Source organism: Rhodococcus ruber NBRC 15591, from assembly GCF_001894945.1.
Classification (GTDB): Bacteria; Actinomycetota; Actinomycetes; order Mycobacteriales; family Mycobacteriaceae; genus Rhodococcus; species Rhodococcus ruber.
Genome location: NZ_BCXE01000012.1, coordinates 1 through 57671 on the forward strand (window position 1 = coordinate 1; position 57671 = coordinate 57671).

Annotated in this window: 57 protein-coding genes (1 of these 57 running past the window's edge); 38 read left to right on the forward strand and 19 right to left on the reverse strand. The window is 71.2% G+C overall.

Features of this window, described 5'->3' with window-relative positions:
* Positions 1 to 189 precede the first annotated feature (189 nt).
* The 3 genes from RR3_RS07815 to cofC are packed head-to-tail and all read right to left on the reverse strand — an operon-like array spanning position 190 to position 4129.
* Positions 190 to 1128, reverse strand: coding sequence for an NUDIX hydrolase (locus RR3_RS07815; protein ID WP_010594219.1), 939 nt, complete (start codon positions 1126 to 1128; stop codon positions 190 to 192).
* An 8-nt stretch (positions 1129 to 1136) separates the two neighbouring features.
* Entirely contained in the window at positions 1137 to 3353 is a 2217-nt protein-coding gene (locus RR3_RS07820; protein ID WP_017680309.1) for an RNA degradosome polyphosphate kinase, read from the reverse strand.
* A 50-nt stretch (positions 3354 to 3403) separates the two neighbouring features.
* Positions 3404 to 4129, reverse strand: coding sequence for a 2-phospho-L-lactate guanylyltransferase (cofC, locus tag RR3_RS07825; RefSeq protein ID WP_017680310.1), 726 nt, complete (start codon positions 4127 to 4129; stop codon positions 3404 to 3406).
* A gap of 116 nt (positions 4130 to 4245) precedes the next feature.
* On the opposite strand from cofC, the gene RR3_RS07830 reads away from it, so the two are divergent.
* The 14 genes from RR3_RS07830 to holA all read left to right on the forward strand — a co-directional run bounded on the left by RR3_RS07830 (position 4246) and on the right by holA (position 18104).
* Positions 4246 to 5244: an NAD(P)H-dependent glycerol-3-phosphate dehydrogenase gene (locus tag RR3_RS07830; protein WP_010594222.1), complete on the forward strand. Its 999-nt coding sequence runs from the start codon at positions 4246 to 4248 to the stop codon at positions 5242 to 5244.
* 4 nt (positions 5245 to 5248) lie between these two features.
* Positions 5249 to 6370 carry a cystathionine gamma-lyase gene (locus RR3_RS07835; RefSeq protein WP_026137647.1) on the forward strand — a complete coding sequence of 374 codons (1122 nt, stop codon included), beginning with the start codon at positions 5249 to 5251 and terminating at the stop codon, positions 6368 to 6370.
* 49 nt (positions 6371 to 6419) lie between these two features.
* Entirely contained in the window at positions 6420 to 7526 is a 1107-nt protein-coding gene (locus RR3_RS07840; protein ID WP_026137648.1) for a D-alanine--D-alanine ligase family protein, read from the forward strand.
* 30 nt (positions 7527 to 7556) lie between these two features.
* Positions 7557 to 8861, forward strand: coding sequence for a glutamate-5-semialdehyde dehydrogenase (locus tag RR3_RS07845; RefSeq protein WP_010594225.1), 1305 nt, complete (start codon positions 7557 to 7559; stop codon positions 8859 to 8861).
* 66 nt (positions 8862 to 8927) lie between these two features.
* The gene (locus tag RR3_RS07850; RefSeq protein ID WP_003937011.1) at positions 8928 to 9809 is read left to right on the forward strand and encodes an AAA family ATPase; all 882 of its coding nucleotides are present in this window, start codon (positions 8928 to 8930) and stop codon (positions 9807 to 9809) included.
* Between the two features lies 1 nt (position 9810).
* Positions 9811 to 11262 carry a vWA domain-containing protein gene (locus RR3_RS07855; RefSeq protein WP_017680311.1) on the forward strand — a complete coding sequence of 484 codons (1452 nt, stop codon included), beginning with the start codon at positions 9811 to 9813 and terminating at the stop codon, positions 11260 to 11262.
* Positions 11263 to 11281: 19 nt separating this feature from the next.
* Positions 11282 to 12004, forward strand: coding sequence for a nicotinate-nucleotide adenylyltransferase (gene nadD / locus RR3_RS07860; protein ID WP_228287198.1), 723 nt, complete (start codon positions 11282 to 11284; stop codon positions 12002 to 12004).
* On the forward strand, positions 12001 to 12474 hold the full coding sequence (rsfS, locus tag RR3_RS07865; protein ID WP_040275153.1) for a ribosome silencing factor: 474 nt from the start codon (positions 12001 to 12003) through the stop codon (positions 12472 to 12474). Before nadD ends, rsfS begins: the two co-directional genes overlap by 4 nt.
* A complete protein-coding gene (locus tag RR3_RS07870; RefSeq protein WP_010594229.1) occupies positions 12471 to 13124 on the forward strand; it encodes a histidine phosphatase family protein in 654 nt (217 codons plus the stop codon). The genes rsfS and RR3_RS07870 overlap by 4 nt, the downstream gene beginning before the upstream one ends.
* Positions 13111 to 13884: a diglucosylglycerate octanoyltransferase gene (octT, locus tag RR3_RS07875; RefSeq protein WP_026137649.1), complete on the forward strand. Its 774-nt coding sequence runs from the start codon at positions 13111 to 13113 to the stop codon at positions 13882 to 13884. The genes RR3_RS07870 and octT overlap by 14 nt, the downstream gene beginning before the upstream one ends.
* A 5-nt stretch (positions 13885 to 13889) precedes the next feature.
* Positions 13890 to 14708 (forward strand): DegV family protein, encoded by an 819-nt coding sequence (locus RR3_RS07880; RefSeq protein ID WP_026137650.1) that lies wholly within the window; start codon positions 13890 to 13892, stop codon positions 14706 to 14708.
* Positions 14709 to 14800: 92 nt separating this feature from the next.
* Positions 14801 to 15604, forward strand: coding sequence for a ComEA family DNA-binding protein (locus RR3_RS07885; protein ID WP_010594233.1), 804 nt, complete (start codon positions 14801 to 14803; stop codon positions 15602 to 15604).
* A complete protein-coding gene (locus RR3_RS07890) occupies positions 15601 to 17139 on the forward strand; it encodes a ComEC/Rec2 family competence protein (RefSeq protein ID WP_064066333.1) in 1539 nt (512 codons plus the stop codon). Before RR3_RS07885 ends, RR3_RS07890 begins: the two co-directional genes overlap by 4 nt.
* Positions 17136 to 18104, forward strand: coding sequence for a DNA polymerase III subunit delta (gene holA / locus RR3_RS07895; protein ID WP_059174583.1), 969 nt, complete (start codon positions 17136 to 17138; stop codon positions 18102 to 18104). Before RR3_RS07890 ends, holA begins: the two co-directional genes overlap by 4 nt.
* 61 nt (positions 18105 to 18165) lie before the next feature.
* Here the strand turns inward: holA and rpsT are convergent, their stop codons facing one another.
* Positions 18166 to 18426, reverse strand: a complete 261-nt coding sequence (gene rpsT, locus RR3_RS07900) for a 30S ribosomal protein S20 (RefSeq protein ID WP_003937021.1) — start codon at positions 18424 to 18426, stop codon at positions 18166 to 18168.
* Between the two features lie 342 nt (positions 18427 to 18768).
* Between rpsT and RR3_RS07905 the strand changes: the two genes are divergently transcribed.
* Positions 18769 to 19650: an aquaporin gene (locus RR3_RS07905; protein WP_010594236.1), complete on the forward strand. Its 882-nt coding sequence runs from the start codon at positions 18769 to 18771 to the stop codon at positions 19648 to 19650.
* A 38-nt stretch (positions 19651 to 19688) separates the two neighbouring features.
* Here RR3_RS07905 and RR3_RS07910 read toward each other — a convergent pair whose 3' ends face one another.
* The gene (locus tag RR3_RS07910; RefSeq protein ID WP_026137651.1) at positions 19689 to 20258 is read right to left on the reverse strand and encodes a type II toxin-antitoxin system PemK/MazF family toxin; all 570 of its coding nucleotides are present in this window, start codon (positions 20256 to 20258) and stop codon (positions 19689 to 19691) included.
* A 187-nt stretch (positions 20259 to 20445) separates the two neighbouring features.
* Here RR3_RS07910 and lepA point away from each other — a divergent pair, with 187 nt between their 5' ends.
* Both lepA and RR3_RS07920 read left to right on the forward strand, forming a co-directional pair.
* Entirely contained in the window at positions 20446 to 22233 is a 1788-nt protein-coding gene (lepA, locus tag RR3_RS07915; protein WP_230831611.1) for a translation elongation factor 4, read from the forward strand.
* A gap of 6 nt (positions 22234 to 22239) precedes the next feature.
* A complete protein-coding gene (locus tag RR3_RS07920; protein ID WP_010594239.1) occupies positions 22240 to 23172 on the forward strand; it encodes an NAD(P)H-dependent flavin oxidoreductase in 933 nt (310 codons plus the stop codon).
* A gap of 4 nt (positions 23173 to 23176) precedes the next feature.
* Here RR3_RS07920 and RR3_RS07925 read toward each other — a convergent pair whose 3' ends face one another.
* The gene (locus RR3_RS07925) at positions 23177 to 25135 is read right to left on the reverse strand and encodes a glycoside hydrolase family 15 protein (RefSeq protein WP_064066334.1); all 1959 of its coding nucleotides are present in this window, start codon (positions 25133 to 25135) and stop codon (positions 23177 to 23179) included.
* Between the two features lie 64 nt (positions 25136 to 25199).
* Between RR3_RS07925 and RR3_RS07930 the strand changes: the two genes are divergently transcribed.
* Both RR3_RS07930 and RR3_RS07935 read left to right on the forward strand, forming a co-directional pair.
* A complete protein-coding gene (locus tag RR3_RS07930) occupies positions 25200 to 25406 on the forward strand; it encodes a hypothetical protein (protein WP_010594241.1) in 207 nt (68 codons plus the stop codon).
* A gap of 98 nt (positions 25407 to 25504) precedes the next feature.
* A complete protein-coding gene (locus RR3_RS07935) occupies positions 25505 to 26521 on the forward strand; it encodes an extracellular solute-binding protein (protein WP_010594242.1) in 1017 nt (338 codons plus the stop codon).
* Between the two features lie 68 nt (positions 26522 to 26589).
* On the opposite strand, the gene RR3_RS07940 is transcribed toward RR3_RS07935, so the two are convergent.
* The 6 genes from RR3_RS07940 to RR3_RS07965 form a co-directional block, all read right to left on the reverse strand.
* Positions 26590 to 27471 carry a universal stress protein gene (locus RR3_RS07940; RefSeq protein WP_010594243.1) on the reverse strand — a complete coding sequence of 294 codons (882 nt, stop codon included), beginning with the start codon at positions 27469 to 27471 and terminating at the stop codon, positions 26590 to 26592.
* A gap of 72 nt (positions 27472 to 27543) precedes the next feature.
* Entirely contained in the window at positions 27544 to 28299 is a 756-nt protein-coding gene (locus RR3_RS07945; protein WP_064066554.1) for a sirohydrochlorin chelatase, read from the reverse strand.
* Complete coding sequence (locus RR3_RS07950; protein ID WP_010594245.1) at positions 28296 to 29618, reverse strand: sulfate adenylyltransferase subunit 1; 1323 nt, start codon at positions 29616 to 29618, stop codon at positions 28296 to 28298. The genes RR3_RS07945 and RR3_RS07950 overlap by 4 nt, the downstream gene beginning before the upstream one ends.
* Before the next feature lie 2 nt (positions 29619 to 29620).
* Entirely contained in the window at positions 29621 to 30565 is a 945-nt protein-coding gene (gene cysD, locus RR3_RS07955) for a sulfate adenylyltransferase subunit CysD (protein WP_010594246.1), read from the reverse strand.
* The gene (locus RR3_RS07960; RefSeq protein WP_064066555.1) at positions 30562 to 31299 is read right to left on the reverse strand and encodes a phosphoadenylyl-sulfate reductase; all 738 of its coding nucleotides are present in this window, start codon (positions 31297 to 31299) and stop codon (positions 30562 to 30564) included. The genes cysD and RR3_RS07960 overlap by 4 nt, the downstream gene beginning before the upstream one ends.
* Entirely contained in the window at positions 31296 to 33023 is a 1728-nt protein-coding gene (locus RR3_RS07965) for a nitrite/sulfite reductase (protein WP_010594248.1), read from the reverse strand. Before RR3_RS07965 ends, RR3_RS07960 begins: the two co-directional genes overlap by 4 nt.
* A 496-nt stretch (positions 33024 to 33519) precedes the next feature.
* Here RR3_RS07965 and hemW point away from each other — a divergent pair, with 496 nt between their 5' ends.
* Complete coding sequence (hemW, locus tag RR3_RS07970) at positions 33520 to 34722, forward strand: radical SAM family heme chaperone HemW (RefSeq protein ID WP_064066556.1); 1203 nt, start codon at positions 33520 to 33522, stop codon at positions 34720 to 34722.
* Between the two features lie 189 nt (positions 34723 to 34911).
* Here the strand turns inward: hemW and RR3_RS07975 are convergent, their stop codons facing one another.
* Complete coding sequence (locus RR3_RS07975) at positions 34912 to 35247, reverse strand: type II toxin-antitoxin system VapB family antitoxin (protein ID WP_040275169.1); 336 nt, start codon at positions 35245 to 35247, stop codon at positions 34912 to 34914.
* 149 nt (positions 35248 to 35396) lie between these two features.
* Here RR3_RS07975 and hrcA point away from each other — a divergent pair, with 149 nt between their 5' ends.
* From hrcA to RR3_RS07995, 4 genes are all read left to right on the forward strand, one after another.
* Entirely contained in the window at positions 35397 to 36440 is a 1044-nt protein-coding gene (gene hrcA / locus RR3_RS07980) for a heat-inducible transcriptional repressor HrcA (protein ID WP_017680320.1), read from the forward strand.
* Positions 36441 to 36512: 72 nt separating this feature from the next.
* On the forward strand, positions 36513 to 37664 hold the full coding sequence (gene dnaJ / locus RR3_RS07985) for a molecular chaperone DnaJ (RefSeq protein WP_059174581.1): 1152 nt from the start codon (positions 36513 to 36515) through the stop codon (positions 37662 to 37664).
* Between the two features lie 9 nt (positions 37665 to 37673).
* Positions 37674 to 38435: a 16S rRNA (uracil(1498)-N(3))-methyltransferase gene (locus RR3_RS07990; RefSeq protein WP_017680321.1), complete on the forward strand. Its 762-nt coding sequence runs from the start codon at positions 37674 to 37676 to the stop codon at positions 38433 to 38435.
* A 13-nt stretch (positions 38436 to 38448) separates the two neighbouring features.
* Entirely contained in the window at positions 38449 to 39240 is a 792-nt protein-coding gene (locus RR3_RS07995) for an alpha/beta hydrolase family protein (protein ID WP_026137654.1), read from the forward strand.
* A 4-nt stretch (positions 39241 to 39244) separates the two neighbouring features.
* On the opposite strand, the gene RR3_RS08000 is transcribed toward RR3_RS07995, so the two are convergent.
* The gene (locus tag RR3_RS08000; RefSeq protein WP_040275171.1) at positions 39245 to 40819 is read right to left on the reverse strand and encodes an MFS transporter; all 1575 of its coding nucleotides are present in this window, start codon (positions 40817 to 40819) and stop codon (positions 39245 to 39247) included.
* Positions 40820 to 40946: 127 nt separating this feature from the next.
* On the opposite strand from RR3_RS08000, the gene RR3_RS08005 reads away from it, so the two are divergent.
* The 6 genes from RR3_RS08005 (at position 40947) to RR3_RS08030 (ending at position 46049) form a co-directional block, all read left to right on the forward strand.
* On the forward strand, positions 40947 to 41621 hold the full coding sequence (locus RR3_RS08005) for a TetR/AcrR family transcriptional regulator (protein WP_048771123.1): 675 nt from the start codon (positions 40947 to 40949) through the stop codon (positions 41619 to 41621).
* Between the two features lie 62 nt (positions 41622 to 41683).
* The gene (locus tag RR3_RS08010; protein WP_010594259.1) at positions 41684 to 42751 is read left to right on the forward strand and encodes a PhoH family protein; all 1068 of its coding nucleotides are present in this window, start codon (positions 41684 to 41686) and stop codon (positions 42749 to 42751) included.
* 67 nt (positions 42752 to 42818) lie between these two features.
* Positions 42819 to 43361 (forward strand): rRNA maturation RNase YbeY, encoded by a 543-nt coding sequence (gene ybeY, locus RR3_RS08015; protein WP_003937044.1) that lies wholly within the window; start codon positions 42819 to 42821, stop codon positions 43359 to 43361.
* Between the two features lie 24 nt (positions 43362 to 43385).
* Positions 43386 to 44696: a hemolysin family protein gene (locus tag RR3_RS08020; RefSeq protein WP_010594260.1), complete on the forward strand. Its 1311-nt coding sequence runs from the start codon at positions 43386 to 43388 to the stop codon at positions 44694 to 44696.
* Between the two features lie 67 nt (positions 44697 to 44763).
* A complete protein-coding gene (gene era / locus RR3_RS08025) occupies positions 44764 to 45681 on the forward strand; it encodes a GTPase Era (RefSeq protein WP_010594261.1) in 918 nt (305 codons plus the stop codon).
* Between the two features lie 62 nt (positions 45682 to 45743).
* Positions 45744 to 46049, forward strand: coding sequence for a hypothetical protein (locus tag RR3_RS08030; protein WP_010594262.1), 306 nt, complete (start codon positions 45744 to 45746; stop codon positions 46047 to 46049).
* Here the strand turns inward: RR3_RS08030 and RR3_RS08035 are convergent.
* Positions 46016 to 46648 carry a TetR/AcrR family transcriptional regulator gene (locus RR3_RS08035; RefSeq protein ID WP_029540023.1) on the reverse strand — a complete coding sequence of 211 codons (633 nt, stop codon included), beginning with the start codon at positions 46646 to 46648 and terminating at the stop codon, positions 46016 to 46018. The genes RR3_RS08030 and RR3_RS08035 overlap by 34 nt on opposite strands.
* Positions 46639 to 48057 (reverse strand): amidase, encoded by a 1419-nt coding sequence (locus tag RR3_RS08040; RefSeq protein WP_017680327.1) that lies wholly within the window; start codon positions 48055 to 48057, stop codon positions 46639 to 46641. Before RR3_RS08040 ends, RR3_RS08035 begins: the two co-directional genes overlap by 10 nt.
* Before the next feature lie 192 nt (positions 48058 to 48249).
* On the opposite strand from RR3_RS08040, the gene RR3_RS08045 reads away from it, so the two are divergent.
* The 5 genes from RR3_RS08045 to RR3_RS08065 all read left to right on the forward strand — a co-directional run bounded on the left by RR3_RS08045 (position 48250) and on the right by RR3_RS08065 (position 51900).
* Entirely contained in the window at positions 48250 to 49287 is a 1038-nt protein-coding gene (locus tag RR3_RS08045; protein WP_064066557.1) for an alpha/beta fold hydrolase, read from the forward strand.
* A 64-nt stretch (positions 49288 to 49351) separates the two neighbouring features.
* The gene (gene recO, locus RR3_RS08050) at positions 49352 to 50167 is read left to right on the forward strand and encodes a DNA repair protein RecO (RefSeq protein WP_072786381.1); all 816 of its coding nucleotides are present in this window, start codon (positions 49352 to 49354) and stop codon (positions 50165 to 50167) included.
* A complete protein-coding gene (locus tag RR3_RS08055) occupies positions 50124 to 50930 on the forward strand; it encodes an isoprenyl transferase (protein ID WP_043805362.1) in 807 nt (268 codons plus the stop codon). Before recO ends, RR3_RS08055 begins: the two co-directional genes overlap by 44 nt.
* Positions 50927 to 51400, forward strand: coding sequence for a hypothetical protein (locus RR3_RS08060; RefSeq protein ID WP_010594268.1), 474 nt, complete (start codon positions 50927 to 50929; stop codon positions 51398 to 51400). The genes RR3_RS08055 and RR3_RS08060 overlap by 4 nt, the downstream gene beginning before the upstream one ends.
* Positions 51397 to 51900, forward strand: coding sequence for a T3SS (YopN, CesT) and YbjN peptide-binding chaperone 1 (locus tag RR3_RS08065; protein ID WP_059174735.1), 504 nt, complete (start codon positions 51397 to 51399; stop codon positions 51898 to 51900). Before RR3_RS08060 ends, RR3_RS08065 begins: the two co-directional genes overlap by 4 nt.
* A gap of 44 nt (positions 51901 to 51944) precedes the next feature.
* Here the strand turns inward: RR3_RS08065 and RR3_RS08070 are convergent, their stop codons facing one another.
* On the reverse strand, positions 51945 to 52373 hold the full coding sequence (locus tag RR3_RS08070; RefSeq protein WP_010594270.1) for a Fur family transcriptional regulator: 429 nt from the start codon (positions 52371 to 52373) through the stop codon (positions 51945 to 51947).
* An 8-nt stretch (positions 52374 to 52381) separates the two neighbouring features.
* Positions 52382 to 52768 carry an ArsR/SmtB family transcription factor gene (locus RR3_RS08075; RefSeq protein ID WP_010594271.1) on the reverse strand — a complete coding sequence of 129 codons (387 nt, stop codon included), beginning with the start codon at positions 52766 to 52768 and terminating at the stop codon, positions 52382 to 52384.
* A 166-nt stretch (positions 52769 to 52934) separates the two neighbouring features.
* Between RR3_RS08075 and RR3_RS08080 the strand changes: the two genes are divergently transcribed.
* Positions 52935 to 54326 carry a glycine--tRNA ligase gene (locus RR3_RS08080; RefSeq protein WP_017680332.1) on the forward strand — a complete coding sequence of 464 codons (1392 nt, stop codon included), beginning with the start codon at positions 52935 to 52937 and terminating at the stop codon, positions 54324 to 54326.
* 62 nt (positions 54327 to 54388) lie between these two features.
* On the opposite strand, the gene RR3_RS08085 is transcribed toward RR3_RS08080, so the two are convergent.
* Positions 54389 to 56413 carry a TPM domain-containing protein gene (locus RR3_RS08085; RefSeq protein WP_072786376.1) on the reverse strand — a complete coding sequence of 675 codons (2025 nt, stop codon included), beginning with the start codon at positions 56411 to 56413 and terminating at the stop codon, positions 54389 to 54391.
* Positions 56414 to 56498: 85 nt separating this feature from the next.
* On the opposite strand from RR3_RS08085, the gene RR3_RS08090 reads away from it, so the two are divergent.
* Both RR3_RS08090 and RR3_RS08095 read left to right on the forward strand, forming a co-directional pair.
* Positions 56499 to 57188: a YdcF family protein gene (locus RR3_RS08090; RefSeq protein WP_026137657.1), complete on the forward strand. Its 690-nt coding sequence runs from the start codon at positions 56499 to 56501 to the stop codon at positions 57186 to 57188.
* Positions 57189 to 57199: 11 nt separating this feature from the next.
* Positions 57200 to 57671, forward strand: partial view of a deoxyguanosinetriphosphate triphosphohydrolase gene (locus RR3_RS08095; RefSeq protein ID WP_064066137.1) — the beginning only. 800 nt of this gene lie beyond the right edge of the window; only the first 472 of its 1272 coding nucleotides appear in the window; it begins with the start codon at positions 57200 to 57202; the stop codon falls past the right edge of the window.

Sequence of the window (57671 nt, forward strand, 5' to 3'; positions counted from 1 at the left end):
AAGAAGACCACGGCGGCCAAGAAGGCACCGGCCCGCAAGGCCGCCGCCAAGAAGTAGCAGTTCCGGCACGGCGCGGGTCCGGAAGACCGTCGCCGAGAAGGGGCGCCGCCGAGAGCGGCGCTACCGCCCGGGTCCCGTCCGTTCGGCGGCCATCGGGGGAGATCTCCCCCGATGGCCGCCGACGTGCGTTCAGGCGGCGCCGGGGGGCAGTGGGCTGTCGATGTGGTCCACTGCGACGAGCCGGTCGCCGGCCAGCGACAGGACCCAGGTGCTGCCCTTCCGGTTACGCGTGTTCGGCGCGACCACCCCGTCGTGCTCGGCCCACCATCGCACGAGGTCCGGAATCACCTTGCCCTGGCTGCAGATCACCGGCACGCCACCGCGCTGGGCGAGCTCGAGTGCCCGCTTGCGTCCGAGTTGCGGATCGGCGCCGTATTCCTCCTCCGTCAGGGAGGGCTCGACGGCGACCTCGACCCCGAGCCGGTCCGCGAGCGGTTGCACCGTCTGCACACAGCGCGCCCGGTCCGCGGCGACCACGCTGTCGGCGCCGAACGCGAGCAGTTGAGGCACGAGGGCCTGGGCCTGGGCGCGGCCCGCCGCGTCGAGGGGCCGGTCCCGATCGTCGCCGCGGTGGTTCTTGCGGCTGCCGGCCTTCGCGTGCCGCACGATCAGCACCGTCGCCGTGTCCGGCGGCAGGGCCTGGAAGCGCCGCAGCACCGTATGGTCCATCGGGTACGACAGGGCCGCGTAGGCGTCGTCGGGTGCGAGCCAGCGCAGTTCGTCGACCTCGTCGTTCGGGACGAACCGGCCGCTGCATGCCGCGGCGGCCCAGTAGTCCACTCGCTTGAGCTTCCGGTGACCCGGAACCGGGTAGGTGACCTTGCCGAGAGACCGGCCGAGGCGCGCGGAAATCCCGGTCTCCTCCTCGATCTCGCGTACGGCGGCGACGACGGGAGTCTCGCCGGGATCGAGCTTGCCCTTGGGGAAGGACCAGTCGTCGTAGCGCGGCCGGTGCACGACGGCGATCTCGATACGGTTCCGGGCGGTCGGGTTCCTTCGCCACAGGACGGCCCCGGCGGCGAAGATGTTGGCTCGCATTGCGTTGTCGGAAACGGGGGACACCGACATCCTTCCGATCAGGAGCTGCGGCTGCGCATGAGCTCTTCTTGGTGGTCGCGGGCGGCGGTTCCCGGTGCCGGCGACGCGAGCCAGGTGCCGTCGGCCCGCAACGTCCAGCACCGGGTCGCCGGATCGAGCGCCGACTCGAAGATCGAGTCGAGTTGCGCAGCCAGCCGGGGATCCTTCACCTGGGCCATCACCTCCACCCGGCGGTCGAGGTTGCGATGCATCATGTCTGCGCTGCCGATCCAGATCTCGTCGGCCGCCCGGAAATGCAGGACGCGCGAATGCTCCAGGAATCTTCCGAGAATGGATCGCACCGTGATGTTCTCACTGAGCCCCGGCACTCCGGGCTTGAGCGCGCAGATGCCGCGCACGACGATCTCGACCGGTACCCCGGCGCGGGAGGCACGGTACAGCGCGTCGATGACCTGTTCGTCGACGAGCGCATTGGCCTTCAGGCGGATCCCGGCGTCGCGTCCGGCCTGGTGGTGCTCGATCTCGGTGTCGATCCGTTCGATGATGCCCGACCGCACGCCGTGCGGGGCGACGAGCAGGTTGCGGTACTTCGCCTTCCGCGAGTACCCGGTGAGAGTGTTGAACAGGTCGGTCAGGTCCGCGCCGATCTCCGGTGCCGCGGTGAGCAGACCGACATCCTCGTACAGACGCGCAGTCTTCGGGTTGTAGTTGCCGGTGCCGATGTGGCAGTAGCGGCGGATGAGCGAGCCCTCGCGGCGGACCACGAGGCACGTCTTGCAGTGGGTCTTGAGACCCACCAGGCCGTACACCACGTGCACGCCGGCCTGCTCCAGCTTGCGGGCCCACTTGATGTTCGCCTGTTCGTCGAAGCGTGCCTTGATCTCCACCAGCGCCACCACCTGCTTGCCGGCCTCCGCCGCGGCGATCAACGCGTTGACGATGGGGGAGTCGCCCGAGGTGCGGTAGAGGGTCTGCTTGATGGCGAGCACCTGGCTGTCGGCTGCGGCCTGCTCGATGAACCGCTGCACGCTGGTGGAGAAGGAATCGTAGGGGTGGTGCACCAGCACGTCGCCCTCGCGCAGCGTCGAGAACACGCTCTTGGGGGTCTCGCGCTCGCCGAAAGCGGGGTGGGTGGCCGGCACGAACGGCCGGTCCTTCAGATCGGGCCGGTCGACGTCGTGCACCTGCCACAGACTCGACAGGTCCAGCAGTCCCGGCAGCTGCACCACGTCGGCGGGATCGACGTCCAACTCGCGCAGCAACAGTTCGAGCATGTGCTCGGTCATGTCGTCGGCGACCTCGAGGCGCACCGGGGAACCGAAACGGCGACGGGCGAGTTCCCGCTCGAGTGCCTGCAGGAGGTCCTCGTCGCGGTCCTCCTCGACCTCGAAGTCGGCGTTGCGGGTGACCCGGAAGGCGTGGTGCTCGACGATCTCCATCCCCGGGAACAGCACGTCGAGGTGTGCCGCGATGAGTTCTTCGAGCGGAAGGAATGCGTCGATCTCGTCCGGTGAGCCGTCCCGCCGGACCCGCACGAAGCGATCGACGTTGTCGGGCACCTTGACCCGAGCGAAGTGCTCGCCGGCGGACTGGCGATCCTTCACGGTGACAGCGAGGTTGAGGCTCAGCCCGCTGATGTACGGGAACGGGTGCGCCGGATCGACCGCGAGCGGGGTCAGAACCGGGAACACCTGCTCGGCGAAGTGAGCGGTCAGGCGCTGCTTCTCGTCGTCCGCCAGATCGTCCCACCGGATGATCGAAATGCCTTCGGCAGTCAGAGCGGGCAGGACCGAGTCGAGGAAGACGAGGGCGTGGCGGCGCGCGATCTCCTGGGTGCTGCGCGCGATGAGCGCGAGTTGCGCTCGTGGCGACAGCCCGTCGGCGGAGCGGACCGACAAGCCGGTCTCGGCGCGACGCTTGAGGCCGGCGACGCGCACCATGTAGAACTCGTCGAGATTCGAAGCGAAGATGGCGAGGAACTTGGCGCGTTCGAGCAGCGGCAGCGACGTGTCCTCGGCCAGCGCGAGCACCCGCGCGTTGAAGTCGAGCCAGCTCAGTTCGCGGTTGAGGTAGCGGTCCGGGGGCAGACCGTCGGCGACGGCCTGCAGCGTCGTGGCGGCGGGCGGGGCGCTCGGCGCCGAGGCCGAACGGGTAGCGGTCGCACCGTCGAGGCCGCCTCCTCCGTCGCCGGATGCCCCGGCGAACCCGGGAGGGTCGGTGTCGATGCGCTGGTCCGTGGAATCGCCGTGTTTCACACGTCGATCATCCCTCAGTTTCGGAACGGCGGACAATCCGTCGGCGTCCGTCACCCGAAGTCGGGATGACGAACAGGCATCGGCCATCCGATCCGTCCGAGCGCCGACGCCGTCGCGGGCCCGACGCCCTGCACCGTCGCGGCCTCGAGGTCGGCGACGGTGTCGACGTCGAGCCGCAGCCCGGGCCAGTCCCCGGGTAGGGGGCGGGCGCCCGCCCGCACGTGACGGTGCGCCGAATCGGGACCGAACAGCGGGACGAGGGGTCCGGGCGTGCAGTGCAGCAGCGCCGAGGTGCCGGTGCCGGTGTGGTCCACGACGACCGCCCGGCCGGCCTCGCGTGCCGCGGACAGCGCCGCGGACAACTCGGCGGGCCGCAGCGCCGGCAGGTCCGCGTGCAGCGCGATCAGATCCACGCCCGGCTCGCGGCAGCGCACCCGGTGGGCGGCGGCGGCGAGCGCTGCGTTCAGTGGATCGACGGAGGCGGGATCGACGGAGGCGGGATCGACGGGGGCGGGATCGACGGATGCGCCGGCCGTGCAAGCCGCCGGGGGATCGGCGAGTGTGTGCGCGCCCGCGCCGAGGGCGAGCGCGGCGACGTCGGCGTCGGTGGTGATGACGGTGACGGCGAGCCCCTCGACCGCCAGCGCCGCGTGCAGGGTGTCGGCGAGCATCGCGAGCACCAGGGCGGCTCGGTCGCCGGGGTCGAGGACGTGCGCGAGCCGCGACTTCGCCAGGCCGAGGGCCTTGACGGGAATCAGCGCGTGCGCGGTGGTCATGGTCGTCGATTCTGCCAGTCGGCGGCGACGGCGGTCGCGGGCGCGGGCGGTGGGCGATACTGGAGCAGCCGCGGCGCTGGTCTGCGGACGGGATCGGACACGAGTAAGGGGACTGCGTGAGCAAGGCTGCGGTGTTGGGAGCGGGGTCGTGGGGGACGGCCTTCGCCAAGGTGCTGGCGGAGGCCGGAACGGACGTGACGATCTGGGCGCGGCGTGCGGAGGTGGCCGAGGCCATCGCCACCCGGCACGAGAACCCGGACTACCTGCCCGGCGTCGAACTGCCCGCCACGGTGCGCGCCACCGCGGATCATCGCGTCGCTCTCGACGGAGTGGACTTCCTCGTCCTCGCGGTGCCGTCGCAGACGTTGCGCGCGAATCTCGGGGCGTGGCGCGACGACATCGGTCCCGACGCGACCCTGTTGAGCCTGGCGAAGGGTATCGAGAGCGGCACCCTCATGCGGATGAGCCAGGTGATCGCTCAGGTGACCGGCGCCGAGCACGACCGCATCGCGGTGCTGTCCGGACCGAATCTCGCCCGTGAGATCGCCGATCGGCAGCCCGCCGCCACGGTGATCGCATGCTCCGACTCCACTCGCGCTCTCGAGATTCAAAGAGCATGTGCCACTGGTTATTTCAGGCCGTATACGAATACGGACGTGATCGGCTGCGAGATCGGTGGCGCGTGCAAGAACGTCATCGCCCTCGCGTGCGGCATGGCGGCCGGGGTCGGACTCGGTGACAACACCGTCGCCTCCATCATCACTCGCGGCCTGGCCGAGATCACGCGGCTGGGAACTGCCCTCGGCGCCAAGCCGGCCACGCTGGCCGGACTCGCCGGCGTGGGCGACCTCGTGGCCACGTGCACCTCGCCCCTGTCGCGCAACCGGTCGTTCGGCGAGCGGCTGGGACGGGGAGGGACACTCGAGAGTGCGCAGGAGGCCACCCACGGCCAGGTGGCCGAGGGGGTCAAGTCGTGCACCTCCGTCCGGGCGCTGGCGGCCAGTTACGACGTGGAGATGCCGCTCACCGACGCCGTGCACCGCGTCTGCTACGAGGGCATGTCGGTGCCCGAGGCGATCGGACTGCTCCTCGGCCGTCGAGTCAAGCCGGAGTGAGGGCGTGCCGGGGGACTCGACGCGTTGCGTGAAAGCTGTTGCCGCCGAACATGTGCCGGGGGAGCCGCTGCAACCCGGCCCGGTTCTCGCGGCCCCCTACCAGCTCGGGGCGGAGGGCACCGAAACCGACACCTACGCCCGCGCCTCCCATCCGGGCTGGCGGGCCCTCGAATCCGCGCTGGCCGCGCTCGAGGGCGCGGCGGCAGCCCGGGTCGTCGGATCCGGAATGTCGGCGGTCACCGTCGCGCTGCGGTCGCTGAGCCGGGGCGGCGGCACCGTCGTCGTCCCCGCCGACGGGTACTACCAGGTGCGGGCCTACGCGCGCGAATGCCTCGAACCCCTCGGCATCACGGTTCACGAACTCACCTGCGCCCAGTTCGGCGACGGAGGTCTACGCGCGGTCCTCGCCGGTGCCGGTGCGGGCGCGCTCGTGCTCGCCGAGACCCCGTCCAACCCGGGACTGGACGTCGTCGACCTGCGCGCCACCGCGGCACTGTGCCGGACCGCAGGCGCCCTGCTCGTGGTGGACAACACCACCGCCACCCCGCTGGGGCAGCAGCCACTCGCGCTGGGCGCGGACGTCGTCGTCGCCAGCGGCACGAAATCGCTCAGCGGGCACAGCGATCTGCTGATGGGGTACCTCGCCGTGGCCGACGGCGCACTCGTGCCACCCCTCGACCGCGAGCGCCTGCTCTCCGGCACCGTCCTCGGTCCGTTCGAGACGTGGCTGGCACACCGCAGCCTGGGCACCGCCGGGTTGCGCTTCGACCGGCAGTGCGCCAACGCGCTCGCCGTGGCCACGATGCTGCGTGAGCATCCCGCGGTCGGTGGCGTCCGATACCCCGGTCTGGACGACGATCCCGCGCACCCCGTCGCCGCGGCGCAGATGCGCCGGTTCGGGCCGCTGGTGACGTTCCGGCTCGACGACGAGCAGCAGTTCCACCGGTTCGTCGCGGTGAGCGAGCTCGTCACCGCCGCGACCAGTTTCGGGGGCATCCACACCACCGCGGACCGGCGTGCCCGCTGGGGTGATCCCGTACCGCCCGGCTTCGTGCGGTTGTCCTGCGGGATCGAGGACACCGCCGACCTGCTCGACGATCTCGACCGTGCGCTCGCCCGGCGCTGAGCAGGACTCGGATACCGGCCGGGCGGGCGGCACCGGTACGGTTTGTGCCGTGAGCACACCCCGAATCCGGGTGGCCGTCGTCTTCGGTGGCCGCAGCAACGAGCACTCCGTCTCCTGCGTTTCGGCAGGCAGCATCCTGCGCCACCTCGACCCGCAACGCTACGAGGCCGTCCCGATCGGTATCACCACCGACGGCGCCTGGGTGCTCGCCGACTCGGACCCGGAACGGCTCGCCAAGGCGGGCCGCGAACTGCCGACCGTCGACGCGGACGGTTCGGCGCTGGTGCTCACCGCCGATCCCACCCGGGCCGGTGACATCGTCGCCCTCGCCGAGGGCGAGTTCGGCAAGGTCCTCGCCTCCGTCGACGTCGTGTTCCCCGTGCTGCACGGCGCCTATGGCGAGGACGGCACCATCCAGGGGCTGCTCGAACTCGCCGGCGTCCCGTACGTGGGACCGGGCGTCCTCGCCAGCGCCGCCGGGATGGACAAGGAGTTCACCAAGAAGTTGCTGGCCGCGGAGGGTCTGCCCGTCGGATTCCAGGTCGTGCTGCGGCCCGGCACCGCGACCGTCACCGAGCAGCAGAAGCAGCGTCTCGGCCTCCCCGTGTTCGTCAAGCCCGCCCGCGGCGGATCCTCCATCGGGATCAGCCGTGTCGCCGACTGGGCGGCGCTCGATGCGGCGATCGACAAGGCTCGCCGGCACGACCCGAAGGTGATCGTCGAATCCGCGATCGTCGGCCGCGAGGTCGAATGCGGTGTACTGGAGTTCCCCGACGGCGACGTGCGCGCCAGCGTCGTCGCCGAGATCCGGATGCCCGACCCGTCCGGCGATCACGAGGCGTTCTACGACTTCGACACCAAGTACCTCGACGACGTGTGCGAGTTCGACGTGCCCGCCAAGCTCGACGACGACGTCTCCGACCGGATCCGGGACCTCGCGGTCCGCGCCTTCCGCGCCCTCGACTGCCAGGGCCTGTCCCGGGTCGACTTCTTCGTCACGGAGGACGGGCCGGTGATCAACGAGATCAACACCATGCCCGGGTTCACGTCGATCTCGATGTACCCGCGCATGTGGGAGGCCAGCGGCCTCGAGTACCGCACGTTGCTCTCCACCCTGGTCGACACCGCCCTGGCCCGGGGGACCGGGCTGCGCTGAGCCGTCCGGACGCGGACTAGTCTGGAGGCCATGACTGCCGTGACCCCTGACTCATCTGCGACCGTTTCCGGGGACGTCCGGGCGACCGGCGCCGGGGACACCCGCGAGGCCGTGCACGCCGCGGCCCGTCGCGCCCGCGTCGCCTCCCGCCGGCTCGCCCTGCTCACCACCGCGCAGAAGGACGCCGCCCTGCACGCCGCGGCGGACGCCGTGCTCGCCGCGTCCGACGCGGTGCTCGCTGCCAACGCCGAGGACATCGAGACCGCCCGCGCGGCAGGCACCGAGGAATCCCTCCTCGACCGGCTCCGTCTCACCCAGGCCCGGGTCGAGGGCATTGCGGCGGGGTTGCGCCAGGTCGCGGGGCTGCCCGACCCGATCGGCGAGGTCGTCCGCGGCTCGACCCTGCCCAACGGCCTCGAGATCCGGCAGATGCGGGTGCCGCTCGGCGTCGTCGGGATGGTGTACGAGGCCCGGCCGAACGTGACCGTCGACGCCTTCGGGCTGGCCCTCAAGTCCGGCAACGCGGCCCTGCTGCGCGGGTCGTCGTCCGCCGCCCGTTCCAACGCGGCGCTCGTCGAGGCCCTGCGCGGCGCCCTCGCCACGCAGGAACTGCCGGAGGACGCCGTGCAACTGCTGCCGAGCGCGGACCGATCCTCGGTCACGCACCTCATCCAGGCCCGCGGACTCGTCGACGTCGTCATCCCTCGTGGCGGCGCCGGCCTGATCTCCGCCGTCGTCCGCGACGCCACCGTGCCCACCATCGAGACGGGCGTGGGCAACTGCCACGTGTACGTGCATGCGTCGGCCGATCCGGAGATGGCCGAGAAGATCGTGGTCAACGCCAAGACCCGCCGGCCCAGCGTGTGCAACACCGCCGAGACGATCCTGGTGGACAAGGCCGTCGCCGACGACGTCGTGCCCCGGCTGCTGCAGGTACTGCGCAGCCACGGCGTCACCGTGCACGGCGACCTGCCCGGCCTCGAACCGGCCACCGAATCGGACTGGGCCGACGAGTACCTGAGCCTCGACGTCGCGCTCGCCGTCGTCGACGACCTGGACGCGGCCGTCGCGCACATCGACCGGTACGGCACCGGGCACACCGAGGCCATCGTCACCTCCGACCTCGCCGCGGCCCGTGAGTTCTCCGCGCGGGTCGATGCCGCAGCCGTCATGGTCAACGCTTCGACGGCGTTCACCGACGGCGAGCAGTTCGGGTTCGGCGCCGAGATCGGCATCTCCACCCAGAAGCTGCACGCCCGCGGCCCGATGGGACTGCCGGAACTCACCTCCACCAAGTGGGTGGTCTGGGGCGACGGCCACACCCGGCCGGCCTGAGGTCGGCCCGACGGCGTCGACGAGACCCCGCACCCCGACCGGCCTGCCCCGACGAAAGGACACAGCGTGGACCGTGCGCTGCCGACCACCCCGCCGATCTTCGCCGACGTCGACGAGGTGATCGACCGCCTCGCCGAGACGGGATACCTCGCCGACAAGGCCACCGCCACCGCGGTGTTCCTCGCCGATCGCCTCGGCAAGCCGCTGCTCATCGAAGGCCCCGCCGGGGTGGGCAAGACCGAGCTGGCCCGGGCGGTGGCGCAGACCTCCGGCGCCGAGCTGGTGCGGCTGCAGTGCTACGAGGGGGTCGACGAGTCGCGGGCGCTCTACGAGTGGAACCACGCCAAGCAGATCCTGCGGATCCAGGCCGGTACCGACCACTCCTGGGACGCGACCAAGCAGGATGTGTTCTCCGAGGAATTCCTTCTGCCGCGCCCGCTGCTGACGGCCATCCGCCGGGAGGACCCGACGGTGCTGCTCGTCGACGAGGTCGACAAGGCCGACGTGGAGATCGAGGGTCTGCTGCTCGAGGTGCTCAGCGACTTCGCGGTCACCGTGCCCGAACTCGGCACCATCAGCGCCACCCGCAAGCCCTTCACCGTGCTCACCTCGAACGCGACCCGCGAGTTGTCCGAGGCCCTCAAGCGACGCTGCCTGTTCCTGCATCTCGACTTTCCCGATGCCGACCTCGAGCGCCGCATCCTGGCGAGCCGGGTTCCGGAGCTGCCGGAGGCGGTCGCCGAGCAGCTCGTCCGCACGGTCCGGGTGCTGCGCGGCATGCAGCTCAAGAAGCTGCCGTCGGTGGCGGAGACGATCGACTGGGGCCGCACACTGCTCGCCCTGGGCCTGGACACCCTCGACGACGCGGCGGTCCGGGCCACGCTCGGCGTGATCCTCAAACACCAGTCCGATCAGCTGCGGGCCGCGGCCGAGCTGCGGTTGAACTGACATGGCCGGGGCACGCCCGCCGCTGCGGGACCACGGGCCGTCGGCGCCGCACGGGCTGCCCGGCCACCTCGTCGGGTTCGTCGAGGCGCTGCGCCGCCGCGGCATCCCCGTAGGACCGTCGGAGACCGTCGACGCCGGCCGGGTCATCTCGGTGCTCGACCTGCTCGACCGCGACGCCCTGCGCGAGGGGCTGGCGTGCGCTCTGCTGCGCCGGCCCACCCATCGGCCGACCTTCGACGCCCTGTTCGACCTGTGGTTCCCGGCAGCGGTGGGACGCCGCGAGGCCGGCGGGATCGATCCGACGCTGCCACGCACCCCGGACGGCGAGATCGATTTCGAGGCGCTGCGGGACCTGATCGCCGAGATGCTCGCCGACGACTCCGCCGAGGCGTTCGAGCTCGTCGAGTTGCTGACCGCGCAGATCGTCGAGGAACTGGGCCAGTACACCTCGGGTGACAAGTCGTCGTTCTCGGCGTACCAGGCCCTGCGCCAGGTCTCGCCCGAGACACTGGTGTCGAAGATCCTCGAGGGACTGCTCGGCAATGCCGGTCCCGAGGAGCGGGCTCAGGACACCGAGTACGCCACCGAGGTGGCCCGCCGCACGGCAGCGCGCCGGGTGGCGGACTTCCGGGCGATGGTCGAACGCGAGACGCGGCGCCGCACCGCCGAACAGGTCGGACGCGACCGCGTCGCCACGTACGGGGTGCCCAGACTGGCCGAGGAGGTCGACTTCCTGCGAGCCACCGACGCCGAGCTCACCGCGCTGCGCCGCAGCGTCACCCCGCTGGCGCGGCTGCTCGCGAGCCGGCTCGCCGCGCGCCGGCGACGGGCCCGCGCGGGGGCGATCGACCTGCGCCGGACCCTGCGCAAGTCGATGTCCACCGGCGGAGTGCCCATCGACCTCGTCAATCGCAAGCCACGCCCCGCCCGTCCGGAGCTCGTGGTGCTGTGCGACGTCTCCGGATCGGTCGCCGGCTTCTCCCACTTCACGCTGCTGCTCGTGCACGCCTTGCGCGAGCAGTTCTCCCGCGTCCGGGTGTTCGCGTTCATCGACAGCACCGACGAGGTCACTCACCACTTCTCCGCCGGCGCGGATCTCGGGGTCGCCATGTCGCGGATGCTGCGTGAGGCCGAGCTGATCGCCTACGACGGCCACTCCGACTACGGTCACGCGCTCGGCGTGTTCACCGAGCGGTACGCGCACAGCCTCACCAGCCGCAGCTCACTGCTCGTGCTCGGCGACGCACGGACCAACTATCGCGATCCCAACCTCGCCGCGCTCGAACACCTGGTGGCCGTTGCCCGGCACGCCCACTGGCTCAATCCGGAACCACGCGGCCAATGGGGAGCCGGAGATTCGGCGGCCGAGGTGTACCGCGAGGTGATCACGATGCACGAGTGCCGGTCCGCACAGCAGCTCGCGCAGGTGGTGGCGGCCCTGCTGCCGGTGTGAACCCGTAAGCTGGACCATCGTGCACGAGCCATCCGTCCCGAATTCCCCGCCGCGCCGGCGCGTCGGTGTCATGGGCGGAACCTTCGACCCCATCCACCACGGGCATCTCGTCGCAGCCAGCGAAGTAGCCGACCGGTACGATCTCGACGAGGTCGTGTTCGTGCCCACCGGACATCCCTGGCAGAAGTCGGGACACGATGTCAGCACGGCAGAGGACCGCTATCTGATGACGGTCATCGCGACCGCCTCGAATCCGCAGTTCTCCGTCAGCCGGGTCGACATCGAACGCGAGAAGGCCACCTACACCGTGGACACACTGCGCGACCTGCGTGCCCTGATGCCCGACGCCCAGTTGTACTTCATCACCGGCGCCGACGCGATGGCATCGATCCTGTCGTGGCAGGACTGGGCCGAGCTGTTCGAGCTGGCCCGGTTCGTGGGGGTGTCGCGTCCGGGCTACGACCTGCACGTCGAGCACCTCGCCGAGCATCTCGCGAAGCTGCCGTCCGACACCGTCGGTCTCGTCGAGATACCTGCGCTGGCCATCTCGTCGACCGACTGCCGGACGCGGGTGCGTGAGCACAGACCCATCTGGTACCTGGTGCCCGACGGGGTGGTGCAGTACATCAGCAAGCGCAACCTGTATCGGCCCGCGAACTCGCGGCGCCCCGACGGCACGACGACCGTGTCTCATCCCCACCCCGAGTCCTGTCCCCACCCCGAGAGGAAGACCCCGCAGTGACGGCAACTGCAGAAGCCATCGAGATGGCACGCATCGCGGCCCGCGCGGCCGACGAGAAACTGGCCACCGACGTGGTGGTGCTCGACGTGTCCGAGCAACTGGTCATCACCGACTGCTTCGTGATCGCGTCCGCGGCCAACGAGCGCCAGGTCAACGCGATCGTCGACAACGTCGAGGAGAAACTGCGGCTCGCCGGGCACAAGCCCGTGCGGCGCGAAGGCACCCGCGAGGGTCGTTGGACGCTGCTGGACTACGTCGACGTGGTGGTGCACATCCAGCACGACGACGAACGCAACTTCTACGCACTCGACCGGTTGTGGAAGGACTGCCCGGTGATCACCGTCGACGGCATCGGCGCGCCCGCGCCGTCGGGTGACACCGGCGCGCCCGCGCCGACCGGTGACACCGGCGCCGGTGCAGCGGCAGGCGGCACCACTCCCGTCCCGGACGACGCACCGGGGGACCGGTGACCCACGCGGTACCGGTCCGGCGGCTGATCCTGGTACGCCACGGCCAGACCGAATACAACGCCACCAGTCGCATGCAGGGGCAGCTCGACACCGAGCTGTCCGCGCTGGGGCGGCGGCAGGCCGTGGCCGCGGCCAGGGTCCTCGTCGAGCACAGTCCCGTGGCCATCGTCTCGTCCGATCTGCGGCGCGCCTACGACACCGCCGTCGAACTCGGTGACCAGGCCGGGCTGCCGGTGGAAATCGATCCGAGGCTGCGCGAGACCCATCTCGGCCGGTGGCAGGGCCTGACCCATCACGACGTGGACGCGGTGTCCCCGGGGGCCCGCGCGGCGTGGCGGGCCGACGCCACCTGGGCACCCCCCGAGGGTGAGAGCCGGGTCGACGTGGCGCGGCGCAGCGCCCCGGTGATCCAGGAACTGCTCGACAAGCACGAGCAGTGGGTGCATCGGCCGATCATCGTCGTCGCGCACGGCGGACTGATCGCGGCACTCACGGCCGCCCTGCTCGATCTTCCGGTCGACCGGTGGCCGGTCCTCGGCGGACTCGGCAACACCGGCTGGGTCCAGCTCAGCGGATACGGTGACCGGCCCGCGTGGCGCCTCGACGTGTGGAACGCGACGGCGACGGTGGCGGCCGATGACGTCCTCTGAGCCACGGCCGACGGCCGGTCCGCGCCGGCCGACGCTGCTGGTGATCGGGGACTCCCTCAGCTACTACGGCCCGAAGGGCGGGCTCCCGGCGGACCATCCGCGAATCTGGCCGAACATCGTGGCGCGCGAACTCGACTGGGACGTGGAGCTCGTCGCACGGATCGGGTGGACGACCCGCGACGCGTGGTGGGCCATGACCCAGGATCCGCGCGTGTGGGCGACGATCCCGCGGGCCGGTGCCGTCGTGCTGGCCGTCGGGGGCATGGACACCCTGCCGTCCCCGCTGCCGACGGCGCTGCGCGAAACACTGCGTTACGTACGCCCACCGCGGTTACGCCGCGTCGTACGGGAGACCTACGGGTGGCTGCAGCCCCGGCTGTCCCCGCTCGGCTGGCCGGTGGCCCTGCCGCCGCGGGTCAGTGTGGACTACCTCGAGACCATCCGCGAGTCGCTGGCGTACATGCGGCCGGACCTTCCGGTGATCGCCACGCTGCCGTCGGTACACCGCAGCGCGCAGTACCGCGCGGTGCACCGCGGTCGTCCCGCCGCAGCCCGGGCCATCAACCGGTGGGCGTCCGAGAAGTCGGTTCCGCTGGTCGATCTCGGCGAGGCCGTGCACGCGGACATCCACTCCGGGGACGCGAATCCGGACGGCATCCACTGGGGTTGGAACGGGCACAGCGAAGTTGCCGCCGCGGTGGCCGAGGCGGTACGGATGGTGCACCGGGATGCGCGCGTCGCCGCGGAGAACATACGGTAGGCGGCGTGTCTGTAGTAGTGGTGACCGATTCGTCGTGCTGTCTCGACCCGGAACTGGTGGAGCGCTACGACATCCGTGTCGTGCCGCTGCACGTGATCGCGGACGGTGTCGAGTTGCGCGAGGGCGTGGACGACCTGCCCGCCGACCTCTCCGGCGTCACGACCTCCGGTCCCTCCCCGGCGGAACTGACGGAAGCGTACGCCGAGGCGCTGTCCGACAGCGGCGGCGACGGGGTGGTGGCCGTGCACCTGTCCCGTGAACTGTCGGGTACCTGGTCGGCTGCCCGCTATGCCGCCGATGCCCTCGGCGACCGGGTGCAACTGGTCGACAGTCGAACCACCGCAATGGGTCTGGGATTCGCTGCTCTGGCGGCGGCGGAAGCCGCCCGGTCCGGTGCGGATGTGCGGGCGGTGTACGAACGGGCGGTGGAGGTCGCCGCCCACAGCCGGACACTGCTGGTGGTCGACCGGCTCGACCACCTGCGCCGCGGCGGCCGCATCGGTACCGCCACAGCGCTGCTCGGCACCGCTCTGGCGATGAAACCCGTGCTGCACCTCGTCGACGGCCGGCTGGTGCTGCGGGAGAAGACCCGCACCATGACCAAGGCGATGACGAAACTCGTCGACGGCGTCGTCGACACCGCGGAGCCGGTGACCGCGGTGGCCGTGCACCACCGCGAGGCCCCCGAACGCGCCGAGCGGCTCGCCGCGGAACTCGCCGGCCGGCTGCCCGCCGGGACGCCGCTGTCGGTGTCGGAACTCGACGCGGTCCTCGGCGCCCACGTCGGTCCCGGCGCCGTCGGGGTGGTCGTCTCCCGAGCGTAGGAGTTGTCCACAGGCGGACGGTTCATCCACAGATTCGACGACTCGTCCCAGCCTTCGCGGTGGCGGCGGTCGTGTCCGGTTAGCGTCGCGCCATGGGCAGCAGCGACGAGCACGACCTCGTGCGCAGACGGCTCGACGGGATCGCCCGGTCCGCCGGCGACCGTCCTCCGGCGGCGCCGGACGACGATCCGTACCCGTGGTACGACGCGGCCGGCACCGCCGATCCGCCGGGTCCGTTCGAGCGGTTGCGTGCGGCCCGCTGGCAGACCGGTCGCGGCGGGACCGGGGCCCTGGCGGTGGTCGGTGTCGTGGTCGTGCTCGTCACGCTCGTCGTGACCTGGCGCGATCGTCCCGTCGCGGAACCGGTTCCGCCGCTGCCGGCGGTGGAGGTCGCAGCACCGCCGGCGGATCCCGTTGCGCCCCGGCAGGACTCGGCGCCGGAGGAGGTGGTGGTCAGTGTGGTGGGCCTGGTGGGCAAGCCCGGCCTCGTACGAATCGCGCCCGGCTCGAGGGTGGCCGATGCGCTCACGGCCGCGGGCGGCGCCCTCGAGGGGGCGGACCTGACCGGATTGAACCTGGCGCAACGCCTCGCGGACGGCGACCAGATCGTGGTCGGCACCCTGCCACCGGTTCCGCCGGCGAGCGGAATCTCCGGCGCCGCAGGGGCAGGGGACGCCGGAACGTCCGGCGCGCCCGAGGCCGGGGGGCCGGTGAATCTCAACACCGCCGACGAGGCGGCCCTCGATGCGCTGCCCGGCGTCGGTCCTGTCACCGCCGCCGCGATAGTCGCGTGGCGCCGGGACAACGGTCCGTTCAACGACGTCGAACAACTCGCCGAGGTCGACGGGATCGGTCCCGCGCGGCTGGCGCGCCTGCGGACGCTGGTGGTGGTGTGACCGAATCCGGCCGTGACGACGCGCGCCTGGTACCGAGCGCGGCCGCGGCGTGGGCCGCAACCGCGCTCGGGTTGCACGCCGGCTGGCAGGTTGCGCTGGGGCTCGCGGCGATTGCCGCGCTGTGCGCGGCGGCCACGCTCGTGCCGATACGCCGGGGGCGGTTCCGTGCCGGGGCCGCCCCGTTGCTCGCGGCTCTCGTCGTCGCCGCCGGGTTCTCTGCGGCAGTCGCACTACGGGTATGGGCGGTCGAGACGCATCCGCTTGCCGGCGCGGCCGCGCGTGACGGCTGGGCCACCCTGGCGGTCGAACCGACCGAGGATCCGAAAAGACTGGGGGACAGCGGATTCGGGGGAGATCAGGTCCTGGTCCCGGCGAGAGTGCACCGCGCCGACCTGGGGGCCGGTCGGTACACCGGCGGCGGGGCCGTCGTGGTGTTCGCCCCCGCCGAGGAGTGGGCGGAGCTGCTGCCGGGGCAACGGGTCACCCTGCGCGGCCGGCTCGCCGAATCCGGCGGCGCGGACCTGACGGTGGCCGTGGTCCGGGCCGACGGCCCACCCCGGTCGGTGCAGGCCCCCTCGCGGGTGCAGCAGTGGGCGGGGCGGATCCGCGAGCGACTCGCCTCGGCGTCCGGAGCGGTGCTCCCGCCCGCTGCGGCCGGCCTCCTGCCGGGCCTCGTGGTCGGCGACACCTCACGCCTGCCCGACGACGTGCGGGAGAGCTTCCGGGTAGCGGGCCTGACCCACCTGACTGCGGTGTCCGGTGCCAACGTCAGCATCGTTCTCGGCGCGGTGCTGCTCGCCGTGCGGGGACTCGGCCTCGGCCCCCGCACGGGCGCCGCGCTCGCGGCCGTCGCGCTGGTGGCGTTCGTCGTCGTCGTGCGCCCGTCGCCGAGCGTGCTGCGTGCCGCCGCGATGGGCGCGATCGGATTGCTCGCGCTCGTGACGAGCCGACGACGGAACGGGCTGCCCGCCCTGGCGGCCACGGTCGGGGTGCTGCTCGTCGCCGCACCCGAACTCGCGACGGACGCCGGGTTCGCCCTGTCGGTCGCGGCCACCGCCGGCCTGGTGCTGGTGGCACCGCTCTGGGTGACCCGGCTGCGGGCCCGCGGGTGGCCCCGCGCGGCGGCCGAGGTGTTCGCCGTCTCGGCGGCCGCATTCGTCGTGACCGCACCGATCGTCGCCGCGCTGTCCGGCACCGTCAGCGTCGTGGCGATCGCGGCCAACGTCCTGGTCGCACCGGTGCTTCCGCCGTTGACCGTGCTCGGTACCACCGTCGCGGCGGTCTCCGCGGTGTCGCCGGCCGTGGCGGAGCTGCTCGCTCGCGGGACCGCGCCCATGCTGTGGTGGATCCTCGAGGTGGCAGCGCGTGCCACGGCCCTGCCCCTGGCCGAGGTGCCCGTCCCGGCGGGCGTGAGCGGAGCGGTCGCCGTCGTCGGCGGGCTCGTCGCTGCCCGGTACCTGCTGCGGCTACGGCGCGGACGCCCGGCCGGGGCACCGACGGTGATGTCCGGGGGACGTGGCACGATCGATCGGTGACCAACCCGCAGTTGCATCTCGTGCTCGGTGACGAAGACCTCCTCGTCGAACGGGCCGTCGCGCGGATCGTCGGTGCCGTCCGGGCCCGGACGGGGTCTGGTCCCGAGCTCACCGTCTCGCGGCTGCGCGCCGGCGACGCCGGCGCCGCCGAACTCGCCGAGCTGCTGAGCCCGTCGCTGTTCGCCGAGGACCGGGTGGTCGTCCTCGAATCCGCCGCGGAGGCCGGCAAGGACGCCGTCGCACTGATCGTCGACGCGGCGACCGACCCGCCCGAGGGGGTGACCCTCGTCGTCCTGCACAGCGGCGGTGGCCGCGCGAAAGCCATGGTGGGCGAACTGCAGAAGTGCGGCGCCGAGACCCACGAGTGCGCCCGGATCACCAAGCCGGCCGAGCGCGTGGACTTCGTGCGGGCCGAGTTCCGCACCGCCGGTGTTCGAGTAGCACCGGAGGTCGTGCAGGCCGTGATCGACGCCGTGGGCTCCGACCTGCGGGAGCTGGCGGCGGCGTGCAGTCAGCTCGTCGCCGACACGGGCGGCAAGATCGATGCTGCCGCCGTGCAGCGTTACTACTCCGGCAAGGCCGAGGTCACGGGGTTCGAGGTGGCCGAGAAGGCCGTCGCGGGTGACGAGGCCGGGGCGCTGGAATCGCTGCGGTGGGCGACGCATCGTGGTGTCGCGCACGTCCTGCTCGCCGACGCCCTCGCCGATGCCGTCCACACGATCGCACGAGTCGGTTCGGCCGGGCGCGGCGACCCGTTCAAGATGGCCTCGGAACTCGGGATGCCGCCCTGGAAGGTGAAGAAGGCCCAGGGGCAGGCACGCACGTGGGATCCCGGATCGATCGGGGCGGCGCTGCGAGTGGTGGCCGATCTCAATGCCGACGTCAAGGGCGCGGCCGCGGACGCCGACTACGCGGTCGAGCGCGCCGTGCGCCGCGTCGCGGAGCTGGCCGGCCGGACCCGTTAGACGACGGAAGCCGCCCGGTCCGAGGACCGGGCAGCTTCCGGAGCAGAGCTTGCGTTCTACCTCAGAGTCCGTTGGCGACCTTGGCCAGAGCGGACTTCTTGTTCGCGGCCTGGTTGGCGTGGATGACGCCCTTGCTGGCTGCCTTGTCGAGCTTGCGGCTGGTGGAGACGAGGAGCTCGGTGGCCTTGTCCTTGTCACCGGCGGCCGCGGCCTCGCGGAAGGAACGGATCGCCGTGCGCAGCGAGGACTTGACCGACTGGTTGCGGAGTCGGTTGCGCTCGTTGGTGCGGATCCGCTTCACCTGGGACTTGATGTTGGCCACGCGTAAAATCCTGTCGTCTTGCTGGTAGTTGGTCGGAAAGCTCTGGGCGCACTACGGCACCGACGGACCACGATACCAGCGGCCCGGCGGAACCCCAAAACTGGTACCCGGGACCGCACACCGGGTGCCGATACGGTCGCGTCCGGCCGGCCTGCCGGGAACTGTCCTCGACGTCACCGGAAGTTGTTGTGGCGGTCATCCGGCTTGCGTAGTGTCCGCTGTGTTCTGTTGCGGTAGTGCTGTGCGGCCGGTGGGCCCGTCTTCGACCCGCGGTGTTCGCCAGTGCGGATGTTCGACACATCGGATCCGGTCCTTCGGGGCCGCACGACGCGAGGTGGGCGCATGACGAACGAACACGAGACTGGTCCCGAGGACCGGGCGGCGAACCGGAAGGCGGACCGGGTACGCGGCGGTGCCGAGCCCGAGACGGCGCTCGAAGCCGTCGAGAAGGAAGAATTCTCGGACGCGAAGAAGTACGCAGCGGAGGCGATCGGCACGTTCGTGCTCGTGTTCTCCGCGGTCGGCACGGCGGTCTTCGCCGGAGACAAGGTCGGCAATCTGGGCGTCGCGCTGGCGTTCGGGCTGACGCTGCTCTTCCTCGTCTACGCCATCGGGCCGATCTCCGGGTGTCACGTGAACCCGGCGGTGACGGTCGGTCAGCTCGCGATCGGGCGGGTCACCGCCAAGCGGGCGGTGTTCTACATCGTGGCCCAGATCCTCGGCGGGCTCGTCGCGGGCGTGACGATCTACTCGGTGGCGCAGTCGCTCCCGACCTACGACCGGGCCGCGCAGGGACTCGGTGCCAACGGTTGGGGACCGCACAGCCCGTCGGCAGTGGAAGGACCGCTGGGCGGGGTGCTCATCGACGGTTACGGAATCGGCGCGACCATGATCGTGGAGGTGCTGCTGACCGCACTCCTGGTGTTCGTGGTGCTCGCCGCGACGGACCAGGCCTCGGACGTGCTGCTGGCCGGCGTGTCGATCGGCTTCACCCTGACAGTGATCCACCTGATCTCGATCCCGATCGACAACACCTCCGTCAATCCGGCCCGGAGCATCGCGGTCGCTCCGTACCAGGACGGTGCGCTCGCGCAGCTCTGGCTGTTCATCCTGTTTCCGCTGATCGGCGGCGCCCTCGGGGCGCTCGTCTACCGGTCGCTGTTCGGCCGGTTCGCCGGGCTGCGGCCGTCCGTGGCGCCGCCGGCCGGCGTCCGCCGACGGTGACGGGACGCGGCTACCGCCGACGGTGACAGGACGGCCGGCTACCGCCAGCCGTAGTCGGCGCGCAGGCGCGCCGCGACCTGCTCGAACCGGGACCGGCCGAGCACCGCGCCTTCGCGCCGGATGCCGTCCTCGGGCACGTCGAGCACGCGGTCCAGCCGGACCCAGCTGGGCCGGTTGCCGGCGTCCCAGCTGCCGTTACCGAGCGCCAGCCAGTCCCGGTGACCGTCCCGGTCGTCGTTCGACGACAGCATGAGGCCGAGCAGGGTGCCGCCGTTGCGTCCGACGACGAGCACGGGCCGGTCCTTGCCCTTGGTCGCGTCCTCCTCGTAGGCCACCCACGTCCACACGATCTCGCCCGGGTCGGCGCGGCCGTCGAGATCGGGGGCGTACGCGATCTGCCGGGCGCGCTGCGCGGTGGGGGAAGTACGGGAGGTCACCGGACGGCCCGGCTTCGGGACCGGTCGGGTGGTGTCGGCTGTCCCGGAGCCGAGGGCGGTCCGGGCCCGGTCGAGAGCGCCGGAGCGCTGCATCTGCTCGAGCAACCGCGGCCCCTGCTCGACCGCGAGCCGTCCCAGTTGCCTGCCGAGTTTCTTCCATGTGCCAGCCACGTCGGCGAGCTTAGCGGCGCCCGCCGCCGCACAGGTGCGGCCGCGGGACCGGACCCGCCGCGACTTGGATATTCTGCAGGGGTGACCGCGGCCCGCCAGGGCTGCTGCCCGTCCGAGTCAGGAGCCCGACATCAGCACCTTCGCCGACACCACGTTCACGGACCCCGCGAAGATCCGGAACTTCTGCATCATCGCGCACATCGACCACGGCAAGTCGACGCTCGCGGACCGCATGCTGCAGCTCACCGGTGTGGTCGAGGAGCGCCAGATGCGTGCTCAGTACCTCGACCGGATGGACATCGAGCGCGAGCGCGGGATCACCATCAAGGCCCAGAACGTGCGGCTGCCGTGGCAGGTCGACGGCGAGGACTACGTCATGCACCTCATCGACACGCCCGGGCACGTCGACTTCACGTACGAGGTCTCCCGTGCGCTCGAGGCGTGTGAGGGTGCGGTGCTCCTCGTCGATGCCGCCCAGGGCATCGAGGCGCAGACCCTCGCCAACCTCTATCTCGCTCTCGACAAGGACCTGACGATCATCCCGGTCCTGAACAAGATCGATCTGCCCGCGGCCGACCCGGACCGCTACGCCGCCGAGATCGCACACATCGTCGGCTGCGAGCCCGAGGAGGTGCTGCGGGTGTCGGGCAAGACCGGGGTGGGCGTGCGGGAACTGCTCGACGAGGTGATCCGGCAGGTACCGCCGCCGGTCGGCGACCGCGACGCGCCCGCCCGCGCGATGATCTTCGACTCGGTGTACGACACCTACCGTGGCGTCGTCACGTACGTGCGTGTGGTCGACGGCAGGATCGTGCCGCGCGAGAAGATCAAGATGATGTCCACCGGCGCCACCCACGAGCTGCTCGAGGTGGGCATCGTCTCGCCCGAGCCGAAGGTCACCACCGGGCTCGGAGTCGGCGAGGTCGGCTATCTCATCACCGGCGTGAAGGACGTGCGTCAGTCAAAGGTCGGCGATACGGTCACCTCGGCGCGGGGCGGCGCCGCCGAACCCCTCACCGGTTACCGGGAACCCCGCCCGATGGTCTACTCCGGCCTGTATCCGGTCGACGGGTCGGACTATCCCGTCCTGCGCGATGCCCTCGACAAGCTGCAGCTCAACGACGCCGCGCTCACCTACGAACCCGAGACGTCGGTGGCACTCGGCTTCGGTTTCCGGTGCGGCTTCCTCGGCTTGCTGCACATGGAGATCACCCGGGAACGACTCGAGCGCGAGTTCGGCCTGGACCTGATCTCCACCGCTCCCAACGTGGTCTACCGCGTGGTCCTCGAAGGTGGGCAGGAGCACATCGTCACCAACCCGTCGGACTGGCCCGAAGGCAAGGCCCGCGCGATCTACGAGCCGATCGTCAAGTGCACGATCATCTCCCCGAGCGAGTTCATCGGTTCGATCATGGAGCTGTGCCAGTCGCGGCGTGGCGAACTCGGCGGCATGGACTACCTGTCCGAGACCCGGGTCGAGTTGCGCTACACCCTGCCGATGGCCGAGATCATCTTCGACTTCTTCGACTCGCTGAAGTCCCGCACCCGCGGCTACGCCAGCCTCGACTACGAGGAGGCCGGGGAGCAGGAGGCCGCACTGGTGAAGGTGGACATTCTGCTCCAGGGCGAGGCCGTCGACGCGTTCAGCGCGATCGTGCACAAGGACGCGGCCGCCGCGTACGGCAACAAGATGACCACCAAGCTCAAGGAGCTGATCCCGCGTCAGCAGTTCGAGGTGCCGGTGCAGGCGGCGATCGGGTCGAAGATCATCGCCCGGGAGAACATCCGTGCGATCCGCAAGGACGTGCTCGCCAAGTGCTACGGCGGCGACATCAGCCGCAAGCGCAAGCTGCTCGAGAAGCAGAAGGAAGGCAAGAAGCGGATGAAGACGATCGGCCGGGTGGACGTCCCGCAGGAAGCGTTCGTGGCCGCGCTCTCGTCCGAGGCGTCCTCGGACAAGCCGAAGGGGAAGTAGTCCACCGTGCTCGAGACCTGGCTCACCCGCACCCTGGGCATCACCGTCCCGCTGCTCGGCGCCCCCATGGGCGGCCGTGCCGGCGGCCGCCTGGCCGGGGAGGTGACCCGGGCCGGCGGGCTCGGCCTGATCGGGGCCGCGCGCTACAACACCTCGGAGTGGCTGGCCGCCGAGTCGGCGGTGGCTCGTGAACTCGGGGGTGGACCGCTCGGTTTCGGGCTGATGACCTGGTCGCTCGCCGACGACGACAGTCTGCTCGACGCGGTGCTGGCCGAACGGCCCCGCGTGGTGTCGCTGTCGTTCGGCGACCCGGCCCCCTACGTGCCGCGCGTGCGGGCGGCCGGTGCCGTCGTGATCTCGCAGATCAACACGATCGACGACCTGCGGGTCGTCGAGGCCGCCGGGGTCGACGCCGTCGTCGCCCAGGGGCACGAGGCCGGCGGTCACACCGGACACATCGGGACGTTGCCGCTGCTGCAGGAGGTGCTCGAGTCGACGTCGCTTCCGGTGCTCGCCGCGGGTGGCATCGCGTCCGGGCGGGGACTGGCTGCGGTGCTCGCGGCCGGTGCGGAGGGCGCGCTCGTCGGCACGGCGTTGCTGGCGAGTCCCGAGACGGTGGGACCGGAGTACGCCCGGGACCTGCTCGTCGCGGCGCGCAGCAGCGACACCGTCTACACCGACGTCTTCGACCGGGCCCGGCACCAGCCCTGGCCGGCGCGGTGGGGTGGCCGGGCCCTGGCGAACGACTACACCGCCGAATGGCACGCGCGCGGCGCCGACGAGGAGACGCTCGCCGCCGCGTACGACGCGGCCGACCCCCGGCGGGGCGTGGTCTACGCCGGGGAGGCCGCCGGGCTCGTGCGGGAACAACGGCCCGCCGGCGAGATCGTCCGGGACATCGCGGACCGTGCGGAGGAACTGTTGCGCCGATCCTGGTAGCGGGTCACGGCGCACGGCGCGCGGGCTGGAACTCGCCGGCCGCGATCTGCTCCTCCGCGCGGATCACGTGCACGACCGCATTGATCTGGGCCAGGTGGGTGAAGGCCTGGGGGAAGTTGCCCAGGTGCCGGCCCGAGCGCGGGTCGATCTCCTCGGCGTAGAGCTTGAGCGGGCTGGCGTAGCCGAGGAGCCGTTCGCACAGGATGCGGGCCCTTTCCACCTCCCCGATCTCCACGAGGGCGGAGACCAGCCAGAACGAGCAGATCGTGAAGGTGCCCTCCTCGCCGGTCAGCCCGTCGTCGGTCGAGTCCACCCGGTACCGCAGGACCAGTCCGTCCTCGGTGAGTTCGTCCTCGATCGCCAGGACCGTCGCCCGCACCCGCGGATCGTCGGCCGGCAGGAACCGCAGCAGCACCACCAGCAGCGCCGAGGCGTCGAGGGAGGGGTGCCCGTAGCGCTGGGTGAACACCCCGCGCTCGTCGACGCCGTGCGCGAGGATGTCCGCCTTGATCTCGTCCGCCACGGCCTCCCACCGCACCGCGTAGTCGGGGCGGCCGTGTGTGCGCGCCAGCCGTGCGCCCCGGTCGAGCGCGACCCAGCACATCACCTTGGACGAGGTGAAGTGCTGGGGCTCACCCCGCACCTCCCAGATGCCGCGATCGGGCAGGCGCCAGTGCTGCTCGGCCTGCCCGACGAGGCGTTTCACGGCCGGCCAGAAGGACTGGGGCATGTGCCGGCGGGTCCTCGCGTGCAGGTACACCGAGTCCAGCATCGCGCCCCAGATGTCGTGCTGCACTTGATGATACGCATCGTTTCCGATCCGTACCGGACGCGCTCCGTCGTAGCCGCACAGGTGCTCGAGCTGCGATTCGGTGAGCACCCGCTCGCCGCCCACGCCGTACATGACCTGCAACGGCTGCAATGTGCCGTCCTCGCTGCGGGACGCGTCGGAGATGAAGGCGAAGAACGCGTCGGCCTCCCGGTCGAGCCCGAGCGTGTACAGACCCCACAGCGCGAACGTCGAATCGCGTACCCACGCGTAGCGGTAATCCCAGTTCCTTTCTCCGCCAGGTGTTTCCGGAAGGGATGTGGTGGCTGCGGCGAGCAGTGCCCCGGTGGGCGCGTAGGTCAGTCCCTTGAGGGTCAGTGCGCTGCGCTGCAGGTAGCTGCGCCAGGGGTGATCGGGGAAACGACCGGTGGTGATCCACTCCCGCCAGAAGTCCGCGGTCTCGGCCATCTTCGCGGCGGCCTCCTCGTACGTCCCCGGGCACGGCACGTCCGACCACGACAGGGCGACGAACGCCTTGTCGCCCTTGCGCATCCGGGTTCGTGCCCGTGCCTCCCCGTCCTCGAGGCCGAGCCGGAGATCGGTGGTGAGCCGCAGTTCGGGGTGCTCCCCGGGTTCACCGGCGGTGCAGTACGCCGTGGCCTCCTCGTACACCTTGCCCGTGTACTCCCAGCGCGCCGGGGCGCGATGGTAGTCGAACGCGGGGGCGCAACTGACCTCGAGTTCCACGGTCCCGCTCACGCAGCGGACGGTGCGCAGCAGCATGTGCTCGGCGTCCCAGTCCGTCGGTGTCCGCGTGTCGGTCCGCGACCGCTCCTGGACGGCATGCCACGGCGCCATCACCAGGGCGTCGCGCACCACTATCCATCCCGTCTCGGTCTGCCACGTCGTCTCGAGGATCAGTCCACCGGGCAGGTACCGGCGTGCCGCCGGGACGGTGCGGTCGTGCGGGCCGATGCGGAAGTAGCCGGCACTGCGGTCGAGGATCGCGCCGAACACGCTGGGCGAGTCCGGCCGGGGCAGGCACATCCATTCGACCGCCCCGTTGCGGGCGATGAGGCAGGTCGTTTCGCAGTCCGACAGGAACGCGTAGTCGTCGATCGGCGGGTAGGGGCTCCGGTGCGGCGGGTGCGAATGCGCGGACGAGAGCCCCGATCCTTCAAACGTGTGTGCCATCACCACATGATCCCGGCACCCGGCCCCCGGCGTCCACCGAACGGGTGCCGACTAGGGTGGGGGCGTGGATCGGGCGGCATCGTGGTGGGACGGCTTCGAGTTGTGGCTGGCCGGCCTCCCGTTCGTCCCGCAGGTCGCGCTCGTGCTGGGTGTCGTGGTGCCGGTGTGCGCCGGCGTGGCCTGGTTGCTCGACCGTGCCCTCGCGGGCGTCCTCGCGGCCGTCGGGCGCAGGGAGCCGGCCGCGTCCGAACCGAAGACGGAGGATCGCTGACATGCCGCGCTCACGCGTGACCCTCACCCTGGCCGCCCTGCTCGTTCTCGTCGTCGTGGCCTGGCTGCTGACCCGTTGATCCGCGCCGGAGGTGTGTCGTGAGATTCCGTCCGAGCCGGCACGTCGTCGCGCTCGCAGCCGCCGCCGCGCTCACGGCGTGCTCGGCCGGTGACGGGCGGGGGAGCGACGACGGTGGGGCCGGCGCCGGCCCCACCGTCGACCTGTACGCCGCCGAGGGGGCCCGGGCAGCGCTGGACGCGGTGATCGCCGCGTTCGGCAGCACCGACGCCGGCGAGGACGTCCGCTTCGACGTCACGTCCGGTCCGTCCGCGCAGCAGGCTGCCGCCGTCGTCGACGGCGCCTCGGCGGATTTCGTGACCTTCGCCACGGTGCCGGACCTGTCCGGGCTCGTCGATGCCGGGTTGGTCGACGCGGACTGGAACGCGGGGGCGTACCGGGGGATTCCGTACGGATCCGTCGTGGCGATGCTCGTGCGGGAGGACAACCCGTGGGGCGTGACGGACTGGGACGACCTGCTCGCTCCGGGCCTCGAGGTGATCACGCCCGACCCGTCGGCTTCCGGCGCGGCCGAGCTCAACCTGCTCGCCGCCTACGCCGCGACGAGCAACGGCGGTGCCGACCCGCAGGCGGGCCGGGACTACCTCACGGCGCTGGTCGGTGACCACATCGAGTCCTGGCCCGCGAGCGCCGAAGAGGCCGTGGAGATGTTCGTGCGGGGTGCCGGCGACGTGCTGCTCCTGTCGGAACGCGACGCGGTCCGGCTCGAGCGCGACGGCGCCGCGGTCCGGCGCGTGCCCTTGACCACCACCCTCCGGATCGACAGTCCCGCGGTGGTGATCGACAACGCGCCCGACGTGGTGGCCGCTCAGGAGTTCAACGACTTCCTCTACACCGCGCAGGCGCAGAGGATTTGGGCTTCCGCCGGATTCCGGCCGGCCGACCCGGGCGTCGCGCGGGAGTTCGCCGGAGACTTCCCGGCCCCCGAAACGCTGTGGACCGTCGACGATCTCGGTGGCTGGAGTGCGGTCGAGGCCGAGCTGTTCCGGCCCGGCACCGGCAGCATCGCCGTGATCTACGCCGAGGCGACGAAGTAGGAGGATGCCGCCCCCACGGTCGAGGCGCTCGAAATTCCTTGCGCGAAGCGGAGTTCTGGGACCGAGGGTCATTCCCGGCAGATGAGCACCGGGCAGCGGGAATGGTGGAGCAGGCCCTGACCGGTGGAGCCGAGGAGGGCCGACGCGATCGTGCTGCGACCGTGGCTGCCCACCGCGACGAGTTGCGCGTCGACGGAGCGCTCGATGAGGGCCACCATCGCGCCGCGGCGCTCGAGCTCGGGCCGCACCTCGACGTCGGGATATCGCTCGCGCCACCCGCCCAGGCTCTCCGCGAGGTCGGCGGCCTTCTGCTGCGCGTACGTCGACCAGTCGACGAAGCGCGCGGACTCGTCGTAGCCGCGCAGGGTGGACTGCTCGGTCCACGCGTGCACCGCGATCAACGGGACGCCGAGGAACGAGGCGAACTCGAACGCGTGCTCGATGGCGGCCGTGCTCAAGGCGCTGCCGTCGACACCGACGACGACCGGCCGGGTGTCCACCTCCTCGTGGTCGCCTTCGCCCCGCCACGCCACGACCGGGCAGCGGGCCTGGTTGGCGACGCGGACGACGTCGGAGCCGGCGAACATCGAGCGCAGTTCCCCGGTCGTGGTTCGGCCGACCACCAGCAGACGGGCCGTATTCGACAGTTCGACGAGGGTCTTCGCCGGGGGGCCCGACCGGCTGCTGCAGTCGACCTCGACATCCGTACGACCGTCGAGCGCCGCGCGCCGGGCACGTTCGAGCAGCCGTTCGCTGTCGGCCTGCAAGAGCTTGGCGAACTCCTCCCTGGATCTGCCGGTGGCGCTCGGCGCCTCGGGGAGCACGTTGACCAGGTGCAACGGCTCACCGAAGATCCGGGCGGCGGACGCGGCCCAGTGCGCCGCGGAGAACGAGCCGTCCGAACCGTCGACCCCGACGACGATCCCGTGCCGAATCGGTGCTGTGGCCATGACGATGCCTCCTTGCCTCGAGTCCAGTCTGTGCCGACAGGACCGGAGTGCGCCAGAGGCAATCGGTGGGCGTCAGGCGGTGCGACGCGACGCGACCCCGGCGTGCACGAGCGACTGCCGGTAGCGCTCGTCGACCACGAACCCGACGGCGGGGGAGTCCGCGAGGGTGCCGGAACAGACGACCTCCGGGAACTCCGCCCGGGCGGCGGCGGCGGCGCGGTCCCACAGCAGTCCGGGCGCGAGCATCCAGGGGGCGAGCACGAGCGTGCTGGCACCGGCGGCACGCAGGTCCGCCAGGGCGTCGACGACCGTCGGCGCCGCGGCGGTGGCGAAGCACGTGCGGCCCCACGCCCACGCCGTGCCCCGCAGCAGGCGCGGGGTGATCGCCGCGGTGGCGGCATTGGCGTCCCGGCGCCGGGATCCGACCGCGCACAGGGCGACGCCCACGCTCGGGTCGGTCCGGGAGACACCGGCCGCGCCGATCGTCTCGCTCACCGCGGACACGAGACGGTCGTCCGCGCCGAGGACGTCCGCCTGGACCACGTCGAGACGCGGATGCCGGACGCGGGCCTCGGCGAGGAGCGCGGGCAGATCGACCCGGGCGTGGAAGGCGCTGCCCAGCAGCAACGGGACCACCACGACGCGGCGGTGCCCCTCGGCGGCGACGGCATCGACGACCTGCCCCACCGAGGGGGTGTTCAGATCCAGGAACGCAAGCCGCACCTCCCGGTCCGGGTGGCGGTCCCGCAGCGCCGCCAGCGCGGCAGCCATGGCGCGCGCCGAGCGCGGGTCACGGCTGCCGTGCGCGACGGCGACGAGGGGGATCATGCGGGGACGCGGTCCCCGAGCTCGATCTCGGCGAGGCTGTTGCCCACCAGGCCCGCGGCGAGGGTGTTCCCACCGGCGGGGTCGATGAGCAGGAAGCTGCCCGTGCGGCGGTTGACCTTGTAGTCGTCGGCCGCGATGGGTTCGGCGACCCGGACGGTGATGCGGGCGATCTCGTTGAGTTCGAGCGACTCGGGGGCGGGAACCGACGTCAGGGTCTGTTCGTCGAAGCGCTCCTCGAGCGTCCCGACGATCGCCTGGGTCGTGCGGGTGCCGTGCTTGAGCAGCAGCCGGGCGCCGGGCCGCAGCGGCTTCTCGGCCAGCCAGCACACCGTCGCCTCGAACTGGCCGATCGGTTCCGGGGCGGCGGCCGGGGCGGCGATGACGTCCCCGCGCGAGACGTCGACGTCGTCCGCGAGGACGAGGGTGACGCTGCGGCCGGCATGGGCGAACGCGAGCTCGCCGTCGGCGGTGTCGATCCGCTCGATCGTGGTCCGGGTGCCCGCGGGCAGGATCACGACCTCGTCGCCGGGCCGGACGGTGCCTGCCGCGATCTGTCCGGCGTAGCCGCGGTAGTCCGGGTAGTCGGCGGTGCGGGGCCGGATCACGTACTGCACCGGGAACCGCAGCCCGATCTCGTGGCGGCCGTGGACGTCGGCGTCGACCGGGACGGACTCGAGGTGCTCGATGAGCGTCGGGCCGTCGTAGTACGGCGTGTTCTCCGAACGGACCGCGACGTTGTCGCCGTGCAGTGCGGAGACCGGGATCTCCTGCACGTCCTCCGGCGACCAGCCGAGCGACCGGGTCAGCTCGTTGAACCGGCCGCAGATGTCGGCGAACACGGCCGCCGGGTCGTCGACCAGATCGATCTTGTTGACCGCCAGCACGAGCTTGGGCACGCCGAGCAACGCGAGCACGGCGGCGTGCTTGCGGGTCTGCGCGACCACACCCTTGCGTGCGTCGACGAGCAGCACCACGAGCTGGGCGGTGGATGCCCCCGAGACGGTGTTGCGGGTGTACTGCACGTGTCCCGGGGTGTCCGCCAGCACGAAACTGCGCCGGGGGGTGGCGAAGTAGCGGTACGCGACGTCGATGGTGATGCCCTGTTCGCGCTCGGCACGCAGGCCGTCGACGAGCAGGGACAGGTCCGGGGTGTCGAGCCCCTTGTCGACCGAGGCGCGGGTGACCGCGTCGATCTGGTCGGCGAGCACGGACTTGGTGTCGTACAGGAGCCGGCCCACCAGGGTGGACTTGCCGTCGTCGACACTGCCGGCGGTGGCGAGCCGGAGCAGCTGCGTGCTGTGCACGGGGAGGTCGCTCATGATCAGAAATATCCCTCTCGCTTGCGGTCCTCCATGGCCGCTTCGGACACGCGGTCGTCGCCGCGGGTGGCGCCGCGCTCGGTGAGCCGCGACGCGGCGACCTCGTCGAGGATCGCCTCGTTGTCGGCCGCCTCGGACAGGATCGCGCCGGTCGTGGACCCGTCACCGACCGTGCGGTAGCGCACCGACCGGACCTCGAGTTCCTCACCCTCGGCCGGGCCGCCCCACACGCCGGGTGTCATCCACATGCCGTCCCGCCGGTACACCGGGCGCTGGTGGGCGTAGTAGATGCTCGCGAGTTCGATGTCCTCGCGGGCGATGTACCGCCAGATGTCGAGCTCGGTGAAGTTGCTCAGCGGGAAGACCCGCACGTGCTCGCCCGGGGCGTGCCGGCCGTTGTAGAGGTTCCACAACTCGGGCCGCTGCCGCTTGGGGTCCCACTGGCCGAACGCATTGCGCAGGGAGAAGATCCGTTCCTTGGCGCGGGAGCGTTCCTCGTCGCGGCGGCCGCCGCCGAACACCGCGTCGAAACGGTTGTCGGCGATGGCGTCGAGCAGCGGCACCGTCTGCAGCGGGTTGCGGATCCCGTCGGGCCGCTCGGTGAGGCGGCCGTCGGCGAGGTAGTCCTCGACCTTCGCCACGTGCAACCGCAACCCGTACTTCTCGACGACGTGGTCGCGGAACTCGAGGACCTCGGGAAGATTGTGCCCGGTGTCGACGTGCAGCAGCGCGAACGGCAGGGGCGCCGGCCAGAAGGCCTTGAGCGCCAGGTGCAGCAGGACCGTCGAGTCCTTGCCGCCCGAGAACAGGATCACCGGGCGCTCGAACTCGCCGGCGACCTCGCGGAAGACGTGGATCGCTTCCGACTCGAGGGCGTCGAGGGTGTCGAACCTGGTGCCGTCCGACGTGTTCCGGGATTCGGTGAATTTCGTGTCGATGAGTGTCATGAGGCGTGCAACCCGCATTCGATCTTGGCTCGGCCGGCCCACCGTCCGCTGCGCGGATCGGCTCCGGGTAGTGGTTTGGCGGTGCAGGGGGCGCACCCGATGGAGGGGTAGCCCTCCTCGACCAGGGGATTGACGAGGATCCCGTGTTCGTCGATGTAGTTCTGCATGTCCTCGTCGGACCACGCGGCGATCGGGTTGATCTTCACCAGCCCGAAGGCGTCGTCGAAGGAGATCAGCGGGGCGTTGGCCCGGGTCGGGGCCTCCACCCGGCGGATGCCGGTGACCCACGCCTGGTAGCCCGCCAGGGTCTGCTTCAGCGGCACCACCTTCCGCAGGCGGCAGCACTCGTTGGGGTCCCGCGCGAACAGGTCCTTACCGAGCAGGGCGTCCTGCTCGGCCACCGTCTGCTGCGCCTTGGCCTCGACCAGGTTCACGCCGTACACCTGCGCGACGGCGTCCCGGGTGCCGAGGGTCTCGGCGAAGTGGTAACCGGTGTCGAGGAAGAGCACGTCCACGCCGGGGTGCACCTGCGCCGCGAGGTGCACGAGCACCCCGTCCTGCATGTTCGACGCCACGATGTACGAGTCGCCGAAGTTCTCCTCCGTCCACTGCAGCAGGTCTTGCGCCGAGGCGCCCTCGAGAGCGGCCGCCCCCTGCGCGGCCAGTTCCCGCAGTTCCTCCGTCGTCCGTGTCGTCGTCACGTTCCGTCCTTCGATCGTCTGCTCCCCGGTCATCGCAAATCGGCCTCGTCCGCGCGCAACACCCACTGCGAGAAGCGTTCTCCCGCGTTGCGGTGCTTGACGAAGTTGCGCACCACCCGCTCGATGTAGTCGCCCGTCTCGGCGCTGGTCACCTTGTGCTGGCGCAGCTTGCGGCCGAATGCCGCGTCCATGCCGAGCGTCCCGCCGAGGTGCACCTGGAATCCCTCGACCTGGTTGCCGTCCCCGTCGTCGACGAGCTGGCCCTTGAAGCCGATGTCGGCGACCTGCGACCGTGCGCACGAGTTGGGGCAGCCGTTGATGTTGATCGTCACCGGAACGTCCAGCTGGGCGTTGACGTCGGCGAGGCGCTGCTCGAGTTCGGGCACCAGCGCCTGCGAGCGCTTGCGGGTCTCGACGAACGACAACTTGCAGAACTCGATGCCCGTGCAGGCCATCAGGTTCTTGCGCCACGGCGTCGGGTTCGCGGGCAGACCCAGCTCGTCGAGGTCGGCGATCAGCTGATCGACCTTCTCGTCGGCCACGTCGAGCACGATGAGCTTCTGGTAGGGCGTGAAGCGGATGCGATCGGATCCCGCCTTCTCGGCCGCGTCGGCGACGGCGGCGAGGATCGTGCCGGAGACCCGGCCCGCGATGGGGGCGACGCCGACCGCGTTGAGTCCGTTGCGCAGTTTCTGCACGCCCACGTGGTCGATCGGTCGAGTCGGCTGCTCCGGGGCGGGCCCGTCCAGCATCGGCCGCTTCAGGTACTCCGTTTCGAGAACCTCGCGGAACTTCTCCACGCCCCAGTCCTTGACCAGGAACTTCAGCCGAGCCTTCGACCGCAGCCGGCGGTAGCCGTAGTCGCGGAAGACCGACACGACGGCCTCCCACACGTCGGGTACCTCGGCGAGCGGGACCCACGCGCCGACCCGTTGCGCCAGCATCGGATTCGTCGACAGGCCACCGCCGACCCACAGGTCGAACCCGGGGCCGTGCTCCGGGTGGTTCACGCCGACGAACGCGACGTCGTTGATCTCGTGCACCACGTCCTGCTGGCCGGAGATCGCGGTCTTGAACTTGCGCGGCAGGTTCGAGTACTTCGGGTCGCCGATGTAGCGGCGGACGATCTCCTCGACCGCCGGTGTGCCGTCGATGATCTCGTCGAGGGACTCGCCGGCGAGGGGGGAGCCGAGGACCACGCGCGGGCAGTCGCCGCACGCCTCGGTCGTCTTCAGGCCGACGGACTCGAGGCGTCGCCAGATCTCCGGGACGTTCTCGACTTCGATCCAGTGGTACTGGACGTTCTCGCGGTCCGACAGGTCGGCGGTGTTGCGCGCGAACTCGGTCGAGATCCCCGCGATGGTGCGCAGCTGCGCGAGATTCAGGGCGCCGCCGTCGCAGCGCACCCGCATCATGAAGTACTTCGCCTCGAGCAGATCGATGTTCTCGTCGCCGGTGTAGGTGCCGTCGTAGCCCTGTTCGCGCTGCGTGTACAGGCCCCACCAGCGGAACCGGTTGCGCAGGTCGGTCCGGTCGATGCCGTCGAATCCGGTGTGCGCGTAGATGTCTTCGATGCGACGGCGCACGTTGAGCGGGTTGTCGTCCTTCTTGACCTGCTCGTTGGGGTTGAGCGGCTCACGGTATCCGAGAGCCCACTGGCCCTCCGCGCGTCGTTTGGCGGGGCGAGCAGGCCGGGGGCGGGGCGCGGCGGTTTCGGTCGTATCGCCGGCGGGGGAGACGTCGGTGGTCGACGACATACGGGTACTCCTGGAATTCGCGGGGGACCGGATCGGGGGTCGGCAGGGCGGGCTGAGCCCGGCGCGGACATGCCTCGATCCGGCAGGAATCGGGGCTGCCGGAGGGGGTGGGCCGACTATCGACAGTCGGCGCAGAAACCGGCGGTGCAGGACAGACACCGCGATGCACAGACGCGCTTGAGGTCGACGTGGCGTCGCGCCACGAGTCGCACTCCGGGTCCGGTCATGGCGACCATTGTGCCATGTCACGGCCCTGTTCTCGAAACGTGGCGGTATTTACACCGGAAATCGGGGAAATGCCGAGGTGGCAGGGCCGGACCCGGAGTGGCGTGTCCGGGTCGTGTTCGAGCGACAGCCCCGTGCGACTTCCGGAACACCGGCCATCCGGAACACCGGCCATCCGGAACACCGGCCATCCGGAACACCGGCCATCCGGAACACCGGCCATCCGGAACACCGGCCTCCTGGAACACAGGCCTTCTGGAACACTGGGGGAGTGAGCGGAACGGGTGTCGGAGTCGGTGCAGGACTCGAGCTGCCGGCTTCGGCGCTGGCCGGGATCGGTTCCCGCCCGTTCGGTGTGTACGTGCACGTCCCGTTCTGCGCGACGCGCTGCGGCTACTGCGACTTCAACACCTACACCGCCGGGGAGCTCGGCACGTCGGCGTCCCCGCAGTCGTGGCTCGAGGGCCTGCGCCGAGAGCTCGATGCCGCGGCGCAGCTACTCGGGTCTCCGCCGGCGCAGACCGTCTTCGTCGGTGGTGGTACCCCGTCGTTGCTCGGTGCCGACGGCCTGGGGCAGGTGCTCGGCGCGGTGCGATCGAGTTTCGGCCTCGCCCCCGGCGCGGAGGTGACGACGGAGTCCAACCCGGAGTCGACGTCCCCGGACTTCTTCGACCGGATCCGTGCGGCCGGATACACGCGCGTGTCGCTGGGCATGCAGTCGGCTGCCCCGCACGTGCTGGCGGTACTCGACCGCACGCACACCCCGGGCCGGGCCGTCGCGGCGGCGGGCGAGGCACGCGCCGCCGGGTTCGGCCACGTCAATCTCGACCTGATCTACGGGACCCCGGGGGAGCGGGACGAGGATCTCGACGCGTCCCTCGATGCCGTGCTCGCGGCGGGGGTCGATCATGTCTCGGCGTATGCACTGATCGTCGAGGACGGCACCGCGCTCGCCCGCCGGGTGCGGCGGGGTGAGTTGCCGGCCCCCGACGACGACGTGCTCGCGGCCCGCTACGAGCGCATCGACGCGCGGCTCGAGGCCGCCGGTCTGACCTGGTACGAGGTGTCGAACTGGGCGCGCGCCGACGATCCGTCGGCCCGGTGCGCCCACAACCTCGGCTACTGGGACGGCGGCGACTGGTGGGGGGCCGGGCCGGGGGCCCACGGCCACGTCGGCGGCGTGCGTTGGTGGAACGTCAAGCACCCGGCGCGCTATGCGGACGCGCTCGCCGCCGGTGAACTCCCCGTCGGCGGCAGCGAACTGCTCACCGCCGCCGACGTCCACACCGAGCGGGTGATGCTCGAGGTGCGGCTGCGCACCGGCCTGCCGCTGGACGTGCTCACCCCGGACGAACGAGGCGCCGCCGAGACGGTCGTCGCGGACGGCCTCGCCGAACTGCGCGCCGGCCGGCTGGTGCTCACCGACCGGGGCCGGCTCCTCGCCGACGCCGTGGTGCGCACGATCCTGACCTGAGCTGCACGGCGGCGGGCCGCCCCGAATGCACGGCGGCGGGCCGCCCCGAATGCACGGCGGCGGGCCGCCCCGAATGCACGGCGGCGGGCCGCCCCGAATGCACGGCGGTGGGCCGCCCTGAGCTGCACGGCGGCGGGCCGGCTCGACCGCCCGGCGGCGTGACACCATGCCCGCGCGGCAGTGCGACGTCTACGACTCGGCGGTGTCTGCGTCCGCCGTGTGCGGGAACAGGACGTCGTAGTCGAACACCCGCGCGTGCAGGACGGTGCGATTGCGCAGCGCCGAGCGGACGGCGCGGTGCAGGCCGTCCTCGAGGTACAGCACGCCCTTCCACTGGACGGCGTGGGGGAAGAGGTCGCCGTAGAAGGTGGAGTCCTCGGACAGCAGCCGGTCGAGTTCGAGCACCTTCGTGGTGGTGACGATCTGGTCCAGCCGCACCTGCCGGGGTGGGATCTGCGCCCAGTCGCGCAGCGAGAGCCCGTGGTCGGGATACGGCTTGCCGTCCCGGACGCCCTTGAAGATCATGGCACCAACTTACGACGCATCGTCGGCGGGCGCCGTGCCGCTCGCCACCCCGGCCCGGCGACTAAACTGGAGCGAAACGGCACGCAGTGCACCGTCCTGCGGTGATGCGTGCCGTTCCGGGTGCGACTGCAGAGACGGAGGTGGGCGGGGTGTCGAGCACCGAGGAACGACGCTTCGAGGTGTTGCGAGCGATCGTGGCCGATTACGTGTCCACCAAGGAACCGATCGGTTCGAAGACCCTCGTCGAACGCCACAACCTGGGTGTGTCCAGCGCGACGGTCCGCAACGACATGGCCGTGCTCGAGGCCGAGGGTTACATCACCCAGCCGCACACCAGCTCGGGCCGGGTTCCCACCGACAAGGGTTACCGCCAGTTCGTCGACCGGATCGCCGACGTCAAGCCCCTCTCGGGAGCCGAACGCCGCGCGATCCTGCAGTTCCTCGAGTCGGGCGTGGACCTCGACGACGTGCTGCGCCGCGGCGTCCGGTTGCTGGCGCAGCTGACCCGGCAGGTCGCGGTGGTGCAGTACCCCACGCTGTCGGCGTCCTCGGTCCGCCATCTCGAGGTCGTTGCGCTGACTCCTGCGCGATTGCTGCTGGTGCTCATCACCGACTCCGGCCGGGTGGACCAGCGCATCGTCGAGCTCGGTGACGTTCTCGGCGAGGAGGACCTGGCGCGGTTGCGGGATCTGCTCGGGGCGGCGCTGACCGGTAAGCGGCTCGCCGCGGCATCGATCGCGGTCAGCGAGCTCGCCGGGGACGCGCCCGACGGACTGCGCGATGCGGTCATCCGGTGCGCGACCGTGCTGGTGGAAACCCTCGTCGAACATCCCGAGGAACGGCTCGTGCTCGGCGGCACGGCGAACCTGACGCGTAACGCCGCCGACTTCGACGCGCATGCGGGCTTCCCCGGCTCGTTGCGTACCGTGCTCGAGGCGCTCGAGGAGCAGGTGGTGGTTCTCAAGCTGCTGGCGGCGACCCAGGACGCCGGGCGGGTGACGGTGCGGATCGGCGAGGAGACCCAGGTCGAGCAGATGCGCGGCACGTCCGTGGTGTCCACCGGGTACGGTGCCGCGGGCACCGTCTTCGGTGGCCTCGGTGTGCTCGGCCCCACCCGGATGGACTATCCGGGGACGATTGCGTCGGTGGCTGCGGTCGCCCGCTACATCGGTGAGGTGCTCGGCGAACGCTGAGCGCCGGTCGGCGCCGACGGACCATCCGACGACACAACTAGCTGTGCGAATAGAGAAGGACGAAGAACTCACGTGGCACGGGACTACTACGGGACGCTCGGCGTGTCGAAGAACGCGACCGATCAGGAGATCAAGCGGGCGTACCGCAAGCTTGCGCGCGAGCACCACCCGGATGTGAACCCGGACGAGGCGGCGCAGAAGAGGTTCCAGGAGATCTCCACGGCGTACGAGGTGCTCTCCGACCCGGAGAAGCGGCGCATCGTCGATCTCGGCGGGGATCCGCTCGAAACCGGCCCGGGGGCGGCGGGCGGGGGCTTCTCGGGAGCCGGCTTCGGTGGTCTCGGCGACGTGTTCGAGGCGTTCTTCGGCGGCGGGGCGACCACGTCCCGCGGACCCCGGGGCCGCGTCCAGCCCGGCGCGGACTCGCTGCTGCGCACCCGGCTGACTCTCGAGGAGTGCGCCACCGGTGTCACCAAGCAGATCGCCGTGGAGACCGCGATCCTGTGCGACGGGTGTGCCGGGTCCGGTACCCACGGCGACTCCAAGGCCGTACGGTGCGAGACGTGTGGCGGCGCCGGTGAGGTGCAGTCGGTGCAGCGCTCGTTCCTGGGTCAGGTCATGACGTCGCGCCCGTGCCCGACGTGCCGCGGCGCCGGGGAGACGATCCCGGACCCGTGCCGCAAGTGCGGCGGCGACGGCCGGGTGCGGGCCCGCCGTGAGATCACGGTCAAGGTGCCGGCCGGTGTCAGCAACGGCATGCGTATCCGGCTGGCGGCGCAGGGCGAGGTCGGCCCCGGCGGCGGCCCCGCCGGCGACCTGTACGTCGAGATCATCGAGCAGGCGCACGACGTGTTCGTGCGCGACGGCGACGACCTGCACTGCACGATCCGGGTCCCGATGGTCGACGCGGCACTCGGTACCACCGTCGTGCTCGACACCCTCGTCGACGGGCCTGCCGAGATCGCCGTCGATCCCGGTACTCAGCCCGGGTCGGTGGTGGTGCTCCGCGGCCACGGCATGCCCAAATTGCGTTCCGGGGTGCGCGGGGACGTGCACGCCCACCTCGAGGTCGTCGTCCCGGCGAAGCTCGACGGCAAGCAGGTCAAGCTGCTCGAGGAGTTCCGGCGCAAGCGCGAGCACGAGGTGCCCGAGGTCGTCACCACCGGCTCGCAGCACGCCGGGGGCTTCTTCTCCCGGCTGCGCGACGCGTTCAGCGCGCGCTGAGGCCGCGCGGTGGCCGCTACCCTGTTCTACCTCGATCCGCTGCCCGAGGCGGGAGCGGTCGCGGTCCTCGACGGCAAGGAGGGTCGCCACGCGGCGACCGTGCGGCGCATCGCGGTGGGCGAGCGTCTCGTCCTGTCGGACGGGCGCGGCCACCTCGCCGACGTGGAGGTGACGGCCACCGCGAAGGACCGGCTCGAGGCCCGCGTCCTGGCGCGTCGGGAGGTCCCCGCACCGCGCCCCCGGGTCACCGTGGTGCAGGCATTGCCGAAATCCGATCGTTCCGAACTGGCGGTGGAACTGGCGACGGAGGCGGGCGCGGACGCGTTCGTGCCGTGGCAGGCTGCGCGGTGCGTCGCCCGGTGGGACGGACCGAAGGCCGCCAAGGGCGTCGGGCGATGGCAGGCCGTCGCGGTGGCGGCCGCGAAACAGTCCCGGCGTCCGCACGTGCCCGAGGTCGCGCCGGTCCATCGGACCGCGGACGTCGCCGAGGCCGTGCGCGCGACGGTCGCTCGCGGGGGCGTCGCGGCGGTCCTGCACGAGTCCGCGACCGACCCCTTCGGTTCGCTGCCCCTGGCCGCTGCCGCCGAACTGCTGCTCGTGGTCGGGCCGGAGGGCGGCGTCGACGACGCCGAGCTCGCGGCGCTGACGACGGCGGGAGCGCGGCCGGTGCTGCTCGGGCCGACGGTACTGCGAACGTCCACGGCTGCGGCGGTCGCGCTGGGCGCGGTGGGTGTGCTGACCCCGCGTTGGGATGCGCGACCGCTCCACTGACACACTCGAGAACATGTCCCGAGTGCGCATCGCCTACGGTCCGCAGCCGCAGCAGTTCGGCCACCTGTACCTGCCGGACGCCACGGATCCGGGCGTGCCCGTACCGGTGGTGATGGTCGTCCACGGCGGATTCTGGAGCGGCGAGTACCACCTCACCCTCGGTACGCCACTCTCGCTCGAACTTGCCGCGCACGGCGTGGCCGCCTGGAACGTCGAGTACCGGCGGATCGGTGCGGGCGGGCGGTGGCCGGAGATGTCCGCCGACATCGTCGCCGCCCTCGACGCCGTCGCTACCGCGGTGGCCGAGCGGGCCCGGGCCGGGGGCGTCGCACTGGATCCGGACCGGGTGCGGGTGGTCGGGCACTCGGCCGGTGGTCAGCTCGCCGTGTGGCTCGCGGGCCAGCGAACGCAGGTGCGTCCCGAACTCGTCGTCGCCCAGGCGGGTGCGCTCGACCTCGCGTCCGCGGGCGAACGTGGCCGCCGGGTGGGCTACATCGAGGATCTGTTCGGTCAGCCCTACGAGGCGGACCCGCAGTTGTACCGGTCGGCGTCGCCCCGGCACCGGGTGCCGATCGGGGTACCGGTCGCGCTCGTGCACGGCACCGAAGACGCACAGGTGCCGGTGAGGGTCGCCGAGCGCTATGCCGAGGCGGCGGCCGCCGCGGGTGATCCGGTGGCACTGCACGTCGTCGACGGTGAGGATCACTTTGCGTTCCTCGACAAGCGGACGCGCAGCTGGGCGCTGTCGCGCGAGCTGCTGCTCGCCCCGGAGCCGATCGGTTCGCGGGTGCGTCGGGAGGGCTGACGGGTCAGCGGCGCGGGGGCAGGACCGCGGTGACGACGACGGCGCCGACGGCCAGGGCGACGCCGCCGACGAGGCTCGCCGACGTGATCGCCTCCGAGAACGCGTCGGCCGACGCGTCGAGAAGCGGTCGGGCGTAAGAGGAGGCGAACGGGTTCTTCGCCAGCTCCTCGGCGACGAGGGCAGCGCCGCCCACGGAATCGCCCGCGGCGGCGACGGCCGTGTCGGCCTGCGCGGCCGTCGGCCCGTCGAGGTTCGCGAGCGGTAGTCCGGTGAGGAACGCGGAGATCTCACGCTGGTACGTGGTGGCCAGGACCGAGCCCAGCACGGCGATGCCGAGGGATCCGCCGAGTTCGACGGCGGTGTCGTTGAGGCCGCCCGCGGCGCCGAGTTCGGCCTCGGGGAATCCGCTCATCACGAGGTCGGTGGCCGGCGGAGCGGCCAGCCCGATGCCGAGGCCGAGGAGAACGAGCGCGACGAGGAAGATCGTGTATCCGGAACCGGCGTCGAGGAGGGTCAGAGTGAGGACTCCGGCGGCGGCGACCGCCGTGCCGGCACCGATCGCGACGCGCGCGCCGAGACGCGGCGCCAGCCGGCCGCTCACGGCCGATCCGACCGAGACCGCGGCGGCCAGTGGAAGCAGGCGCAGGCCGGTCTCGAGCGGGCTGTAGCCGAACACGAACTGGAACTGCTGCGCCACGAAGTAGATCGCCCCGAACGACGTGAGGAAGAGCAGCAGCACGGACAGGCACGCACCTGCGACGGACCGGTCGGCGACGCGCCCGAGGGCCAGCAGCGGCTGCGGGTGCCGCAGCTCCCAGGCGACGAAGCCGCCGCCGGCGAGGAGGGCGACCGTCAGCGCGCCGAGCGCCGTTGCGTGCCAACCGAAGTGGAAACCCTCGATGATGCCGGCGACGAGCGCGCCGACGGCGGCTACGGACAGGGCGCCGCCGACCCAGTCGATGCGGGTGACGTGCTCGGCCCGCGAGGGCGGCACCAGTGCGAGCGCCCCGACCGCGGCGAATGCCGCGATCGGCACGTTGACGAGGAACGTCGAGCCCCACGCGTGCTGTTCGAGCAGCCACCCCGCGAGCAGGGGCCCGAGCGCGATCGCCAGTCCGGACGTCGCGGCCCACGCGGCGATTGCGCGGGGTCGTTCCGCGGCGGGGAACATGGCGACGAGCAGGGACAGGGTTGCGGGCATGATCACCGCGGCGCCGACGCCCATCGTGATGCGGGCGCCGATCACTTCGGCCGCGGTGCCGGCGAGGCTGCCGAACACGGCGCCCCCGGCGAAGACGGCGAGGCCGGTGAGGAGGGCGCGCCGGCGGCCGTAACGGTCGCCGAGGACGCCCGCGAGCAGCATCAGCGCGGCGTAGGGCACGGTGTAGCCGTCGATGACCCACTGCAGGTCGGTGCTGGTCAGCTGCAGTTCGCGCAGCATGCTCGGCGCCGCGACGATGAGTGCGGTGTTGGCCATCACGACGATCAGCAGGCTCAGGCAGAGCACCGCGAGGCCGGCCCACCGGCGCGGATACGGGCGGGTGGGATCCGTGGCCGGACGGACCAGGCTCGAGGTCATCGGCGCTCCTCACGACATGCCGGTGCGGCGGCAATTTGCACATCCATGTGCAAGTTAGAAAGTTGCACACCTGTGTGCAAGTAAAGTTGACGGACGTCACACTCTGCGGTGGAAGAAGGTGTTCAGCGTGGCCGAACCGGGCCGGGAGCCGCGGCGGCGGACGAGCCGGAACCGAGCCCGGATCCTCGAGGCGGCGATGGGGTGTTTCGCGGCCGACCCGGACGCCAGCATGGACGACGTCGCCCAGGCTGCCGGCGTGGTGCGCCGCACCGTCTACGCCCACTTCCCGAGCCGCGAGGCGCTCGTCGACGGCATCGCGGAGGAGGCGGCCGCCGCGCTCGCGGCGGCGGTCGACCGGCCGGATCCCGAGGAACCCGACCTGGCGCTCGCCGTCGCCGCCCTCATGACCTGGCCCGTCGGAGACCGCTTCCGCGTGCTGTTGTCCTTCGCGCGCAAGGAGGTCGGCGACGAGCGCATCGGTGAGCTCATCGCCCCGCTGCGCACCCGCACCCTCGCGATCGTGGAGCGGGGCCGCCGGTCGGGGGTGTTCTCCGCGTACCTGCCGCCCGTCGTCCTCGTCGGGATGCTCGAGGGGCTCACGATGGCCACCCTCGAGCAGGCCAACCGCGGCATGGTGCACGACGCGGGTGAGTCGGTCGCCCTGGCCGCCCTCGTCCTGATGGGGGTTCCACCGGAGCGTGCCGTCGCCGTCGTCCAGCGGGCCCGGCGAACGCCGTGGGATCAGCACCGGGCACCCGCGCCGGGCGGCAATGCGGTGGGGCGCGGAGACACCCGGCGCTAGACTGACATCGTCACGACACCCGTCGTGCGCCAGCCGACCCGAAAGCAGGCCGTACCGTCCACGTGAGTGAACCAGACGACACCCGAGACACCGGGAACGCCGAACGGACCACCGTCCGTTCCAACTTGGACCTGCCTCCCGAAGCTGCGGCACCGCTGCTCGGCTCGGCCGACGAGAATCTCATCGCCCTCGAACGGGCACTCGGCGCGGACATCCACGTACGCGGCAACTCCGTCACCCTCACCGGCGCGCCCGCGGACGTCGCGCTCGCGGAACGGGTGCTCGGGCAACTCGTCACCCTCGTCGGACGCGGGCAGCCGGTGACCCCGGACGCGGTGCGCCGCACCGTGGGCATGCTCACGCAGGGCCTGTCCGACGCGCCGGCCGACGTCCTCAGCCTCGACATCCTGTCCCGGCGCGGCAAGACCATCCGGCCCAAGACCCTCAACCAGAAGCGTTACGTCGACGCCATCGACACCAACACGATCGTGTTCGGCATCGGGCCCGCCGGCACCGGCAAGACGTACCTCGCCATGGCCAAGGCCGTGCAGGCGCTGCAGTCGAAGCAGGTCACCCGCATCATCCTCACGCGTCCCGCCGTCGAGGCGGGGGAGCGCCTCGGCTTCCTGCCCGGCACGCTGCACGAGAAGATCGACCCGTACCTGCGCCCGCTGCACGACGCGCTGCACGACATGATGGATCCGGAAGCCATCCCGAAGCTGATGCAGGCCGGAGTCATCGAAGTCGCACCGCTGGCGTACATGCGCGGACGCACCCTCAACGACGCGTTCATCATCCTCGACGAGGCCCAGAACACGACCGCCGAACAGATGAAGATGTTCCTGACCCGGCTCGGCTTCGGGTCGAAGATCGTCGTCACCGGCGACACCACACAGGTGGACCTGCCCGGAGGCGCCCGCTCCGGGCTGGCCGCCGCCGCCGAGATCCTCGACGGCATCGACGGCATCCACTTCGCGGTCCTCGACAGCAGCGACGTGGTGCGTCACCGGCTCGTCTCCGACATCGTCGACGCCTACGAGCGATTCGAGGCCGATCGGCCGGCCGGCGTCGCGATGGGCAACCGCGCCCAGCGGCGGGCAGCGGCCCAGAACCGGGTGCCGCGCCGGTGACCGCGACCGAGGGCCCCTCCCGCCTCGCACCCGCCGTGTCCGCAGCTGCCCAGAAGGAACTCCACAGATGAGCATCGAGATCTCGAACGAATCGGGGATGGACGTCGCCGAGGAGGACCTGATCGACATCGCACGGTTCGTCATCGCCCGGATGGACGTGCACCCCGCCGCAGAACTGTCGATGGTGCTCGTCGACTCCGGCACCATGGCCGATCTGCACATGCGCTGGATGGACCTGCCCGGCCCCACCGATGTGATGTCCTTTCCCATGGACGAGCTCGAACCCGGCGGCCGCCCCGACGCTCCCGAGCCCGGCCCCTCGATGCTCGGCGACATCGTGCTGTGTCCGTCCTTCGCTGCGGAACAGGCCGACAAGGCCGGCCATTCACTCGCGCACGAACTCGCGGTGCTCACCGTCCACGGCGTTCTGCACCTGCTCGGCTACGACCACGCCGAACCCGACGAGGAGAAGGAGATGTTCGGTCTGCAGAATCAGCTCCTCGAGGAGTGGTACGAGGAACTGCGGCGCGCGGAGCACGAGGCCCGGCTCGCTGCCCGCGACCAGCAGCTCCTCGGCAAGGCCGGGTTCTTCGACCCGACCGAGCGGTAGCGGCGTCGTGATCGGAGCACCGGCATGAGTGCCCCAGCGCTCGTCGTCGCCGCCGTCGTGCTGGTGGCGCTCGGCGGATTGTTCGCGGCGGTCGACTCGGCGCTGAACACGGTCTCCCCGGCCCGGGTGGAGGAACTGGCGAAGGGGGAACGGCCCAGCGCGCAGAAGCTGCTGGTGATCCTCGGAGACCGCCCCCGGTACGTCAACCTGATGGTGCTGCTCCGCATTCTGTGCGAGATCACCGCGACGGTCGTGCTGGTGGCGGCGCTGCTCGACCGGATGGACCACACCTGGGCGCTGGTCACCGCTGCCGTGGTCATGGTGCTCGTGGACTACATGGTGATCGGCGTGGGTCCGCGCACCCTCGGCCGCCAGCACGCGTATTCCATTGCCCTGGGCGCAACGGTGCCGCTGCGCGTGATCGGTGTGCTGCTCGGCCCGCTGAGCAGGCTGCTGATCCTGATCGGCAATGCGATCACGCCCGGCCGCGGATTCCGGAACGGGCCGTTCGCCAACGAGATCGAGCTGCGCGAGCTGGTAGACATGGCTCAGGAGCGGGGCGTCGTCGCGGCCGAGGAACGGCGGATGATCCAGTCGGTGTTCGACTTCGGTGACACCACGGCGCGCGAGGTGATGGTGCCGCGTCCCGAGATGGTGTGGATCGAGGCGGACAAGACCGCCGGCCAGGCCACCTCGCTCGCGGTGCGCAGCGGGCACTCCCGCATCCCCGTGGTCGGCGAGAACGTCGACGACATCCGCGGCGTCGTGTACCTGAAGGATCTGGTGCAGCAGACCTACTATTCACGCGACGGCGGCCGGAGCGTGACCGTGGCCGAGGCGATGCGGCCGGCGGTGTTCGTCCCCGATTCCAAGCGTCTCGACGATCTGCTGGCCGACATGCAGCGCGACCGCAATCACATGGCGCTGCTCGTCGACGAGTACGGCGGCATCGCCGGTCTCGTCACCATCGAGGACATCATCGAGGAAATCGTCGGCGAGATCGCCGACGAGTACGACACCGCAGAGATCGCCCCCGTCGAGGATCTCGGCGACGGCACCTTCCGGGTCTCCGCTCGATTGCCCGTCGAGGACCTCGGTGACCTGTTCGACGTCGCGCTCGACGATCTCGAGGTCGACACCGCCGGTGGACTGCTCGGATTCGTGCTCGGCCGGGTACCGTTGCCGGGCTCCGAGGTGGAGATCCACGGTTTGCGGCTGCGCGGCGAGGGCGGCCGCGACGCCCGCGGCCGGGTCCGCATCAACACCGTGTACGTGCAACGGGTTCCCGCGACCGAGGAGGCCGCCGCGGTCGCCGAGGAGCCGGTCGACGGGTGACCTCGTCGCCGAGGCCCCACACCCCGTGCCGACCCGTTCGGCGGCACCACAGACGAGGAGTTCTGCATTGACCGATCCCGACTTCCGTTCCGGCTTCGTGTGTTTCGTCGGCCGCCCCAACACCGGCAAGTCGACGCTGACGAATGCGCTCGTGGGCAGCAAGATTGCGATCACCTCGTCGCGTCCGCAGACCACCCGGCACACCATCCGGGGCATCGTCCACCGGGAACACGCACAGATCATCCTCGTCGACACCCCCGGCCTGCATCGGCCGCGGACCCTGCTCGGGCAGCGGCTCAACGACCTGGTGCGCGACACCTATTCGGAGGTCGACGCGGTCTGCGTGTGCATTCCCGCGGACGAGAAGATCGGCCCCGGTGACCGCTGGATCGTCGAACAGGTGCGGCAGGTTGCCCCGCGCACGAAGCTGATCGGCATCGTCACGAAGATCGACAAGGTGAGCAAGGAACGACTCGCACCGCAGCTGCTCGCGGTGTCCGAGCTGCTGGGACCCGACGTGGACGTCGTTCCCGTGTCCGCCACCTCGGGGGAACAGCTCGAGGTCCTCGTCGACGTTCTCGCCTCGCACATGGAACCCGGCCCGGCGTTCTACCCCGACGGGGAGCTGACGGACGAGCCCGAGGAGACGCTCATGGCCGAGCTGATCCGCGAGGCTGCGCTCGAGGGGCTCGGCGACGAGCTGCCCCATTCGCTCGCGGTCGTGATCGAGGAGATCTCCGAGCGGGAGGGTCGAACCGAGAAGCAGGGCGAACTGCTCGACGTGCACGCGCTGCTGTACGTGGAGCGGCCGAGCCAGAAGGGCATCGTCATCGGCAAGGGCGGTGCGCGCCTGCGCGAGGTGGGTACCGCCGCCCGGTCGCAGATCGAGAAGCTGCTCGGTGTGAAGATCTACCTCGATCTGCACGTCAAGGTCGCCAAGGACTGGCAGCGAGATCCGAAGCAGCTCGGCCGCCTCGGCTTCTGATCTACGGTGGTCCCCGGGGTCTCGGGGACACGCCCCGGCCCGCGAACACGGAAGAGGCAGCCGTGAACGGTGATTCGGCGAGCGGTGTGCGGGCGGTGGTGACGCGGAATCGCGCCGCGGTCGGCGTCGTTCTCGCGGCACTGTGTCTCGGGCTCGCCGTGCTCTGGGTGTTCGTGGTGCCGGCGAAGGCCGGCGCCACGACCGGGGTGCAGGAAGCGGCGATCCGCTACGGCCACCCGGTGTGCTGGGCGCTGCTGGCGACGGCCTCCGTCCTGTTCGCGGTGCGCGCCCCGCGCCGGTCGGTCGACGTCGTCGTGCGGAGCGCCCTCGCGGCCTACGTGGTCTTCGTCGTCGCCACCGTGGTGTGATCGGTGGCCGCGTCGTCTCCGGCGGTGTCCGCGGACACCGCACTGCGGACCAGGTGCAGGACGGAGGTCGCGATGTCCACCGCGCCGCCGGTGGCGAGGCGCCGCAGCTGCAGGCCCGTGATCGTGGCAACCAGCGTCGGCGCGATCGATTCCGCTCGGGGAACGCCGAGTTCGGTGAGAATGGTGGCGGTCAGTGCATCGTAGGCGGACCAGCACTGTGCCGCGGCGTCCCGCAGCTGGGCATCCCTGCCCGCCTGGATGTAGAGCTCGAACGGGGCGATCCGCTCGGCCGAGAACGACAGGTCCTCGGCCACCTGCTCGGTGAGTGCTGCGGCGTCGACCAGGCTCGGATCCCGGCTCCGGTACTCCTGCGCGAGCTCGCGCAGTCGTGTGGTCTCGTCGGCGACGAACGTCGTGAGCGCCGAGCGCAGCAGATCGGACTGGGTGGGGAAGTGGTAGGTGATCGACCCGAGCGAGACCCCCGCCCGGGCGGCGATGCGGCGGTTGGTGACCGCGGCGATGCCGTCCGTGCCGATCAGGTGCAGGGTCGCCGCGATGATTCTGCCGCGGACATCCGTGCCCATCGCGCTCACCACCATCGCCGCGGCGTGTGACGATCCCAGCGCAGTTCCGACTCGAGCTGGGAGGCGAGGGAGATCAGCACAGGCTCCGCGTTCTCGTGCCCCATGAGCTGGGCGCCGATCGGCAGGCCCGATCCGGTGAATCCCGCCGGGATGTTCACGCTGGGCCAGCCCAGGACGTTCCATGGCCAGGTGTAGGGGCAGGCGGCGGTGATCACCTTGTCGGTGGCCCAGCCGCCGAGTCCGTCCATCGCATCCACCGCCGGGGGCGGGGTCGCCGTGGTGGGGGCGAGGATCACGTCGAACCGGTCGAAGATCGCGCCGATGCGCCGGCGGATGCGCGGTTCGGCGGCCCGGGCGGCACGGAGCGCGCGGCCGCGGAGCACCCGGCCGGTGCGCGCGTTCGCCCGGGTCCGGGGGTCGGCCAGGGCGGGGTCCGGCAGGCGTCGCACCCAGTCGTCGATCCCCGCCATCGACCGGGGCAGAAAGTTCAGGCCCAGCAGTGGGCCGTAGGCGGGGTCGGCGAGGGTGACCTCGTGACCCAGGGCGCGCAGGGCACCGGCCAGGGAGTCCACCCCCGCGCGGATCTCGCCGTGCAGCCGGGTGCGGGTAGCGGTGTACGGCAGGGCGAACGAGAGCGCGACGCGGAGCCGGCCCGGGTCGCGGCCCACGGCGTCGGACACCGTGACGGCCTCGGCTTCGTGCAGGTCGCCGACGTGGCCGCCCGCGACCGCGTCGAGCAGCAGTGCGGCGTCGGCGACCGTGCGCGCGAGGGGGCCGTGCGTGGTCAGGCCGTAGAACGCCTCGGGATCGGGCCACATCGAGATCCGCCCGCGCTGCGGCTTGATACCCACGAGGTTGGTCCAGGCGGCCGGTATGCGGACCGATCCGGCGCCGTCCGAGCCGAGGGCCGCGGACACCATCCCCGCTGCCACCGCCGCGGCACTGCCCCCCGACGACCCGCCGGGGGTGTGGTCGCGGTGCCACGGGTTGCGGGTGTGACCGAACGCGCTGCCGCCGGTGAACGGCCACTGGCCCAGTTCGGGGGTGTTCGTCTTGCCGACGATCACCGCACCGGCGGCCCGCAGTCGCCGCACCACCTCGGCGTCCTGCTCGCGGACGGTGAACTCGCCGGCGCATCCGAACGCGGTGACCTCCTGTGCGATGTCCGTGTCGTCCTTCACCGCGACCGGCACGCCGAGCAAGGGGAGGCGGACCCCGGCGGCGAGACGCCGGTCGGCCTGTTCGGCCTCCGCGAGGGCCCGCTCCCGCCGGACGCTCCGGAAGGCGTTGAGGGCGGGATCGGCGGCCGCGATGCGGTCCAGGGCGGCCCGCGTCGCGGCGACGGACGTGATGGCGCCCGCGGCGAGGGCGGCGGCCTCGGCGGCGAGGCCCGGCGCGCGGGTGTCGGCGCGGGGTGCGGTCATACGGCGGCGTCCTCCTGTGCTGTTCGTTCGAACGAACAGTAACGTGTTCCAGTGGCTCCGGTCGAGGGCCTGCACCGGAAAATGTGATGCTCGTCACATCTAGGCCATCAGCGGCGGGGCGCTGGGTATGCCCCCGGGGACATCGCGGGCGCCTCCCGTGATGTCAGGGAGACCGGCTGTCAGGAGTTACACATGGGTTCATCACGCACACGCACCCTCCGGCGCGTACCGGATACGGAGACGCGGACGGTCTTCCGGACCATCCACGGCTACCGCCGCGCGTTCCGGATCGCCGGTGACGGGCCCGCCCTGCTGCTGATCCACGGGATCGGCGACAACTCCTCGACCTGGCGGGAGATCATCCCGCATCTGGCCCGCAAGTACACGGTCATCGCCCCGGACCTGCTCGGCCACGGCCGCTCCGACAAGCCCCGCAGCGACTACTCGGTCGCCGGATACGCCAACGGGGTCCGAGATCTGCTGTCGGTGCTGGGCATCGCCCGCGTCACGGTGGTCGGGCATTCTCTCGGCGGTGGTGTCGCGATGCAGTTCGCGTACCAGTTCCCGCAGATGGTCGACCGGCTCGTGCTGGTCTCGGCCGGTGGCGTCACCAAGGACGTCCACCCCGCCCTGCGGGCGCTGTCCCTGCCGGGGCTGAGCGAGGCGCTCAAGCTGCTGCGGATCCCGGGTGCCATGCCCGCTGTGCGTATCGCCGGGGGGCTACTGGGCCGATGGCACGACACGCCCCTGCGTCCCGGTGTCCTGCTGCACGACACCTCGGACCTGATCCGGGTTCTGGGGGGCCTGCCCGATCCCACGGCGTGCGAGGCGTTCCTGCGCACGTTGCGCGCCGTCGTGGACTGGCGTGGTCAGGTGGTGACGATGCTCGACCGCTGCTATCTGACCGAGGACCTGCCCGTGCAGCTGATCTGGGGTGAGCACGACAGTGTGATCCCGGTCGGGCACGCGCACCTGGCGCATTCGGCGATGCCGCATTCCCGGCTCGAGGTCTTCCGCAACTCCGGTCACTTCCCGTTCCGCGACGACCCCATCAGGTTCGTCCGGGTGGTCGAGGAGTTCCTCGACTCCACCGCCCCCGCCGAGTTCGACGAGCAGCGCTGGGGCCGGCTGCTCGTCAACGGTGTCAGCGAGCGCCGGATCACCGGTGGTCCGGCCGCCCGGCAGACCGTGCTCGATGCGATGGGCGCCGAGGAGCGCAGCGCCACCTGAGCCGATCGGGTGAATGCGGACGCGGGGTGCGCCCGGTGTCGGCCGGACGTGACAGACTCGGATCGTGAGGTTGTACCGGGATCACGCGGTGGTGCTGCGCCAGCACAAGCTGGGCGAGGCCGACCGCATCGTCACCCTGCTCACCCGTCGCCACGGGCTCGTGCGGGCCGTCGCGAAAGGTGTGCGCCGCACCCGCTCGAAGTTCGGGGCCCGGCTCGAGCCGTTCGCGCACATCGACGTGCAACTGCATCCGGGTCGCAGCCTCGACATCGTCACGCAGGTCCAGACCGTCGACGCGTTCGGTGCCGACATCGTCGACGACTACGGCCGCTACACCACCGCGTGTGCCGTGCTCGAGACCGCCGAACGGCTCGCCGGTGAGGAACGCGCTCCCGTCCCGCAACTGCACCGCCTCACCGTCGGTGCCCTCCGTGCGCTGTCCGACCGGATCCGGCCGCCGGAGCTGATTCTCGACGCGTACCTGCTGCGCGCGATGGCCTACGCCGGCTGGGCACCGGCGATCGACCGCTGCGCCCGCTGCGACGAGCCCGGCCCGCATCGCGCATTCCATGTCGCGGCCGGGGGAGCGGTGTGCGTGCGGTGCCGTCCGCCGGGTGCCGCGACCCCCGGCGCGGGTGTGCTGGACCTGATGGACGCGCTGTTCCACGGTCGCTGGCAGGGCACCGAAACGGTGTCCGCGGCCACGCGTGGGCAGGTCAGCGGCTTGATCGCCGCCCATCTACAGTGGCATCTGGAGCGGCAGTTGCGGACCCTGCCCCTCATCGAACGCAGTCGTCCCCATGCCGTGACTGTGGAGGGGGAGACGGTCGGGCAGGATGGGGGGCGTGATTCGACGCCGCACCCCGCAAGCATCGCGTGACCGCGAGATCCGGCCGCCCGACCCGCATCCGTCCGGCGCCCGCCCACCGGGTCTGCAGCCCGAACTGATCCCGCGGCACGTCGCCCTGGTCATGGACGGCAACGGACGCTGGGCACAGGAACGCGGCCTGCCCCGCACCGCCGGCCACGAACGCGGCGAGGCGGTGCTGATGGACACCGTGTGCGGCTGCATCGAGATGGGCGTCAAGTGGCTCTCGGCGTATGCGTTCTCCACCGAGAACTGGAAGCGCAGCCCGGACGAGGTGCGCTTCCTCATGGGCTTCAACCGGGACGTCATCCGCCGCCGGCGCGACGAGATGCACGAGATGGGGGTGCGCGTGCGCTGGGCCGGACGACGGCCCAAGCTGTGGCGCAGCGTCGTCAAGGAACTCGAGATCGCCGAGGAACTGACCCGCGACAACGACGTGATGACCCTCACCATGTGCGTGAACTACGGGGGTCGCGCCGAGATCGCCGATGCTGCAAGGGAAATCGCGCGTCGCGTGGCTGCGGGTGAGCTCGACCCGGAACGCGTCACCGAGGCCACGGTGGGGCGGTACCTCGACGAGCCCGACATGCCGGACGTGGACCTGTTCCTGCGGCCGTCCGGTGAGCAGCGCACCTCGAACTTCCTGCTCTGGCAGTCGGCCTACGCCGAAATGGTGTTCCAGGACAAGATGTTCCCCGACTTCGACCGTCGGGACCTGTGGGCCGCGTGTGTGGAGTACGCCTCGCGCGACCGTCGATTCGGGGGTGTGAAGTGACGGACGCCGGGACCGGACCGGGCGATCGGGCACCCGACCCCGGCGGAATGGACCCGAGCGGACTGGGCCTGCGCGAGCGGATCGCGTCCGCGCTGGCGGAGTTCGTCGCCCTGCACGAACCCAGGACGAACGGCGACGACGCGCTGGGATTCGACTACGCGGGCGTGCCCTGCGCCGTGCGGGTGGTGACCCTCACCGAAGGCCTCGACGTGGTGTCGCTGACCGGAATCCTCGCGTGGGACCTGCCACTAGACGACGCGTTGCGCACACGCGTCGCCACGGCAGCCGACGCGCTGCAGTTCGGGTCGATCCACCTCGTCGAGCGGGACGCCGAGGCGGACGTGGTGCTCCGGTACTCCTTTCCCGCCACCGGTCTCGACGATTCGCCCCTGACGACGATGCTGCTGCTCGTGCTCGGTGGTGCCGGCGACGCGCGCTCGGCCGTCGCGGGTACGGGCGGATCCGAGTGAGCGAACTCGACTGGGACCTCCCGATCGTCACCGGGGACGACGACGCGCTGCGCGCGGCCGTGCTGCGTGTCCTGTCGACGGTCCTCACCGAGGAGATCGAACCCGACACGGACGGCGATGTACCGATCTGGGTCGACGATGTGCTCACCTACGTCGTCGTCGACTCCCGAGCGGGGGTGGTGGAGCTGACGACGTACCTGGTGGAGCGGATCGCCGGTCGCACCCGCGCGGCCGAGGTCCTCGTCGACCTGCAGGCGCAGTGGCCGGACGCGAGACTCGAACTCCACCAGGATCGGGTGACGGCGGTGCAGCGCGTCCCGGCGCACCCGCTGGTGCCGGCGCACCTGGCGCGCGCGGTCGCGGTCGTGGCGGCGCTGGTGCCGTCGGCTCCCGACCTCGCAACGCGGCTCGGCGGCCGGGCGTGCGTGTTCGACGAGCCGGGCGGCGAGACCGTCGATCTGCTGGGCGGGTGCGGTTGCGACGGCTGCGGGTGCCGCTGAGGGTCACCGCTCAGCGGAGGCTGCGCTCGGCGGGAGGGCTGCGCTCAGCGGGAGGTTGGGGGCTCGGCGTCCGCGCACTCGCGGCAGGTGCCGAAGATCTCGACGGTGTGGCTGACGTCGACGAAGCCGTTGTCCTCGGCCACCTCGTGGGACCAGCGCTCGACCGCGGGCCCGTCCACCTCGACGGTGAATCCGCACGCGCGGCACACGAGATGGTGGTGGTGACCGGACGAGCAGCGCCGGTAGACGGACTCCCCGCTGTCGGTGCGCAGCACGTCGACGGTGCCGGCTTCGGCAAGGGACTGCAGGGTGCGGTAGACGGTGGTCAGGCCGATGCCCTCGCCGCGCCGGCGCAGTTCGTCGTGCAGGTCCTGGGCCGAACGGAATTCTTCGATCTCGTCGAGCAGCGCGGAGATCGCACTGCGTTGTCTGGTGGAGCGGACTCCGACGACGGGTTTGGGGGCGGGCGGCACGGCTGGGGTCAACCTTCCTCGACGTGGGCGACGGCATCGACGACGATGTGGGCGAGATGGTCGTCGACGAGACGGTAGAGCACCTCGCGTCCGGCGCGCTCGCCGCGGACCACGCCTGCGGCCTTGAGGATGCGCAGGTGCTGGCTGATCAGCGGTTGGGTGACGCCGAGCGCCCCGACCAGCTCGTGGACACAGTGTTCGGACTCGCGCAGTTGCAGCACGATCGCGATGCGCACGGGTGCGGCCAGGGCGCGCAGGAGCTCGCCGGCGGCGGCGAGGGTCTCCCGCGACGGAGCCGGGGCCGGGGCGGGTGCCGCCGAGCCCGGACGGCAGTCCTCGTGCGGAGGGGGCGCGGCGCTGGCGTCGCCGCCGGGGCCGGTGTCGGCAACGCTCAACGGGTCTCCTTCGGGTCCTCGGCCGCGTTATTGCAAACCGATCCCATTTTGATATGCACGAATGTGCATGTCAACCGGCGCGACGTTCGGCCCCGCCGACCGGAGCGATAGGCTTACGGGTCGACGCACGCTGCGAAACCCCGCATCGAAGATGGAGTGAATCCGAGTGGCACCGAAATCCAAGATCGATACCGTCGCCAACCTGGCCAAGCGCCGGGGCCTGGTCTATCCCTGCGGTGAGATCTACGGCGGTACGAGGTCGGCCTGGGACTACGGGCCGCTCGGCGTGGAGCTCAAGGAGAACATCAAGAAGCAGTGGTGGCGCAACATGGTCACCAGCCGCGAGGACGTCGTCGGACTGGACTCGTCGGTGATCCTGCCGCGTCAGGTGTGGGTGGCCTCGGGTCATGTCGGGGTCTTCAACGATCCGCTCGTCGAGTGCCTGAGCTGTCACAAGCGCCACCGCCAGGATCACCTGCAGGAGGCGTACGCCGAGAAGAACAAGCTCGACGATCCCGACGCTGTTCCGATGTCGGAGATCGCCTGCCCCGACTGCGGCACCAAGGGCCAGTGGACCGAGCCCCGCGACTTCAACATGATGCTCAAGACCTATCTCGGCCCGATCGAGAGCGAGGAGGGGCTGCACTACCTGCGTCCCGAGACCGCGCAGGGCATCTTCGTGAACTTCGCCAACGTGCTCACCACGTCGCGCAAGAAGCCGCCGTTCGGCATCGGCCAGATCGGCAAGAGCTTCCGCAACGAGATCACCCCGGGCAACTTCATCTTCCGGACCCGCGAGTTCGAGCAGATGGAGATGGAGTTCTTCGTCAAGCCGGGCGAGGACGAGCAGTGGCACCAGTACTGGATCGACTACCGGATGGACTGGTACACCGGACTCGGCATCAACAAGGACAACCTGCGCCTGTACGAGCACCCGCAGGACAAGCTGTCCCACTACTCCAAGCGCACCGTCGACATCGAGTACCGCTTCCACTTCCAGGGCAGCGAATGGGGCGAGCTCGAGGGCGTCGCCAACCGCACCGACTTCGACCTGTCGACGCACGCGCAGCACTCGGGTGCCGACCTGAGCTTCTTCGACCAGACCACCAACGAGCGGTACACCCCGTACGTCATCGAGCCGGCAGCGGGTCTGACGCGTTCGCTCATGGCGTTCCTCGTCGACGCCTACAGCGAGGACGAGGCACCCAACGCGAAGGGTGGCGTCGACAAGCGCACCGTGCTGCGCCTCGATCGCCGGCTCGCCCCGGTCAAGGCGGCGGTGCTGCCGCTGTCGCGCAATGCGGATCTGAGCCCCAAGGCGAAGGACCTCGCCGCGCAGCTGCGCCAGTACTGGAACATCGAGTTCGACGACGCCGGCGCCATCGGCCGCCGCTACCGCCGCCAGGACGAGATCGGCACCCCGTTCTGCATCACGGTCGACTTCGACACCCTCGAGGACCAGGCCGTCACCATCCGCGAGCGCGACACCATGGCGCAGGAGCGCGTCGGGCTCGACCAGGTCGAGGGTTACCTGGCCCAGCGGCTGATCGGCGCCTGACCGCGCAGCCGCAGTGAGGGGGTCGCCTCGCACGAGGCGACCCCCTCACTGCACGGTCGCGGTCAGAACCGCCCGCCGCTGCTGCCGCCGAACCCGCCGCCCCCGAAGCCCCCACCGCCGAAGCCCCCGCCGCCGAAGCCCCCGCGGCCACCGGTCAGGACGCTGTTTATCAGGATGCCGCCGAGCACCGCACCGGCGATGTTGCCGCCGGAGGCGCCGCCGCGGGGCGGACGCTGCTGACGGTCCCAACGCTGCACGTCGTTCTGCGCTGCGCGCAGCGCATTCGCCGCGAGGGTCCCCGCCGCCTGAGCGTGTTGCAGGGCCCGGCCCGGGTCGTGGGCGGCGAGCTGCTGCGCGGCCTGCAGATGGCGCTGCGCCTCCGACAGGCGGGTGCGGGCTTCGGCGCCGATCACGCCGCGCCGCGTCCCGATGAAGTCCGCGGCAGCGGTGACCTGGGACTGGGCGGCCGTCAGATCCTGCTCGAGACGTTGACGGCTGCGCTGCGCCTGCTCCTGTGCCTGACGGGTGCGGGCGCGCAGCGCGTCGAGGCGGGCGTCCGCCTCCACGACTCGGGTGAAGCTGCCCAGCGGGTCGGTGTTCATCGCCGCCCGCGCGTGGTCGAGTGCCTCCTGCGCGGCCCTGCGGGCTTCGGCGAGTTCCGCGCCCCCGGCATCGGCGAGCTGTCCCGCGTCGGCGATGCCCTGTTCGGCGTCGGCCATCGCCGCCGGCAACGTCGCGATCGCCCGCCGGATGTCGTCGGCGGCGTGGTCGATCGCGTCGAGCATGGTCGCCGCGTGCCCCAGAGCGCCTTCCGCTTCCCGGATGGCGCGCACCGCGTCGCCCTGCTCGCCGACGGGGCGCGCCACCGCGGTGCGGCCCTGGTCGACGGATTTCTCGGCGAACTCGATCTCGTCCTGGGCCAGCGCCACGTTGTCGGTGATCGGGGCGAGCGCGCCGGCCGGGAACTCCGTGCGCAGGTTCGCCAGCGTCGCCTCGGCCTCGGGGAGGCGGGCCCGCAACGCGATCGCGCGCTGGGTGAGTGCGTCGAGGCGGGCGGGTGCATCGAGCAGCAGGTCGCGCATCCGGTCGAAGGCCTCGACCTGCGCGTCGAGTTCCCGGTCCGCGCGCCCGCACGACGAGATCAACTGCACGAGCATGTCGCGCTGCTGCTGAGGCGTCTCGGGGATGGCGTCGTCGAGCCGCTGCCGGATCTCGAACGCGGACGCCAGGGCCGACTGCGCCTGACGGTAGGCGTGGTCGAACGGTTGAACCGCGGCATCGCCGAATTCCCCGCGCGCCAGTTCGAGCGCCTCGTGGCTCGAACGGACCGCGTTGTCGGTCTCGACCAGGATCTTCTGGGCATGCAGTTCGAGTCCTTCGAGCGGCAGTGCACTCAGTGCGTCGGTGTCGGCCGGGTCGGTGTCCGCCGCGGCCCGGGCGCCCGCCTCGGCCCGCTTGCGCTTGGCGCGCTTGGAGTACAGGTACACCCCGCCGGCGCCGGCGGCGATGACCCCGCCCCCCACGAGCAGCGTGGTGCCCGAGCCCGAGCCCGAGCCCGAACCCGAGGCCGACAACGCCTCGTCGAGACCCTCGGCCGCCGCCACCGCGGCCCCGGCCCAGTTCTCGTCCCGCAGCTGCGGCACGATCCGATCCGTGCTGATGGCGTCCCGCTCGGACGCGGTGACCCCGGATAACGCGTTCGGCGTCCACAGCGCGTACTCGCGGTCCTGCGTGGCCACGGCGAGCAGGGCGGTGTCGGTGCCGAAGTTGCTGGCCTGCGCGGTCTGCTCGGTCCAGTCGTCGGACGACAGTCCGGAAAATGTCGGCACGTACGCCACCCACAACTGCACCCCGTGCTCGGCGTAGAGCGCGTCCGCCGCCTGCTCGATCTGCGCCGTCTCCGCCGGACCCAGTACGCCGGCCGTGTCGGTGATCGGCTGCGGGAGCCGGAAGGGCGGCTCGGCCGTCGCCGAACCGGGCAGCAACAACCAGGCCAGCGCCGCCAGCAGGACCGGCACCGACAGCGACAGCGAACGGTGGAGCGGACGGACCGGACGTGGCCGGACGACGACCGAATGCGGTGACATGCGTTCGAATCTATCGGCTCGCCTGCGTCGTCGCCCGTGGCGCGTCGCCGGGTGGACACACGCGCAACACTGGCAGAATCGGGGAGTGAGTACCGCAGCCCGTCTACGCCCAGCACCGCCCCTCCCCGAAACCCGGCGTGGGTTCGGGACGAGCGTCGCGCGCTGGACACGCCGGCTGGTGCTCGGAGTGGTGCTCGCGGCGATCGCGGTCCTCGCCGGGACCGCGGTGCGGGTGTGGCAGGTGGCGCGCATCGACGACTGGAGCCCGGCCGACGCCATCGTCGTGCTCGGCGCCGCCCAATACTCCGGCACCCCCTCGTCGGTGTTCCAGGCCCGCCTCGACCAGGCCTTCACCCTGTACGAGAACCGGGTAGCCGAACGGATCGTCACCGTCGGCGGGAAGCAGGAGGGTGACCTGTTCACCGAGGCGGCCTCCGGCAAGAACTATCTGGTCGCCAAGGGTGTGCCGGAGTCGGCGATCACCGCGGTCGAGGAGGGCTCGGACACGCTGCTCAGTGTCGAAGCGGTCGGACGCGAGATGAGCGCGCAGGGGCTGCACTCCGCGGTGCTGGTGAGCGATCCGTGGCATTCGCTGCGTACTCGCACCATGGCCCGCGACGCCGGTCTCGACGCGTGGACCGCGCCGACCCGCACCGGACCCGCCGTGTACACCCGGGAGTCGCAGCTGCACGGGATCGCCCGTGAGACGGGCGCGCTGATCTGGTACCAGCTCACCCACGACTCGGCGGACTTCCCCTACACGGCCGCACAGTGAAGGAGGACGTGATGCCGGGCTACGACGAACACGACCTCGAACGGCGTGTCACCGAGGTCCCGAAGGTATCGGCGCTCGCCGGTGCCGGGCCGGCGACCGCGAGCCGTACGCCGTTCGCGCGGGACCGCGCCCGGGTCCAGCACAGCGCCGCCCTGCGGCGGCTCGCCGACAAGACCCAGGTCGTCGGCCCCCGCGACGGTGACACTCCGCGCACCCGGCTCACCCACTCGATCGAGGTCGCCCAGATCGGCCGCAGCATCGCCGACGGGCTCGGTTGCGATCCCGACCTGGTGGACCTCGCCGGCCTCGCGCACGACATCGGGCACCCGCCCTACGGTCACAACGGCGAGCGCGCCCTCGACGAGGTAGCCGCCGGGTGCGGCGGATTCGAGGGCAACGCGCAGAATCTGCGGATCCTCACGTGCCTCGAGCCGAAGATCGTCCATCCCGACGGCGCGAGCGCCGGTCTCAATCTCACCCGCG

Bases quoted from the DNA above. Each gene is read 5' to 3' on its own strand.
- octT (WP_026137649.1), top strand. From the start codon at position 13,111: ATGACGTCCTCTGAGCCACGGCCGACGGCCGGTCCGCGCCGGCCGACG.
- RR3_RS08055 (WP_043805362.1), top strand. From the start codon at position 50,124: ATGGGGGGCGTGATTCGACGCCGCACCCCGCAAGCATCGCGTGACCGC.
- RR3_RS07885 (WP_010594233.1), top strand. From the start codon at position 14,801: ATGGGCAGCAGCGACGAGCACGACCTCGTGCGCAGACGGCTCGACGGG.
- RR3_RS07965 (WP_010594248.1), bottom strand. From the start codon at position 33,023: ATGTCGTCGACCACCGACGTCTCCCCCGCCGGCGATACGACCGAAACC.
- RR3_RS07905 (WP_010594236.1), top strand. From the start codon at position 18,769: ATGACGAACGAACACGAGACTGGTCCCGAGGACCGGGCGGCGAACCGG.
- RR3_RS07855 (WP_017680311.1), top strand. From the start codon at position 9,811: ATGGCCGGGGCACGCCCGCCGCTGCGGGACCACGGGCCGTCGGCGCCG.
- RR3_RS07950 (WP_010594245.1), bottom strand. From the start codon at position 29,618: ATGAGCGACCTCCCCGTGCACAGCACGCAGCTGCTCCGGCTCGCCACC.
- RR3_RS08040 (WP_017680327.1), bottom strand. From the start codon at position 48,057: ATGACCGCACCCCGCGCCGACACCCGCGCGCCGGGCCTCGCCGCCGAG.
- RR3_RS08000 (WP_040275171.1), bottom strand. From the start codon at position 40,819: ATGACCTCGAGCCTGGTCCGTCCGGCCACGGATCCCACCCGCCCGTAT.
- RR3_RS08085 (WP_072786376.1), bottom strand. From the start codon at position 56,413: ATGTCACCGCATTCGGTCGTCGTCCGGCCACGTCCGGTCCGTCCGCTC.
- RR3_RS07815 (WP_010594219.1), bottom strand. From the start codon at position 1,128: ATGTCGGTGTCCCCCGTTTCCGACAACGCAATGCGAGCCAACATCTTC.
- cofC (WP_017680310.1), bottom strand. From the start codon at position 4,129: ATGACCACCGCGCACGCGCTGATTCCCGTCAAGGCCCTCGGCCTGGCG.
- RR3_RS07940 (WP_010594243.1), bottom strand. From the start codon at position 27,471: ATGGCCACAGCACCGATTCGGCACGGGATCGTCGTCGGGGTCGACGGT.
- RR3_RS07845 (WP_010594225.1), top strand. From the start codon at position 7,557: ATGACTGCCGTGACCCCTGACTCATCTGCGACCGTTTCCGGGGACGTC.
- RR3_RS07975 (WP_040275169.1), bottom strand. From the start codon at position 35,247: ATGATCTTCAAGGGCGTCCGGGACGGCAAGCCGTATCCCGACCACGGG.
- cysD (WP_010594246.1), bottom strand. From the start codon at position 30,565: ATGACACTCATCGACACGAAATTCACCGAATCCCGGAACACGTCGGAC.
- RR3_RS07925 (WP_064066334.1), bottom strand. From the start codon at position 25,135: ATGGCACACACGTTTGAAGGATCGGGGCTCTCGTCCGCGCATTCGCAC.
- RR3_RS08020 (WP_010594260.1), top strand. From the start codon at position 43,386: ATGAGTGCCCCAGCGCTCGTCGTCGCCGCCGTCGTGCTGGTGGCGCTC.
- RR3_RS07960 (WP_064066555.1), bottom strand. From the start codon at position 31,299: ATGACCGGGGAGCAGACGATCGAAGGACGGAACGTGACGACGACACGG.
- RR3_RS08045 (WP_064066557.1), top strand. From the start codon at position 48,250: ATGGGTTCATCACGCACACGCACCCTCCGGCGCGTACCGGATACGGAG.
- RR3_RS07995 (WP_026137654.1), top strand. From the start codon at position 38,449: ATGTCCCGAGTGCGCATCGCCTACGGTCCGCAGCCGCAGCAGTTCGGC.
- RR3_RS07945 (WP_064066554.1), bottom strand. From the start codon at position 28,299: ATGATCCCCCTCGTCGCCGTCGCGCACGGCAGCCGTGACCCGCGCTCG.
- RR3_RS08035 (WP_029540023.1), bottom strand. From the start codon at position 46,648: ATGGTGGTGAGCGCGATGGGCACGGATGTCCGCGGCAGAATCATCGCG.
- ybeY (WP_003937044.1), top strand. From the start codon at position 42,819: ATGAGCATCGAGATCTCGAACGAATCGGGGATGGACGTCGCCGAGGAG.